This window comes from Paractinoplanes maris (genome assembly GCF_023544465.1).
In the GTDB taxonomy this organism is placed as follows: Bacteria; Actinomycetota; Actinomycetes; order Mycobacteriales; family Micromonosporaceae; genus Actinoplanes; species Actinoplanes maris.
This window is the reverse complement of sequence record NZ_JALPVL010000004.1, coordinates 286675-343444: the sequence shown is the minus strand read 5'-3', so window position 1 is coordinate 343444 and position 56770 is coordinate 286675. Positions and strand designations below refer to the sequence as shown.

Genomic DNA, 56770 nt, shown 5'->3' with positions numbered 1-56770 from the left:
CGACCTGACCGTAAACGCCCGAACGTCGCACTGTCTGTGTGGGCACTGGTTGACAAGAGACGATGCCGATGATCCGCCGATCAGGCCAGTTCGACGAGCTCCAGGAGGTCGTCGCTCCACGCGTCCTCGTCGCCGTCGGGCAGCAGGATGGCCCGGTCCGGCTTGAGGGCCTGGACGGCGCCGGCATCGTGAGTGACCAGCACGATCGCGCCGGGATAGTTGGCGATGGCGTCGAGCACCTGCTCGCGGCTGACCGGGTCCAGGTTGTTGGTGGGCTCGTCGAGCAGCAGCACGTTCGCCCCCGAGCAGACCAGCGTGGCCAGGGCCAGACGGGTCTTCTCACCGCCGGAGAGCACCCCGGCCGGCTTGTCGACGTCGTCACCCGAGAAGAGGAACGCACCGAGGATCTTGCGCAGCTCGGTGTCGGTCTGCTCGCCACCCGCGCTGCGCATGTGCTCCAGGATCGTGCGGTCGACGTCGAGCGTCTCGTGCTCCTGGGCGTAATAGCCGAGCCGTAGGCCGTGGCCGGGCCGCACCTCGCCGGTGTCGGGCTTGAGCAGGCCGCCGAGCATGCGCAGCAGCGTGGTCTTGCCGGCGCCGTTGAGGCCGAGGATGGCCACCCGCGAGCCGCGGTCGACCGCCACGTTGACGTCGGTGAAGATCTCCAGAGACCCGTACGACTTCGACAGGCCGGACGCCGTCAGCGGCGTCTTGCCGCACGGAACCGGGTTCGGGAACCGCACCTTGGCCACCTTGTCGGAGGTGCGCACCTCTTCCAGGTCGCCGAGCATCCGCTCGGCGCGGCGGGCCATGTTCTGCGCGGCGATCGTCTTGGTGGCCTTGGCCCGCATCTTGTCGGCCTGAGCCATCAGGGCGCCGGCCTTCTTCTCGGCGTTGGCCCGCTCGCGGCGGCGCCGGCGCTCGTCGGTCTCGCGCGACTCGAGGTATTTCTTCCAGCCCAGGTTGTAGATGTCGACGACCGAGCGGTTGGCGTCCAGATACCAGACCTTGTTGACCGCGGCCTCCAGCAGCTCGACGTCGTGGCTGATCACCACGAGGCCGCCCTTGTGCTGCGCCATGTATCCGCGCAGCCAGGCGATCGAGTCCTGGTCCAGGTGGTTGGTCGGCTCGTCCAGGAGCAGGATGCCCTTGCCGTTCTGCCCCGAGTTGGCGAACAGGATGCGGGCGAGCTCGATGCGACGGCGCTGGCCACCGGAGAGGGTGCCGATGGTCTGGGCCAGCGCCCGGTCGGGCAGGCCCAGGTTGGAGCAGATGCGGGCGGCCTCGGCCTCGGCGGCGTAACCGCCCAGCGCGGAGAACTGGTCCTCCAGGGCGCCGTAGCGCCGGATGAGCTTGTCCTCGGCGCTCTCCTCGAGCTCGATCTCGAGTTTCTGCATCTCGGAGATGATCGCGTCGAGGCCGCGGGCGCTGAGCACCCGGTCGCGGCCGGTCACGTTCAGGTCGCCGGTGCGCGGGTCCTGTGGCAGGTAGCCGACCTCGCTGGTGCGCTCGACGGTGCCGGTGTAGGGCTGGCCCTCGCCGGCCAGGACCTTGAGCGTGGTGGTCTTGCCCGCGCCGTTACGGCCGACCAGGCCGATCCGGTCGCCCGGCTGCACCCGCAGGGTGACCGGGGACAGCAGGATGCGGGCGCCGGCGCGCAGTTCGAGTCCGGTGGCGGTGATCATGATTGACTGGCTCGCTCTCGAGGAAGAAGGCTGACTCCGGGCACACGAAAGCGCCGGCCGGTTCGAACGGTCGGCGCGGGGCAGGTCAGCCTTCGCAGAGCAGCACGGGGTAATAGTACCGGGCGCCCGCGGGTACCTCCCACTCGATTACCGAGCAAGATCATCGGGTACGCAACGGACGCCCCCGCCGCCCCGCCCTGTGAGGATGAGATGGAACTCAACGAGAACGCCGATATCGATACCAGTCAGGTCGAGGACCGACGTGGTTCCGGTGGTGGTGGCGGCGGCCTCGGTGGGCTGCCGATCGGTGGTGGCGGCCTGGTCGGCGTCATCATCACGCTCGTCGTCGCGGTGGTCGGAGGCTACTTCGGCATCAACCAGCTCGGCGGCGGCAGTGAGACGGGTGACAACACCAACATCACTCAAACCTGTGAGCAGGACAACGCGACGCAGCAGCTCGAGTGCCGCAACGTGCTCTACATCAACTCCATCCAGGCGTACTGGAACAAGGCCACCCCGCAGTACTTCAACAAGCAGTACGAGCCGGCCACGACGGTGATCTTCTCGCAGCGGGTGAACACGGCCTGCGGTGCGGCCGACTCCGGCGTCGGGCCGTTCTACTGCCCCGGCGACAACAAGGTTTACATCGACCTCACGTTCTACGACGTGCTGTCCCAGCAGCTCGGCGCGCCGGGTGAGTTCGCCCAGCCGTACGTCCTGGCCCACGAGTACGGCCACCACATCCAGGACATCACCGGCCAGGAGGCCAAGATGCGCCAGGCCCAGCAGGGGGCCAGCGACAGCCAGCAGAACGCGCTGTCGGTGAAGCTGGAGCTGCAGGCCGACTGCTACGCCGGGGTGTGGTCCAAGGCGGCCACCGAGACGACCGACAAGAAGGGTCAGAAGCTCTTCACGAGCCTGACCCAGCAGGACATCCAGGAAGGCATCCAGACGGCCGGCCAGATCGGTGACGACGTGCTCCAGAAGCGCAGTGGCAACCCGGTCAACCCGGAGGAGTTCACCCACGGCACCGCGGCCCAGCGGCAGCAGAACTTCCAGAAGGGCTACGACTCGGGCAACCCCGAGAGCTGCGACACGTCCTTCTGAGGTTCCCGCACCAGCACGGACACGGCCCGGGCGCCGGCGATCGCGGACACCAGCACCGCGTGCCGGGGCTCGGGCACGTCCAGGAACCGCTCGGCCCGGACGGCGGCCAGCGGGGCGAGCTGCGGCGCGGACAGGATGGCCTCCACCGCGGTGTGATCTCCGCCGGTCACGAGCGCGGCGAGGTCCCGTACGGAAGGAAGCAGGATGCGCCCCACGATGCCGGCGCCGTCGGCCGCGGCCGCTTTGGCCTGATTGTCGCGGCGGCGCGCGAACCGTTGCTGCGACCAGCCACCGGCCGCGGTGCGCCCCTGCACGTAATGCGTATCCACCTTGGACGTGATCAACTTGGTGCCGTCGGCGACGCCGGCCGCGACCGCACCCTTGCGGGCCAGCAGCAAACCGAGCTTGCGGGGCCGTTGAGCGGTCTCGATCAGCTCGGCCAGGGTCGCGACGTCACCGGCGCCGGGCGGCGTCTGCCAGGCCGCCGAGGCACCGTCCTCGGCGATCAAGGTCAACCCCTCTTCCCGGTACGGGCCATGTCGGCGCGCGAAATTCTCGAGCCACCGCCCCAGTCGCTCCGGCGCGACATCCACCCATTTCCCGCCGCCCGCGGCCGCTCGTTCGCCCATTCTTGTCAGACTACGGTGGCAGGATCGCCGCCATGACCGACCTGACGGCAACCCTGCTGGACCGGCTCGACGAGCGGCTGCTCCCCGCGGCCGACCCGGTGCGGGCGCAGGGCCAGGCGGCGTACATGAAAGATCAGTTCTCGTTCCTCGGTCTGCCCGCGCCCGCGTTGCGAAAACTGGAACGCGCGGCCCTGGCCGGGCTGCCGCCGCCATCGGAGACCGACCTGCGGGCGATCGTCCGGGAGCTGTGGTCCCGTCCGCCGCGGGAGTACCAATACGTGGCCTGTTCCTATCTCGTCCGCCACGTGGCCGTGCCCGGCCCCGGCTTCGTGCCCACGCTGCGCGAGCTGATCACCACGAAATCCTGGTGGGACACAATCGATCCACTGGCGACCCGGTTCACCGGCGGGCTCGTCACCCGCCATCCGCCGGTGGTCGCCGTGATGGACGAGTGGTCGCGCGACGACAACCTGTGGCTGGTGCGCACCGCGATCCTGCATCAGCTCCACTACGGCACCGCGACGGACACCGACCGCCTGTTCGGCTATTGCGAGGCGCAGGCCGGTCATCGTGACTTCTTCGTCCGCAAGGCGATCGGCTGGGCCCTGCGGCATTACGCCCGCACCGATCCCGATGCCGTCCGAGCTTTCGTCGAGACCCACCGGTCGGCGCTGTCCGGCCTGTCCGTCCGGGAGGCGATGAAACATCTCTGAGGAGTGCCCTCCAGCCGTTCCACCGGCAACCATCAACTCCGAGCCGGGTCGTGCCTTCGGCCGGCTTCTCACGAAGGAGGCAGTGTGCAGGAGATCAGAGTCACCGATGCCGCAGCCGGGCCCTACGGGATCGTCACCGGTCCGGACGGCGCCCTGTGGATCACCCTGGTCCACGGTGGCCGGATCGCCCGGCTCGCGGCCGACGGCACCGTCGAGGAGCACGCGCTCGACTCCCCCGCCGCCGGACCGTCGATCATCACCGTGGGCAGCGACGACGCACTCTGGTTCACCCGTAACCGCGACGACCGCATCGGGCGCATCACCACGCACGGCGAGCTGAGTCACTTCACCGTGCGGGGCGCTCCCTTCGGCATCGCGCCCGGCCCCGACGGCGCCCTCTGGTTCACCGAGATGAACGGCGACGCCATCGGCCGCGTCACACCCGACGGCAAGGTCACCGAGTTCCCGCTCCCGGTGACCGGCGGCTTCCCCTCGATGATCACGCCCGGAGCCGACGACGCGATGTGGTTCACCCTCAACCAGGCCCACGCGATCGGCCGCATCACCCTGGACGGCCAGGTGACACTGCACGCCTTGCCCACCGAGGGCGCGGCCCCGGTCGGCATCACGCTGGGCCCCGACGGCGCCGCCTGGTTCGTCGAGATCGGCGCCGGCCAGGTGGGCCGCATAACGCCCGACGGCGCCGTCACCGAGTTCCCCCTCCCCGACCGTGCCGCCCGCCCCCACGCCATCACCCCCGACCCGGACGGCGGCTGCTGGCTGACCGAGTGGGCGGCCAACCGCGTCGCCCACATCAGCCCCACCGGCAAGATCGAGGAGCACGACCTGCCGACCCCGTCCTCCGAACCGCACGGCATAACCCTCGGCCCAGACGGCGCCGTGTGGACAGCCCTCGAAACCGGCGCGGTCGCCCGCCTCCCACGCTGACACCCACCCGGACACGCCGCCGCGTCGCCTCTACGCCCGTCCGTCTGGCCGCCCGCTTGACGAGCCCGCCGCAACCATCCCGGCGCGTCGCCAGCAGACCACGCACCAGAAGACGCCCAACCGGCCAGTCCAACCCCTGACGATCAGGACCTGGAACGCCCCCACCCCCCGACCTCGACCGGACCAGCTAGTCAAGCCAGGCCCAGCCCACTCCTGGCCACCGGCGCCAACAGCCCCGCCGACGACCCGATCCCGACCCAGCCGTAGTGAGAACCAGCCAGTCACGCCGCCCCGGCCCGGCCTTGATCAGAGCGGCCAGCCACGCCCACCCAAACCCCGACCATGGCCAGGCCAACCAGCCACGCCCGCCCCAACCCCGACCACGGCCAGGCCAACCAGCTACGCCCGACCCCGGCCACGACCACGGCCACGGCCACGGCCACGGCCATGCCCACCCCAACCCCGACCACGGCCAGGCCAACCAGCCACGCGCAACCCCGACCACGGCCACGGCCACGGCCACGACCACGGCCACGGCCACCAGCCATGCCCACCCCAACCCCGACCACGGCCAGGCCAACCAGCCACGCCCACCCCAACCCCGCCATGGGAGGTCAGTGAGTCAGCCGATCTCGCTGGCTGGCCGTCAGGCCGGGAGCAGGAGGCCGACGGCCAGGATGGCTATGACGAGGCTGGAAACCAGCGCGGTGAGGGTGCGGCCCCGCGGGCCGGTCAGCCAGTGGCCGATGAGGGAACCGCCGCCGGCGATCGCCAACTGCCAAGTGGCCGAGGCCAGGAAGACGCCGGCGACGAAGAGGACGCCGCCGCCCTCGCCGGCGCGGCCGAGGACCAGGGCGGCGAAGTAGATGACGGTGGCCGGGTTGAGCAGGGTCAGGCCGAGCACGCCGGCATAGGCCCGCCACGGCGTTGCCGGGCGTTGGCCGGCAGCGGCAGGTCCCGGTGGGCGGAAGGCGGCCCGCGCGGTCAAGGCAGCAATGATCAGCAGCACGACGGCCGCGACCCAGCGCAGGGGACCCGCGATCGGGGCGATCACGCCGGCCACGGCTGCTCCCCCGGCCACCGCGATCGCCGCGAAGATGCCGTCGGCCGTCGCCGCACCCAAACCGGCCGCGGCGCCGACCCGGAGGGACGTTCGCGCGCTGAGGCCGGCGATGAGCACCCCGATGGCGCCCATGGGCAGCGCTACTCCGTAGCCGGCGACCACGCCGGCCAGAAACGCCGCGCTCACGACAGCTGCTGACGGACCGCCGTTTCGCGCAGGCCGGTCCGCTGCTGTCGCGGGGCCCGATCGGCCACAGCGACAGAGACAGCGGAATACGGCTTCGGCTTGGTCACCCGGTCATGGTGCCGTCCACCGGTTCCCCGCCGCGACCGATTTACCGCGCTTCCGGCGTCGGCTCTCGAGGTCGATCACCTCGGGGGTGACCAGTCCACCGTGCCGGCAAGATCACGCAAGGGTCTCGAATGGTTGCCGGTCGACGCACCTGTGGTGCCGACCCGGTCGATCACCTCGGTCGATCAGGCCGCGACAGGGTTTGGCTCATAGCCCGACGGCCAGGCGGTGCACAGTCAGGACGCGACCTCCGGCTCACAGCGCTGCTCGTGCCGGCTCCCACAAGCGGTCGGTGAGGCCTGCGGCGGCGAAGGCGGCTCGGACTTCGGGCATACCCTCGGTGAAGTGGGCCCAACTGTCCACATGGGCCGGCACCACCGTGGTGCGGTCGAGGATGCGGGTGGCTTCGACCATGTCGCCGGCGGACAGGGTGAGGTCCACGTCGCCGACCAAGGGGGTGCGGGCGGCGCCGCCGAAGAGGATGGCCACGTCGATCGCGGGGAAGCGGGCGGCGATCTCGCGGACGGCGGCGAGCGAGGCGTTGTCCCCACTGACGTACACGGTGGGAAGGTCTTTGCCTTCGAGAATGAAACCGATCACCGGGCCGGTCAGGTGCTCGGTGCCGTCGGGGCCGTGTTGTGCGGGCGCACCGGTGACGGTGACGGTCGTCTCGCCGCCGGGCAGGGTGACGGTCTCCCAGGCGGCGAGGCCGCGGGCGGGTGGGCCGAGGCGGGCGGCTCCGGCCGTCGTGGTCAGCACCAGCGGCACTGTTCTGGTGAACTCGCGGCCGGCGTGGTCGAGGTTGTCGGGATGCTCATCGTGCGACAGCAGGACGACGTCGACCGGGCCGGCGTCCGAAGCCGTACCGGAAGCGGCCGCGGTCTTGGTGAGCGCGCGGTCGCCGAGCGGGTAGCTGCCGGGCGGGTCGAACGTCGGGTCAGTCAGGAACGTGTGGCCGCCGAACGAGAAGGTCACCGTGGGACCGCCGAAGCCGCGGATCGAAAGCGTCATGGTGGAAGTCTCGGCCGTCCGCACCCGGATCGGGAGTGGCTGGAAAGCCATCGTCCGATAGGTTCGAGCCATGACGCGTGATCCGGCTGTCGTGGGCATCGTCGTGGGCGATGACGCACCGATCCTGGAGGTGGCCGTCGCGCCGCGGGTCTTCGGCATCGATCACTCCCGCCGCGGTGGCCCCCGATTCGACGTGCGCACGGCGGGTGAGCGCCCCGGACCGCTTGCCACCACCGCGGGCATCGCGCTGCAGGCGCCTCACGCGCTCGAGGATCTCGACGAGGCCGGCGTCGTGATCGTTCCGGGGTGGCGGGTGCCGGGCGGTGCGGAGACCGACCCGCGGGTGCTGGAGGTGGTCCGCCGCGCGCACGCCGAGGGCGCCACGGTCGTTGGTCTCTGCCTGGGCGCCTTCGTGCTGGCCGAGGCCGGTCTGCTCGACGGTCGTCGCGCCACCACCCACTGGCTCGTGCTCGACGAGTTCGCCGGACGGTTCCCCGAGGTCGAGGTGGTGCACGACGCCCTGTTCGTCGACGAGGGCACCGTCGTCACCAGCGCCGGGAGTGCCGCCGGTCTCGATGCCTGCCTGCACCTGCTGCGCCGCGAGCACGGCCCCGAGGTGGCCAACGCCACCGCCCGCGCGCTGGTCGTGGCGCCGCAGCGCGCAGGCGGCCAGGCCCAGTTCGTCGAGCAACCGGTGCCGCCCCTGGACAGCGCCGACCCCGTCACCACGGCCATGCGCCACGCACTGGAGCACCTTGACGACCCGGCGCTCGATGTCGCCCGCCTGGCCGGGGTCGCCTGCCTGAGCCGCCGCAGCTTCGACCGTCGTTTCCGCGAGACCGCCGGTTGCTCCCCGTTGCAATGGCTGCTGCACCAGCGGGTCCTGCGGGCCCAGCACATCCTGGCCACGACCACCCTGCCGATGGACGCGGTCGCCCGCTCATGCGGCTTCGCCGACGGCGTCGCCCTGCGCCCCCACTTCCGCCGCGTCGTGGGCGTCCCGCCCCAGGCCTACCGCGCAACGTTCCGCACCGCCTGAAGTCGCCACCTGACGCCGGTCGCCGCCTGATGCCGAAGCCTGAAGTCGCCACCTGACGCCGGTCGCCGCCTGATGCCGAGGCCTGATGTCGCCGCCTGGCGTCGCCGGCGGCGGGCTGGGTGGATAGGGTCGGATCATGGGTGTGGTCGCCGAACTTCTTCTCGTCCGGCACGGGCAGAGCCTGGCCAACGTCGCGTTCCCCGCGGCCGACGCCGGTGGGCTGCTCGAAGCGGAGGTCAGCGGGCGCGACGCCGAGGTGCCCTTGACCGAGTACGGCGAGAGGCAGGCCGCCGCGCTCGGCGAGTGGATCGGGGCGCTGCCCGACAACGAACTCCCCCAGGTCGTGATCACCTCGCCCTATCTGCGGGCGCGCGAGACCTGGCGGATCGCGGCCGAGAAATCGGGCGTCGACCTGCCCGCGCCGACCACCGACGACCGCCTCGTCGACCGGCTGCTCGGCGACCTCGAGATGCTCACCCGGGCCGCCGTGGCCCAGCGCTTCCCCGACGAGGCCCAGCGGCGCGCGGAAGCCGGCGAGCACCACTACACGCCACCGGGCGGTGAGTCGTTCGCCGACATCGAGGTGCGCCTCGGCGCCTTCCTCGACGACCTCAACCGCGACCACGCCGGCGAGCGGGTCATCGTCGTCGCCCACGACGCGGTGGTGCTCATGATGCGGGCCGTCATCGAGCAGCTGAGCTGGGAACGCGTGCTGGCGGCGGAACGGGCCGCCGGCAACGTCCGCAACGCGTCGCTGAGCCGTTTCGTCGAGGTCGACGGCCGGCTGGAACTGGCCTACTACAACTCCGTCGACCACCTGCCGCCCGCCTGAGGCCGCTCAGTCCGGATTGGACCAGGCCCGCACCTGAGCCAGCACCTCTCGATCGCCGTCGATCCGCAGATCGTCGAACGGCACCCGGCCATACAGCGCCAGCACCAGCTCACCGGCCGTCCCCCGCACGGTGACCACCGGATCGCCGCCAGCAGCCGGATCGAGCTGCCCGCCCGACGGCGACAGGTCGAGGATGTGGACCGGCCCGTCGACGGCCGCGAAAGCCACCCGCGCCGGCCGATGCGGCCACGCCCCGAGCGACCCCACACCGACCTGCAGGAACTCGGCCACCCCGTCGACCGCGACCGCCGCCGGCAGCGGCTCCGCCTCACCGACGGTCTCTTGTGCGTCATAGGCGTGCACGGCCGCCTCCTGCACCTGGTGACGGGCGATCGCGCCGACCGTCAGGGGCGCCGACGAACCGCCCCACCAGGCCCACGCCGGCGTCTCGGCCGTCGACCCCTGGAACGCCGCGAGCAGCAACTCGGTCGACGCCGACGACCACTCGAGGAGGTCACCGTGCGGCTCCCGGTCGCCCAGCTGGTCGGCGGACGGCGGCCCGGCCGGATCACCCGCGGTCACGACCACGGCCCAGAAGCGCTGGACCGCGCCCAGGTGAGCCACGAGATCGCCCAGATCCCACTCGGGACAACCGGGCACCCGGGCCTCGAAAACACCGGCGTCAGAAACACCGGCGTCAGAGACACGGGCGCCGGAAACAGCAGCGGCGGCGACTGCGTCACGCAGCGCCGCCGACCGCTCGTCGATCAGGGTGAGGAGGGCCGGAAATTCCATGCCCTTGTTCTAGCAGTGGGGTCCGACAGAAAGCCGGGAGTGATCAGACGTTGAAGCCGAGCGCCCGCAACTGCTCGCGGCCGTCGTCGGTGATCTTGTCGGGACCCCACGGCGGCAGCCACACCCAGTTGATGCGGAAGTCCTTGACCAGGCCGCCGCCGGGGCCGGTGGTCAGCGCCGTCCGCGTCTGGTCCTCGATGACGTCGGTCAGCGGGCAGGCCGCCGAGGTGAGCGTCATGTCCAGCGTCGCGATGTTGTCGTCGTCGACGTAGGCGTCGTAGACCAGGCCGAGGTCGACCACGTTGATCCCGAGCTCGGGGTCGACGACGTCCTTCATCGCCTCTTCGACGTCCGCGATGGAAGCCTTGGAGACCTCGGAGGGAGCGACCGCGGTGTCTCCCTCGTCGGAAGCGGGGGCGGTAACGGGAGTGTCAGTCATGCCTTCACCTCTGAAGCCTCTGAGGAAACGTCGATTCCTGCGCGAGCGGCGGCGTCCTTGAACGCCATCCACGGCAGCAGCGCGCACTTGACCCGGGCCGGGAACTTGGCCACCCCGGCGAAGGCGATGCCGTCGCCGAGCACGTCCTCGTCCGGCTCGACCTGGCCGCGCCCCTGCATCAGCGCCACGAACGCGTCCTGGATTCCCGCGGCGTCGGCCGCGGACCGGTTGAGCAGCAATTCGTAGAGCACCGACGCCGAGGCCTGGCTGATCGAACAGCCCAGACCGTCGTACGAGATGTCGGTGAACTCCCCCGAGGAGGAGTTGACCCGGACGGTGATCTCGTCGCCGCAGGTCGGGTTGACGTGGTGCGCCTCGCCGGTGAAGGGATCGCGCAGGCCACGGCCGTGCGGGTGCTTGTAGTGATCCAGGATGATCTCTTGGTACAGCCCGTCGAGCATCAGCCGAACACCTTCTTGACCTGGTCGAGCCCGCGGGCGAGGGCGTCGATCTCGTCCGTGGTCGTGTAGAGGTAGAACGACGCGCGGGTCATCGCCGGCACCCCGAATCGGGCACAGGTCGGCTTCGCGCAGTGGTGCCCGACCCGCACCTCGACACCGAGCGCGTCGAGGATCTGGCCCACGTCATGAGGGTGTACCCCGTCGACGCCGAACGACAACGTGCCGCCGCGTCCCTCGGGGGTGGCCGGGCCGAACAAGCGGACGCCCGGCACGTCGGTGAGGACCTTCAAGGCGTACGCGGTGATGTCCTGCTCGTGCTGGTGGACCGCCTCCATGCCGAGCGCGGTCAGGTAGTCGACCGCCGCACCGAGCCCGATCGCCTCGGCGATCGGCGGCGTGCCGGCCTCGAAGCGGGCCGGCGGCGCGGCGTAGGTCGTGCCGCCCATGGTCACCGTCTCGATCATCGAGCCGCCGGCCAGGAACGGCGGCATCTCGGCGAGCAGCGAATACCGCCCCCAGAGCACGCCGATGCCGGTCGGGCCGAGCATCTTGTGGCCGGTGAAGGCGATGAAGTCGGCCCCGAGTGCCTGCACGTCGACCGGCAGGTGCGGCACCGACTGCGAGCAGTCGAGCATCACCAGCGCGCCGACCTCGTGCGCCCGCGCCACGATTCCGGTGACGTCGTTGATCGTGCCGAGCACGTTCGACATGTGCACGACCGACACGATCTTGGTGCGCTCGTTGATCAGGCTCTCGTCCGGGGCCAGCCGGCCGTCGTCGGTCACCCCGAACCAGCGCAGCGTGGCGCCGGTCCGCTCGCACAAAAGCTGCCACGGGACGATGTTCGAGTGATGCTCCATCTCGGAGATCACCACCTCGTCGCCCGGCTTGAGCGCGAGGTGCTGCCCGAGCGAGTGCGCGACCAGGTTGATCGCCTCGGTCGAGTTCTTGGTGAAGACGATCTCGTCGGGCGTCGCCGCCCCGACGAATCCCGCGATCTTGGCGCGGGCGTCCTCGTACGCCGACGTGGCCTCGGTGCCGAGCGTGTGCACCGAGCGGGACACGTTTCCGTTGTGCCGCTCGTTGTGCACGCGCATGACGTCGAGCACCTGCACCGGTTTCTGCGAGGTGTTCGCACTGTCCAGATAGACCAGCGGGTGGCCGTTGACCTCCCGCGTCAGGATCGGGAAGTCGGCTCGGACCCGGGCCACGTCGAACGTCATGGTTCAGCCTTCCTGTGGCTCAGACCCGGGTGCCGACGTAGCGCTCGTAGCCCTCGGCCTCGAGCTGCTCGGCGAGCTCCGGGCCACCCTCCTGGACGATCTTGCCGGCGACGAAGACGTGCACGAAGTCCGGCTGGATGTAGCGCAGGATGCGGGTGTAGTGGGTGATCAGCAGCAGGCCGGTGTCACCGGTCTCGCGGACCCGGTTGACGCCCTCGCTGACGACCCGGAGCGCGTCGATGTCGAGGCCCGAGTCGGTCTCGTCGAGGATCGCCATCTTGGGCTTGAGCAGCTCGAGCTGCATGATCTCGTGGCGCTTCTTCTCGCCGCCCGAGAAGCCCTCGTTGACGTTGCGCTGGGCGAACGCCGGGTCCATCTGCAGCTTCTCCATGGCGCCGCGCAGCTCGCCGGCCCAGGTGCGCAGCTTGGGCGCCTCGCCACTGATCGCGGTCTTCGCCGTACGCAGGAAGTTGGCCACCGAGACACCGGGGACCTCGACCGGGTACTGCATCGCCAGGAACAGGCCGGCCCGGGCGCGCTCGTCGACGGTCATGTCGAGCACGTTGTCGCCGTCCAGCGTGACGCTGCCGCCGGTGATCTCGTACTTGGGGTGGCCCGCGATGGAGTACGCCAGCGTCGACTTGCCCGAGCCGTTGGGACCCATGATGGCGTGGGTCTCGCCCGACTTCACGGTGAGGTCGACCCCGGCCAGGATCGGCTTCAGGTCGCCCTCGGGCAGCTTGACCGACACCTGCAGGTCGCGGATCTCCAGGGTGCTCACGGGTTTACTCCATTACTCGGGGTCGTCGAAACATAGATGTCGCCGTCGCGGATCTCGACGGGGAAGGTCGCCACCGGGGTGAAGGCGGGCGGGCCGCTCGGCTCCCCGGTGCGCAGGTCGAACCGGGAGCCGTGCAGCCAGCACTCGAGCGTGCAGCCCTCGACCTCACCCTCGGAGAGGGGCACCGCGGCGTGCGAGCACTCATCGCGTACGGCATAGAACTTGTCGTCGTCGGCGTGCACCACAGCGATGTCGACGCCGTCGAGCTCGACCGAGATCGTGGCACCCTTCGCGACGTCGGCCACCGAGCCGACCATCTCGAACGTCACACGCCCACCTCGGCCAGCCGGGTCTCGATCGCCTCGCCCAGGCGCTCGCGCAGCTGCTCGACCGGGATCTTGTTGAGCAGCTCGGCGAAGAAGCCGCGCACCACCAGCTTGCGGGCCTCACCCTCGGGAATGCCCCGGGCCATCAGGTAGAACAGCTGCTCCTCGTCGAAGCGGCCGGTCGCGCTGGCGTGCCCGGCCCCGACGATCTCACCGGTCTCGATCTCGAGGTTGGGCACCGAGTGGGCCACGGCACCGTCGGTCAGGATCAGGTTGCGGTTGATCTCGTAAGTGTCGGTGCCCGTCGCCGTCGCGCGGATGAGCACGTCGCCGACCCAGACGGTCTGCGCGGACTGGCCCTGCAGGGCGCCGCGGTAACCGACGTAGCTCCGGCAGTCCGGCACCGAGTGGTCGACCAGCTGGCGGTGCTCGAAGTGCTGGCCGGCGTCGGCGAAGTAGAGACCCCACAGCTCGGCGTCGCCGCCCCGCCCGGTGTATTCGACGCTGGTGAACTGGCGGACCAGGTCACCACCGAGCGCGACCTGCACGTGGACGGCCCGGGCGTCCCGGCCGACCCGCAGCTTCACGTGCTGGGCCTGCACCGCGCCGGCGTCCCAGTCGGCCACCGTGACCAGCGTGAGCTGAGCACTGTCGCCCACCACGACCTCGACGTTGTCGGCCAGCGTGGTGGTGCCGGTCTGCTCGAGCACCAGCGTGACCTTGGCGAACGAACCGACCTTGATGAAGGTGCGCGCGGCCGCGGCCTCGCCGCCCTTGCCGACGACGCGGATCACCACGGCCTGCTCGGGCTCGGTCTCGGGCGCCACCTCGATGAGGGTCGCACCCGCGGCCGAGCCGAACGCCAGGGCGCTGATCCGGTCGAACGGCGTGAGCACCGGCTCGACCGTCGCCCCGCCGGTGACGCTGACGCCGACCGGCAGGTCACCGTGCTCCACCTGCGGCGCGGTGCCGGTCAGCGCGGTGGCGGTGACCAGCTCGCGCAGGCGCTTGAGCGGGGTGAACCGCCACTCCTCCTCCAGGCCCTTGAGGGCCGGGAAGTCGGCGACGTCGAAGGAGCTCAGCACCTGAGACTTGGTGCTCGGCGGGGCGAAGGCCTCGGTAGTCATCTCTTCCTTGCTTCGTGGTCTGGTGATCCGGACGGGAGCGTGGTCAGCCGACCGCGCCCTCCATCTGCAGCTCGATGAGACGGTTGAGCTCCAGCGCGTACTCCATCGGGAGCTCCTTGGCGATCGGCTCGATGAAGCCACGCACGATCATCGCCATCGCCTCGTCCTCGGTCAGACCACGGCTCATCAGGTAGAAGAGCTGGTCGTCGCTGACCTTGGAGACGGTCGCCTCGTGACCCATCGCCACGTCGTCCTCGCGGATGTCGACGTAGGGGTAGGTGTCCGAGCGGGAGATGGTGTCGACCAGCAGCGCGTCGCACTTGACCGTGCTCTTGGAGGACGAGGAGCCCTCCAGGACCTGCACGAGACCGCGGTACGACGTGCGGCCACCGCCCCGGGCGATCGACTTCGAGATGATCGTCGAGGAGGTGTGCGGCGCGGCGTGCACCATCTTGGCGCCGGAGTCCTGGTGCTGACCCTCGCCGGCCATGGCGATCGACAGCACCTCGCCCTTGGCGTGGGCGCCGGTCATGTAGACGGCCGGGTACTTCATCGTCACCTTGGAGCCGATGTTGCCGTCGACCCACTCCATGGTCGCGCCCTCTTCGCAGGTGGCGCGCTTGGTGACCAGGTTGTAGACGTTGTTCGACCAGTTCTGAATGGTCGTGTAGCGCACCCGGGCGTTCTTCTTGACGACGATCTCGACGACCGCGGAGTGCAGCGAGTCGGACGAGTAGATCGGCGCCGTGCAGCCCTCGACGTAGTGGATGTAGCTGCCCTCGTCGGCGATGATCAGCGTCCGCTCGAACTGGCCCATGTTCTCCGTGTTGATCCGGAAGTAGGCCTGCAGCGGGATGTCGACGTGCACACCCTTCGGCACGTAGATGAAGGAGCCACCCGACCAGACCGACGTGTTCAGCGCGGCGAACTTGTTGTCGCCGACCGGGATCACGGTGCCGAAGTACTCCTTGAAGAGGTCCTCGTGCTCCCGCAGAGCCGTGTCGGTGTCGAGGAAGAGAACGCCCTGCTCCTCGAGGTCCTCACGGATCTTGTGGTAGACGACCTCGGACTCGTACTGCGCGGCGACACCGGACACGAGGCGCTGCTTCTCGGCCTCGGGGATGCCCAGCTTGTCGTACGTCGCCTTGATATCCGCGGGCAGGTCCTCCCAGGTGGCGGCCTGCTTCTCGGTGGAGCGCACGAAGTACTTGATGTTCTGGAAGTCGATGCCGGTGAGGTCGGCGCCCCAGTTCGGCATGGGCTTGCGGTCGAACAGGCGCAGACCCTTGAGCCGCAGGTCGAGCATCCACTGCGGTTCGTTCTTGAGCGCGGAGATGTTACGCACCACGGCCTCGGACAGCCCGCGCTGGGCGGTGGCGCCCGCGACGTCGGCGTCGGCCCATCCGTATTCGTACTTGCCCAGGGCGGCGAGGTGCTCTTCCTGGCTGACGATCTGGTCGGTCATGTATCTGTCCTAACCGTGGTGGCTGGCGTTACACGTGTGGGGGCCGGAATATGCGTGGTGCATACCCGGTCTCCGTGCGCGATGGTGGCGAGACGCTGCACGTGGGTGCCGATGAGCCGCGAGATGACCGCGGTCTCGGCGTCGCACAGCTGAGGGAACTCGGCGGCCACGTGCGCCACCGGGCAGGAGTGCTGGCACAGCTGTCCGCCGGACGCGATCACGGTCGCGTTGGCAGCGTAGCCCTCGGCGGTGAGCGCCTCGGCGAGCGCCTCCGCCCGGGCGATCGGGTCGTCGCCGGCCTCGAGCAGTGCCGCTCGGCAACGCTCCTCGAGCGCCACGACCTGGGAAGACGCAAAAGCGGTGACGGCCTCGGGACCGTGATGCTGCTCGATCCAGCGCAGCGCGGCCGTGGCGATGCCGTCGTAAAGGTGCGGGTTCAGATCCTCGCGGGCGGCGGTGGTGAGCGCGAAGGCCTTCGCCGGGCGCCCGCGGCCGCGCGGACCGGTGTTGCGAACCTCGCGGGTCTCGACCAACTGGTCGGCGAGCATCGCGTCGAGGTGCTTGCGGATCGCCGCCGGGCTCAGGCCCAGCTCGGCGCCGAGCTCGGCCGCGGTGGCGGAGCCCCGCTCCAGCAGCAGCTGGGCGACCCGGTCACGGGTGCGACCGTCCGACGCGCTGGCTGACGCCACCGCACCGATCTGGATCATCACCTCGTTTTTCACTACGCCAACGTTACGTATTTCCTCCGCGCCCCGCAAACCGACCCCCCGGTGATCCATACCACCGGGGGTCAATGGCCCCTCATTTCGCGCTCAAATGCCTGCGTACGATGCCAAGGGTGAGATTCCTCCCGCTGCGCCCCCTGGCCTTGGCGTCCCTGGTGGCCAATGTCGCGCTGATCGTCACCGGTGCGGCGGTTCGGCTCACCGGGTCGGGGCTCGGCTGCCCGACCTGGCCGCGGTGCACCGACAGTTCCTACACGACGACCGCCGAGATGGGCGTGCACGGCGTCATCGAGTTCGGCAACCGGATGCTCACGTTCGCGCTCGGCGTCATCGCGGTGGCCTGTGTGATCGCGGCCCTGCTGGAGAAGCCCCGGCGTCGCTCCCGGGTGCTGCTGTCGATCGCGGTGCTGCTCTACATCCCGCTGCAGGCGGTGGTGGGCGGGATCACGGTGCTGACCGACCTCAACCCGTGGGTGGTCGGCGTCCATTTCCTCATCTCCATCGTGATCATTGCTTTCGCGTACGCGTTGTGGCGACGAGCCGCCGAGGGCGACGGCAAGCCGGTGCGCCTGGTGCCGCATCCGATCCGCCAGCTGGTCTGGATCCTGTCGACGGTGAGCGCCGCGGTGATCGCCCTGGGCGTCGTGGTGACCGGCAGCGGGCCGCACGCCGGCGACCTGGACGCCAAGCGCAACGGCATCGACCCGGCCACGGTCTCGCAGGCCCACGCCGACGTGGTGTTCCTGCTGATCGGCCTGACGGTGGCCCTGGTCTTCGCGCTGCGCGCCCTGCGGGCCCCGCGCGCGACGGTCCGCGCCGCCGTGGTGCTGCTGGTCGTCGAGCTGGGCCAGGGCCTGATCGGCTTCGTCCAGTACTTCACCCACCTGCCGGTCCTCCTGGTCGGCGCCCACATGCTCGGCGCCGCCCTGGTCTGGACGTCGACCCTGGCCGTCCTCTGGTCCCTCCGCAGCCGCCCCGAGGTCTCCCCGCCGCCCTCCACCAGCCCGTCGCCCACCATGCCGGCCGAAGAGCCAGTCCCTGCTCCTCGCTGACCTCCCTCTCGGCTCGTGCGGACGGGGGTTGCGCGGTCAGGCGAGCGAAGCCGCGTTGCCTGATTGCGCGGGCGACCGCGTGCCGGCACTGAGCGCCTCGGCCTACGAAACTCGCCGACCTGGCCCTGGACGAATCCGCCCTGTGGACAAGCGGCGTGTCATCCACAGGAAAACCATCGGCCCGACATTGATCGGCCCGCCTCGGCACGCTGTGTCCATGCCCCACACCAGCCCCACCGGTCACCTCGTCCCGTCGCTGTCCGGCCCGCCGCCCGTCCTCTGCGTGGTGCCGACTCCCGCTGCAGCCCCGGCCGCCGCAGAATCGCCGGCCCCGGCCGCCGCAGTGGGGCCGCCGGCCGCGCCCGGCTGATCCGGCCCGGCCCACCAGACCCGGCAGGGCAGCCGGTCCGTTCCTCGTCAGGCGGACCGGCACCCGCGAAGCTCTGCCGACGGGGTGGCGTCCGCCCCCGAGCCGATGGCAACCGGAATCCCCACCGTGGATCGGCTCCGCGGACGTCACCCACCCCAACCGGCGCCGCATGGCCAGACACCGGACGCTGTCGCAGCCGAGTCGCCCGGCGCGCGTCCCGCCTCACCGTGCCCGCCGGTGTCCCACTCACCACGACATAAGTAGGGAGGTGGGCCTATAGGGAGGCCCTCATTGATGCGGGCGGTCGATCCCGGTGTCTCTGCACGACCGTCCCGTCTGACCACCTGGGCGCGGGTGGTGGCACTCTCCGGCCACCACCCGTCGCCCGGGCCGCGTGGGCGCCGAGCCAGAGTCGCTTGAAGCGAAAGCCTCGACCACGCAGTCGCGGGTCAGAGGTGCCTGACGATGGCCTCAGCCAGGCAGTCGGCGAGTCAGAAGCGCCTGACGATGGCGTCGGCGGGTCAGAGGCGCTTGACGATGGCGTCGGCCAGGCGGTCGGCCGCGTTGCCGCCCTCGCGGAGGAACAGGGAGGGCTCGGCCAGTTCGAGCTCGACCAGCAGCGGGGCGCCGTCGGGTCCGGGGATCATGTCCACGCGGGCGTAGAGGAGGCGCTTGGTGCCGCCGGGGATGACCTCGAGCACGCGTTCGGCGGTGCGGCGCTCCGCGTCGGTGGCCGTTCGCGGGTCGATCTGCTCGCTGCCGGGGTCGATCGCGCCCTCGTCCGGGCCGGTGAGCATCGGGCCCTTGCGGATCGCGTGGCTGAAGGCCAGGTCGCCGGTGGCGTCGGGCAGGAAGATGAGCGCGGTCTCGCCCAGCTCGTCCACGGCGGCCAGGTAGGGCTGGATCATCGCCGTGCGGCCGTCGGCGGTCAGACGGGCCACGTGGGCCTCGGCCTGTTCGCGTTGCGCCGGCAACTTGTAGCGGCCGGTGTCCTGGCTGCCGGCGCTGACCGTCGGCTTCACCACCCACTCGCCCGCGGTGGGCGGGGTCCAGGGCTCGCCGGGGGCGACGAAGTCGGTGGGGGTGACCGGCAGACCGGCCTGGGCCAGCTCGGACAGGTAGCGCTTGTCCGTGCTCCACTCCAGCACGTCGGCCGGGTTGAGCAGGCGGGGCACGCTGTGCGCCCAGGCCACGAACTGCTCCCGCCGGGGCACGTAGTCCCAGGGTGAGCGGATCACGGCGACGCCGTACGAGGACCAGTCGGCCGCGGGGTCGTCCCAGCGGACGGCGTCCACGTCGGCGCCGCGCGCTCGCAGGGCGTCGCGCAGCGGGAAGTCGTCCTCCCAGAGGTCCGGGAAGAGGTCGCAGGTAACGAGAGCGACCCGGGATCGCTCCCGGGTCGCCTGCGTGGAAGTGGTGGTCAACTCAGCGAGCCATGCTCCGGCGCGACATCGAGCGCCACAGGTCGTTGCTGGGGCGCATCTGCTCCATGAGCTCGCGCTCCCACTCGTTCTCCACCTCGACGCCGGCGCTCTCGCAGGCCTTGCGGGCGGTGCTGGTGTCATCGGCGAACTGGTCGGACCACTCGCCGTCCTCGCCGACGAGAACGATGCGGGCACCACGCTTGCCGACGTACTCGATGACCGCCTTGGCACCACCGTGGCCGGCGGCGAAGGACTTGATCCCCGCGGTCAGTGTCGTATCGGAACCTTGAGCCATGACGGGAAGAGTAAGCAACTCAGATGGCCAGGCAAGTACCTCAGGCGGCCTTTTGTGAGAGGAATTACCTGCGGGTTTAGCCAATCGCCACGGAGCTATAACACCATTTTGAACGAATTGCCCGCATCCACAGCTTTCCATCTATTGAGTGACCTTGCGTAACCGAGAATAGGGCGAATTCGGTCGCGTTGTGCGACATCCGTGACACTCGGCCGATCACTTATCGCTTCCTACCCCTGCCGTCGCTTGCTCACACAACCCCTGGAACGCTGCATCCCTCGCCGTCCGGCAGCTCCCGCGCCCGGAGATTGGCACACGTCTTGAAGGCTCCGATCCGCCACGGCGGACGACCACCTGGGCGCGCGCTCAAAAACCGTCACGCCGAAGGCCATCGCACCGGCGAGCGAAGGGAGACACGAGGGCATCCGCAGCCGAGGCGGAACGCGAGAGGCGAGTCCCGGGTGGCGAGTCCCGGGTGGCAAGTCCCGGGTGGCGAGTCCCGGGTGGCAAGTCCCGGGTGGCAAGTCCCGGGTGGCAAGTCCCGGGTGGCAAGTCCCGGCTGGTGAGGCCCAGTAGCGAGAAGCGAGAGCCGAGTTGCGAAAGGCCGGCGGCGAGAGGCCCGCGGCGAATAGCCGATGGCGAGTCCAGAGTGGCGCGTGGCCGGTTATGCGTGGGGAGTGCCGGGCGGCGAGCGGCGAGTCGCGAGTGGCGAGTTACAAGCGGCGCGACGCAAGCCGTACAGCGAAAAGCCCGCCCCGCGGAGAGCGGGACGGGCCGATGTGGTGAGAGGGCGGCGGCTCAGACGAGGGCGTCGACCGCCACGGCGATGAACAGGATCGTCAAGTAGGTGATGGACCAGTGGAACAGCCGCATCGGCTTGAGCGGCTGGCCGGACCGGGAGCGCTTGACCAGCAGGAGCGCCTCGCCCAGGAAGGCGATGCCGGTGACGATGGCCGTGATGCCGTAGATGAGGCCCAGCCCGAGCGGCCACGCTGCCAGCGAGGCGGCCACGGTCAGCACCGTGTAGAGGATGATCTCGGCGTTGACCCGGCCGGCCGACCGCACCACCGGCAGCATCGGGATGCCGGCCCGGGCGTAGTCGTCCTTGTACTTGATGGCGAGCGCATAGAAGTGCGGCATCTGCCAAAAGAAGACAACCGCAAATAGCGCCCATCCCAGCGGCGCCACGCTGCCCGTGACGGCGGCCCAGCCGATGATCACGGGCGCCGAGCCGCAGATGCCGCCCCAGAACGTGTTGGCGGGCGTGCGCCGCTTCAGCCAGAGCGTGTAGACGACGTCGTAGTAGAAGATGGCCGCCGCGGTCAGCGCGGTCGCCAGCCAGTTGGTGAAGACGGCCATCAGCGCGACGGAGATCACGGCGAGCGTCAGACCGAAGATCAGCACGCTGCGCGGGGTGACCGTGTTGGCCGGCAGCGGGCGCCGCTTGGTGCGCCGCATGACCTGGTCGATGTCGCGGTCGATGTAGCAGTTGAGCGCGCTCGCGGCGCCACCCGCCATCGCCCCGCCGATCAGCACCACGGCGAGAGTGCGCAGGTCAGGCCAGCCCCCGGCGGCGATCATCATGGTCGGGACGGTGGTCACCAGCAGCAGCTCGACGATCTGCGGCTTGCACAGGGCCAGGTAGGCGCGGAACAGCGTCAAGAGATCGCGACGGGTCTCGGGGTGCACCGCTTCCGCGGCACCCTCGGGACCGCCGGGCGGCCGTCCTGGGACGGGACGCTCGGTGATCATGCTCACGGACTGCCACCTTCCGGCTTCGGCACTAGCCAATTCTCGCCCCGGCCGGCGCCAGCCGGCGGCACGCTGGGACAGCCTACGCTCAGCCATCTCCGCTGCTCTGGCGACCCTTGCCGGGTGCACGGCGTCACACGTCGCGTGTCCGCTCTCAGCGTATGGGCCTGAGCCGTTCCCCGGGCGGGGGTTTAGCCCAAGTGGATAGGGTCAAGCTCAAAAGGGTTCCCACAACCATGCCCCGAGGAGCACAACCGACGTGGCTGCCACAGATCCTGCTCTCAACTGGTCCGACCTAGACCGCAAAGCGGTGGACACCGTCCGGGTGCTGGCCATGGATGCCGTCGAGAAGTCCGGCAACGGCCATCCCGGCACGGCGATGAGCCTCGCTCCCGCCGCCTACCTGCTGTTCAACCGGGTCATGCGGCATGACCCGACCGATCCCCTGTGGGCCGGCCGGGATCGCTTCGTGCTCTCCTGTGGGCACTCCAGCCTCACCCTCTACATTCAGCTTTACCTGAACGGCTTCGGCCTGGCGATCGACGATCTGGCCTCGCTGCGGCAGTGGGACTCGCTGACCCCGGGCCACCCGGAGTACGGGCACACCCCCGGCGTCGAGGTCACCACCGGCCCGCTCGGCCAGGGCGTCGGCAACGCGGTGGGCATGGCGATGGCCGCCCGGCGCGAGCGGGGCCTGTTCGACCCGGAGCCCGACACCGGTGACTCTCTGTTCGACCACAATGTGTACGTGCTGTGCTCGGACGGCGACATCGAAGAGGGCGTCAGCCACGAGTCGAGCGCCATCGCCGGCGTCCAGAAGCTCGGCAACCTCACGGTGATCTACGACGACAACGAGATCTCCATCGAGGACGACACCCGCATCGCCAAGAACGAGGACGTCGGCGCGCGTTACGCCGCGTACGGGTGGCACGTGCAGCACGTCGACTGGCGCAAGGGCGACCCGTCCAAGGGCAGCGAGTACCACGAGGACATCGAGGCGCTCTACGCCGCGATCCAGGCGGCCAACAAGGTCACCGACAAGCCGTCGTTCATCGTCCTCAAGACGATCATCGGCTGGCCCGCGCCGAACAAGCAGAACACCGGCAAGATCCACGGCTCGGCGCTCGGTGCCGACGAGGTGGCCGCGACCAAGGAGATCCTCGGTTTCGACCCGAACGAGACGTTCGCGGTCGCCGACGACGTCCTCGCGCACACCCGGTCGGTGGTCGAGCGCGGCAAGGCGGCGCACGCCGAGTGGGACACCAAGTTCGAGACCTGGGCCAAGGCCAACCCCGAGCGCAAGGCGCTGTTCGACCGGCTGTCCGCGCACAAGCTGCCCGAGGGCTGGGAGAAGTCGCTCCCCGAATTCCCCGCCGACCCCAAGGGTCTCGCCACCCGGGCCGCCTCGCAGCAGGTCCTCAACGCGCTTGCTCCGGTGCTGCCCGAGCTGTGGGGCGGTTCGGCCGACCTCGCCGAGAGCAACAACACCACGATGAAGGGCGAGCCGTCCTTCATCCCCGCCGAGTACGCCACCAAGGCCTTCCCCGGCAACGAGTACGGCCGCACGCTGCACTTCGGCATCCGTGAGCACGGCATGGGCTCGGTCCTCAACGGCATCACCGCCCACGGCCGCACCCGGCCCTACGGCGGCACGTTCCTGGTCTTCAGCGACTACATGCGCGGCGCTGTCCGCCTCTCCGCGCTGATGAAGCTCCCGGTCGTCTACGTGTGGACGCACGACTCGATCGGTCTCGGCGAGGACGGTCCGACGCACCAGCCGATCGAGACGCTGTCCGCGCTGCGGGCCATCGTCGGGCTCGACATCGTGCGCCCGGCCGACGCCAACGAGACCGCGTACGCCTGGCGCGGCGCGATCGAGCACGGCGACCGCCCGACCGGCCTGGCGCTGTCCCGGCAGAACCTGCCGACGATCGACCGCACCAAGTACGCGTCGGCCGAGGGCACCCTCAAGGGCGGCTACATCCTCTCCGAGGCCTCCGGCGTCGAGCCCAAGGTGATCCTCATCGGCACCGGATCCGAGGTGTCGATCTGCCTGGCCGCGCAGGAGCGCCTGGAGGCCGAGGGCACCCCGACCCGGGTGGTATCGATGCCGTGCCTCGAGTGGTTCTACGAGCAGGACACCGCGTACCAGCAGCAGGTGCTGCCGCGCGGCGTCAAGGCCCGGGTGACGGTGGAAGCCGGCATCCGGCAGAGCTGGGACCGGATCCTGGGTGAGGCGGGCGAGCCCGTGAGCATCGAGCACTACGGCGCGAGTGCCCCCGCCAAGATCCTCTTCGAGCAGTTCGGGTTCACCGCGGACAACGTGGTGGCCAAGGCCAACGCCGCCCTGGCCAAGGTCGGCGAGATCACCGGTCACACGACCGGTAACTGAGGAGAACGTTATGACCGACAGGCTTGGTGAGCTCTCCGCCGCTGGTGTGGCGGTATGGCTCGATGACCTCTCCCGCCCCCGGCTGACCACCGGCTCGCTGAAGAAGATGCTGGAAGAGCAGCACGTGGTCGGTGTGACCACCAACCCCAGCATCTTCCAGAAGGCGCTTTCCGACGCCGACGCCTACGACGAGCAGCTCAAGGAGCTGGCCGCCCAGGGTGCTTCGGTCGACGAGGCGGTCCGTCAGATGACCTCCCGCGACGTGCGCGAGGCGTGCGACGTCGAGCGCCCGGCCTACGACGCCTCCAACGGCGTCGACGGTCGCGTGTCCATCGAGGTCGACCCGCGCAAGGCACACGACACCGAGGCCACCGTCGCCGAGGCGAAGGAACTGTGGTCGCAGGTCGACCGCGAGAACCTCTACATCAAGATCCCGGCGACCCTCCCGGGCCTGCCGGCGATCACCGCGGTGCTGGCCGAGGGCATCAGCGTCAACGTGACGCTGATCTTCTCGCTGGAGCGCTACCGCGCCGTGCTCGAGGCCTTCACCGCCGGCGTCGAGCAGGCCAAGGCGAACGGCCACGACATCAGCAAGATCGGCTCGGTGGCCTCGTTCTTCGTCTCGCGCGTGGACTCCGAGGTCGACAAGCGTCTCGACAAGATCGGCAGCGACGAGGCCAAGTCCCTCAAGGGTGCGGCCGCCATCGCCAACGCCCGGCTCGCCTACGAGGCGTACACGGAATATCTGATCACCGACCGCTGGAAGGCGCTCGCCGCGGCCGGCGCGCACCCGCAGCGGCCGCTGTGGGCGTCCACCTCGACCAAGAGTCCCGAGTTCAAGGACACGATCTACGTCGAGGAGCTGATCGCGGCCGACACGGTCAACACCATGCCGGAGTCGGTGATCAAGGCGTTCGCCGACCACGGCGAGGTCCGCGGTGACACGATCACGCCGAACTTCGAGGCCGCCCACCGGGTCTTCACCGACCTGGCGCAGGTCGGTGTCGACTTCGACGACGTGGTCAAGGTTCTGGAGAGCGAGGGCGTCGACAAGTTCGAGGCCAGCTGGAAGGAGCTGCTCGAGGGCGTCGACAAGTCGCTCAAGGCAGCGGCCAAGGGCTCGGACAGCCCGAGCGACGCGGCCTGACGAACAAGAGAGGGGACTCGCCTGACGCGGGTCCCCTCCTCTGTCCCTGCTAAGACACTTGCACGACACCGAAAACTGGCAGGATGGATCACGTGGGCAATCCGCTGCGTACCGCACAGGACCGCAGGCTCCCCCGGATCCCGGAGCCGTGTGCTCTGGTGATCTTCGGAGTCACCGGTGACCTGTCCCGAAAGAAGCTCATCCCGGCCGTCTACGACCTGGCCAACCGCGGTCTCCTGCCGCCCGGTTTCGTGGTTCTGGGCTTCGCCCGCCGCGACTGGGGTGACGGTGACTTCGAGTCGCTGGCCTACGAAGCGGCGAAGAAGGGCGCCCGGACCCCGTGGCGCGAGGACGTCTGGCAGCGTCTGGCCAGCCAGTTCCAGTTCGTACCGGGCTCGTTCGACGACGACGCCGCGTTCGACAACCTGGCCGAGACCCTCGACGACCTGCGCGAGCGCAACGGCATCCCGGGCAACGCCGCCTTCTACTTCTCCATCCCGCCGGCCGCGTTCCCGCTGGTGCTCAACCAGCTCAACCGCACCGGCATGGCCGACAACGCCAAGTCCGGCGGCTGGCGCCGGGTCGTGGTCGAGAAGCCGTTCGGCAACGACCTGCAGACCGCGCTGGCGCTGAACCAGCTGGTCGACGAGGTCTTCACGCCCGACGACGTCTATCGGATCGACCACTACCTGGGCAAGGAGACGGTCCAGAACATTCTGGCCCTGCGCTTCGCCAACAGCCTGTTCGAGCCGGTGTGGAACTCGAAATACGTCGACTCGGTGCAGATCACCATGGCCGAGGACGTCGGCATCGGCACCCGCGCCGCCTTCTACGACGCGTCCGGCGCCGCCCGCGACGTGCTGCAGAACCACCTGCTCCAGCTCCTGGCCCTGGTGGCCATGGAGGAGCCGACGAGCTTCGACCACGACGACGTCCGGGCCGAGAAGCTCAAGGTGCTCAAGGCGATCGCCATTCCGAAGGACATCGCCCAGGGCTCGGTCCGCGGTCAGTACCTGCCGGGCTGGGTCGCCGGTGAGCGGGCGGTCGGTTACCTCGAGGAGAAGAACATCCCGGCCGACTCCACAACGGAGACGTACGCCGCGGTGCGCCTCGGGATTCAGAACCGGCGCTGGGCCGAGGTCCCCTTCTACGTCCGCGTCGGTAAGCGCATGCCGCGCCGGGTGACCGAGATCGCGATCCTGTTCAAGCGCGCGCCGCACCTGCCGTTCGACCCGGCCGACGTCGAGATGCTGGGCAACAACCAGCTGGTCATCCGCGTGCAGCCCGACGAGGGCGTGGTGCTCAAGTTCGGCTCCAAGGTGCCGGGCACCACGATGGAGGTCCGCGACATCGCGATGGACTTCCAGTACGGCGAGGCTTTCACCGAGTCCAGCCCCGAGGCGTACGAACGTCTGGTGCTGGACGTGCTGGTCGGCGACCGGACGCTGTTCCCGGACGCCGCCGAGATCGAGCAGAGCTGGCAGGTCATCGACCCGCTGGAGGCCGCGTGGGCGGGCACCAAGCCCGAGCCCTACCGGGCCGGCGAGTGGGGCCCCCGCGCTGCGGACGAGCTGCTGGCCCGCGAGGGTCGCGCCTGGAGGCGAGCATGATCGGCTTGTGGGACACCACCGGCAACGAGGTGGTCAAGGCGCTCGCCGCCGAGCGGCGCAGCGCCGGCGGTGTGGCCTCCGGCCTCGCGCTGACCCTGGTCTCGGTGGTCGAGGAGAAAAAGGTCCGCGAGGCCGAGGCCGCGGCCACCATCGCGGCCGCCGCGCACCCGTGCCGGCTGCTGATCGTGGTGCGCTCCGATCTGGAGGGCCGCAGCCGCCTGGACGCCGAGATCGTGGTCGGCGGTCGTCTCGGTCCGGCCGAGGCGGTTGTCATGCGCATGTACGGTCGTCTCGCCCTGCACGCCGAGTCGGTGGTCATGCCGCTGCTGGCGCCGGACGTCCCGGTTGTCTCGTGGTGGCACCAGGAGCCGCCGGACATGATCGCGAACGACTTCCTCGGCGTGGTCGCCGACCGCCGCATCACCGATTGCGCGCAGGCCCCCGACCCGGTGGCCGCGCTGCGCCAGCGGGCGATCGACTACGCGCCCGGCGACACCGACCTGACCTGGACCCGCATCACGCTGTGGCGGACCCTGGTGGCCGGTGCGTTCGACACGACCGAGGCCCGGGTCATCGGCGCGACGATCGTGGCCCCGGCCAAGGACCCGACGGCCTGGCTGATGAAGGGCTGGCTGCAGTCGCGGCTGGGCATCGTGCCCGAGCTGCAGGCCTCCGACCGCGCGCCGCGGATGCACTCGGTGATGCTGCAGTGCGAGAACGGTGACACGGTGACGGTGACCCGCGAGGAGAACACCGCGCTGTTCAGCCGCACCGGCCAGGAGGACCGCTACATGCCGCTGCCCAAGCGGCCGGTCGGCGACGAGCTGGCCGAGGAGCTGCGCCGCCTCGACGCCGATCAGATCTACGCCGACGCGCTCGGCTCGATGGCCGGGGTCTCCGGGCTCGACCACCGGCCGCCGATGCGGGTGCACGTCTGGAAGGATCCGGCCCTGGCCGCCAAGGCGGGCGACGAGTCCGCGATGGCCGGCCCCGGCGGGACGGCCGCGTAACAGCAGAGATCGAAGCAGGCCGCTCGCCGTTCCGGTGGGCGGCCTGCGCCTTTTCCGACCGACAAGGAGAACCAGACGTGAGCAAGACCCTGGTCGTGGTGGTTCCGGACGCCGACACCCTGGCCGCTACCGTGGCGTCCCGGCTGATCGCCAAGATCGTGGACGCCCAGGCCGAGCGGGGCGCGGCCGGTGTGGTGCTGACCGGCGGACGGATCGCCAAGCGGGTGCTGGCCGCCCTGCGGACACTGCCCGAGGCCGCCGCGATCGACTGGAGCCAGGTCGACCTGTGGTGGGGCGACGAGCGGTTCCTCCCGGCCGGTGACCCCGAGCGCAACGAGACGCAGGCTCGCGAGGCCCTGCTCGACGCGCTGCCGCTCGACCCCGCCCGGGTGCACCCCATGCCCGCCTCGGACGGCCCGGACGGCGACGACGCCGAGGCGGCCGCCGCCCGCTACGCCGGTGAGCTGCGCCTGGGCGGCGCCGACCTGCCGCCGTTGGACGTGCTGATGCTGGGCGTGGGCGAGGACGGTCACGTGGCGTCGCTCTTCCCCGAGCACCCGGTGCTCAACGAGACGGCCGGCACCACCGCGGCCGTGCACGACAGCCCGAAGCCGCCGCCGACCCGGATCACCCTGACCATGCCGACGATCCAGTCGGCCGACGAGGTATGGCTCATCGCGGCCGGCCCGGACAAGACCGACTCGGTCGGCCGGGCCCTCAACGGCGACAAGCTGGTGCCCGCGGCCCACGCGACCGGCCGGACGAAGACCTACTGGCTGCTCGACAAGGCCGCGGCGGCCAAGGCCGGCTAGGACCGCGAGTCCCAGGGTGTGGCGGGGGCGCGGGTTCCCGCCCACCACCTGGACGTCGCTGACGGTGACCTCGATCACACCGGACCCGGATCTTAGAATGCGTTCCGTGCAGCCACAGATCCGCTCCTATCGGCCCACCGACCTCGATGCCGTCTACGACATCTGCGTCCGCACCGCCGACGCCGGCGGCGACGCGCGCGGGCAGAACAGCTCCGACCGTCTCGTCGGCGACATCTTCGCCGCGCCGTACGTCGTACTCGAGCCCACCGTGGCCCGCATCCTCGACGACGGGCACGGCAACGCGGTCGGCTACGTCGTCGGCACCACCGACACCGCCGAGTTCGTGCGCCGCTACCGCACCGAGTGGCTGCCCGCGACCGCCGGCCGCTACGGCGACGACCCCCGCGACCGGTTCTGGCTCGAGCTGCACCACAACCCCGAGCGCATGCTCGTGCCCGAACTGGCCGGCTATCCCGCCCACCTGCACATCGACCTGCTGCCGGAGTGGCAGGGCCGCGGCCTGGGGCGCGGGCTGATGACCTCGTTCCTGGCCGGGCTGCACGCGGCCGGTGCGCCGAGAGTGCACCTGGGCATGGCCCCGGCCAACACCGCCGCGCGCGCCTTCTACGACCGGCTGGGCTTCCACCCGATCGAGGTGCCGTCCGAGCCCGGAGTCGTCTATCTGGGCCGCGACACGGCCGTCTGAGCGGCCTTACGCGCGGCCGCGCCGCTGACGCAGCTTGGCCAAGGCCTCTTCGAGGATCTTGGCGCCGTCCTCATCGGTGCGCCGCTCCTTGACGTACGCCAGATGCGACTTGTACGGCTCGGCGCGGGACCGCCCCGGCGGGTTCTGCCGGTCGAGGCCGGCCGGCTGGCCGCACCGCGGGCAGTCCCACGCGTCGGGCGGCGACGCCTCGGCCGCGAACAAGATCTCGCTGGCGTGACCCGCCGCGCAGAAATAGGTCACTTCGCGCCGCGGGGCGGGCTCGCTGCGCTCGTCCGGGCGGACCGGGGACGAACCGACGCGGCTGCCACGGATCGCACTGCCACTGGACACGGACGTGACTCCTGTCTCGAGGGCGCTGATGTCTGCGGCCGGAAACCAGACCGAAACAGAGCAAGAGAAATGCCGCGCGCCCGGCAGAACCGGACGCGCGGCAGATTCTACGACTATTACGCTCCGTCAGGAAGCACGGGGCGTACGGGAACTCAAGAGCCGGGAATGGCGAGCCGCAGCCACAGGCCGAGGCCCACGATGCAGGCGAACCAGACGATGCCCACCAGAACGGTGTAGCGGTCGAGGTTCTTCTCGGCGACCGAGGAGCCGGCCAGGCTGGACGTGACGCCACCACCGAACATGCTCGACATGCCGCCGCCCTTGCCGCGGTGCAGCAGGATCAGCAGGGTCAGCAAAATGCTGGTGAGCACCAGCAACACGATCAACGTGTACGCGAACCACATCGGCATGGTCGGATAATTCCTCTCGAAGGGCACCTGAGCGGTCCAACAATAGCGTGTGCCCGGGCGATCTTTACGCCCGGGCACACGGTGACACGACTTGCGACGTCAGCGCGCCACGTGATCGCGGAACCGGGCGATCGAGGCGAACTCCTCGGCGTCCAGGCTCGCGCCGCCGACCAGGGCACCGTCCACATCAGGCTTGGCCATGATGGAGGCGATGTTGGCCGCCTTGACCGAGCCGCCGTAGAGCACCCGGACGGCGTCGGCGACCTCGGCCCCGTACGTCTTGGTGAGCTGCGCCCGGATCTCGCCGCAGACCTCCTGGGCGTCCTCGGGGGTCGCGGTCTTGCCGGTGCCGATCGCCCAGACCGGCTCGTAGGCGATGACGATCTGCTTGACCTGCTCGGGCTTCAGCCCGGCCAGGCCGGCGGCCACCTGCGACGTGCAGTGCTCGCAGTGCCCGTTCTCCTCGCGGATCGTCAGGCCCTCACCCACGCACAGGATCGGCGTCAGGTTGCTGGCGAAAGCCGCCTTGACCTTGGCGTTGACCAGCGCGTCGTCCTCGTTGTGGTATTCCCGCCGCTCGGAGTGACCGGCCAGCACGTAGGTGCAGCCCAGCTTCTCCAGCATGAACCCGGCGATCTCCCCGGTGTACGCGCCGGACTTGTGCTGCGAGATGTCCTGCGCCCCGTACACGATCCGCAGCTTGTCGCCGTCGACCGCGGTCTGCACGGTGCGCAGGTCGGTGAACGGCGGCAGGACGGCCACCTCGACGTCGGCCAGCTGCTGCTCGCTCAGGCTGGCGGCGAGCTTCTGCACCAGAAGGTTGGCCTCGAAGTGGTTGAGGTTCATCTTCCAGTTGCCCGCCATCAGGGGGCGACGAGCGTCCGCCATCACTTCTCCAGTGCTTCGATGCCGGGGAGGGTCTTGCCCTCGAGGTATTCCAGGGAGGCGCCACCGCCGGTCGAGATGTGCCCGAAGGCGCTCTCGTCGAGGCCGAGGGTGCGCACGGCCGCGGCCGAGTCGCCGCCACCGACCACCGAGAAGCCGTCGATCTTGGTGATCGCCTCGGCCACCCCGCGGGTGCCGGCCGCGAACGGGGCCAGCTCGAACACGCCCATCGGGCCGTTCCAGAACACGGTCCGGGCCGGGCCGATGGCCTCGGCGAAGAGCGCGACCGACTCGGGGCCGATGTCCAGGCCGAGCCGGTCGGCCGGGATCTCGGACGCGGGCACGGTGACGTGGTCGGCGTCGGCCGAGAACTCGGTCGCGGCGACGACGTCGACCGGCAGCACGATCCGGCCCTGGGCCTCGGCGAGCAGGTCGCGGCAGGTGCCGACCATGTCGTCCTCGAGCAGCGACTTGCCGACCTCGTGGCCCTGGGCCTTGAGGAACGTGAAGCACATGCCGCCGCCGACCAGGAGCTTGTCGACCTTCGGCAGCAGGGCCTTGATCACGGCGAGCTTGTCGGACACCTTCGAGCCGCCGAGCACCACCACGTACGGCTGCTCAGGGCTTTCGGTGACCTTCTTGAGCACCTCGACCTCGGTGAGGACGAGACCGCCGGCGTAGTGCGGCAGCCGGGCCGCCACGTCGAAGACGGAGGCGTGCTTGCGGTGCACCGCGCCGAACGCGTCGTCGACGTAGACGTCGGCGAACCCGGCCAGCTGGTCGGCGAAGGCGCCGCGCTCGGCGTCGTCCTTCGAGGTCTCGCCCGCGTTGAAGCGCAGGTTCTCGAGCAGCAGCACCTGGCCGTCCTCGAGAGCGCCGGCCTTGGCCGACGCGTCCGCGCCGACGGTGTCGGCGGCGAAGATCACCGGCGAGCCGAGCAGCTCACCCAGCCGGGTGGCGACCGGGGCGAGCGTGTACTTGGGGTCGGGCGCGCCCTTGGGGCGGCCCAGGTGCGACGTGACGATGACGCGGGCGCCGGCGTCACGCAGCGCGACCAGGGTCGGCAGCACCGCCCGGGCGCGGCCGTCGTCGCTGATCACGCCGGGGTTGCTCTTGTCGAACGGGACGTTCAGGTCGGCGCGCACGAGCACGCGCCGACCCGAGACACCCTCGCCGAGCAGGTCGTCGAGAGTCTTCAAATCAGGCTCCGACGAGCTTGACCAGGTCGACCAGGCGGTTCGAGTAGCCCCACTCGTTGTCGTACCAGCCGACGACCTTGACCTGGTTGCCACCGATGACCTTGGTCAGGCCGGCGTCGAAGATGCAGGACGCCGGGTCGGTCACGATGTCCGAGGACACGATCTCGTCCTCGGTGTAGACCAGGATGCCCTTGAGCGGGCCCTCGGCGGCGGCCTTGATGGCGGCGTTGACCTCGTCGACCGAGGTGTCCCGGGCGGCGGTGAAGGTCAGGTCGGTGGCCGAGCCGGTGGGGATCGGCACCCGCAGCGCGAAGCCGTCCAGCTTGCCCTTGAGCTCCGGCAGCACCAGGCTGACCGCCTTGGCGGCACCGGTCGAGGTCGGCACGATGTTGAGGGCGGCGGCGCGGGCGCGGCGCAGGTCCTTGTGCGGGCCGTCCTGCAGGTTCTGGTCCTGGGTGTACGCGTGGATCGTGGTCATCAGACCCTTTTCGATCCCGAACGTGTCGTTCAGAACCTTCGCCATCGGGGCGAGGCAGTTGGTCGTGCAGGACGCGTTCGAGATGATCGTGTGCTGCGCGCCGTCGTACAGGTTGTCGTTGACACCCATGACGATGGTGATGTCTTCGTTCTTGGCCGGGGCCGAGATGATGACCTTCTTGGCGCCCTGGTCGACGTGCGCCTTGGCCTTGCTCGCGTCGGTGAAGAAGCCGGTCGACTCGATGACGACGTCGGCGCCCAGGTCACCCCAGGGCAGGTTGTTGGGGTCCTTCTCGGCGTACGCCTTGAAGGTCTTGCCGGCGACGGTGATCTCGTCGGCCGTGGCCTTCACCTCGTGCGGCAGGCGGCCCAGGATCGAGTCGTACTTGAGCAGGTGAGCCAGCGTGGCGTTGTCGGTCAGGTCGTTCACGCCGACGATCTCGATGTCCGCACCCGAGGCGAGAACCGCCCGGAAGAAGTTGCGGCCGATACGGCCGAAGCCGTTGATGCCAACCCGGATGGTCACAGGTGGATCTCCTCGTTTCGGTCCGCCGGAATTTGCGACCGGCGGAGGGTCTGCGTTGCCGACCAGGTCGAGGGCCGGCAGAGGGGCGTCCGGCCGCCGCGCCTTAGCTGAGGAGGCGCCGCGGCGAACCGGCGGCGCACAGCGCGGTCGGCCGAGCTGCCGGCACCGTCGCCGTCAGTAAGACCCTATCCGAGGCCCCCCGCACAATTTCCGAGGGGTCACGACGCCGCCGCGCCGTTAACCAGGACTTCTTGTCAAGGACAACCCAGGCGTACGGGATGTGACGGCAGGCCCACCGCGGGCGGTCAGCAGGCCATCATCTCCGGGGTGACAGCGGCCTCGGTGTCGGGGATGCCCAGGTCGCGGGCGCGCTTGTCGGCGAGGGCGAGCAGACGCCTTATACGGCCGGCGATCGCATCCTTGGTCAGCGGCGGATCGGCCAGGGCACCCAGCTCCTCCAGCGAGGCCTGGCGGTGCTCGAGGCGCAGCCGGCCGGCCGAGGTGAGGTGGTTGGGAGCCTCGTCGGCCAGGATCTCCAGGGCGCGGGTGACCCGGGCCGCGGCGGCCACGGCGGCGCGGGCCGAGCGGCGCAGGTTGGCGTCGTCGAAGTTGGCCAGCCGGTTGGCCGTGGCGCGGACCTCACGGCGTACGCGGCGCTCTTCCCAAGCCAGCACGCTCGCGTGCGCGCCGATGCGGGTGAGCAGCGCCGCGATCGCGTCCCCGTCCTTGATGACCACCCGGTCGACGCCGCGCACCTCGCGGTCCTTGGCGGTGATGCCGATCCGCCGGGCCGCCCCGCGCAGGGCCAGCGCGGCCTCGGGACCGGGGCAGGTGATCTCGAGCGCGCTCGACCGGCCGGGCTCGGTCAGCGAGCCGTGGGCCATGAAGGCGCCCCGCCACGCGGCGACCGCGCAGCAGACATTGGCCGAGACCACGTGCGGCGGCAGACCCCGCACCGGCCGGCCGCGCACGTCGAGCAGACCGGTCTGACGCGCGAGCGCCTCCCCGTCCTTGACGATGCGCACGATGTAGTGGCTGCCCTTGCGCAGCCCGCCCGAGGCGAGGACGTGCACCTCGCTGGGGTAGCCGTAGACGTCGGCGATCTCGCGCCGCAGCCGCCGGGCCACCGCCCCCGTGTCGAGCTCGGCCTCCACCACCACCCGGCCGGAGACGATGTGCAGGCCGCCCGCGAACCTGAGCAGGGCCGCCATCTCAGCTCGCCGGCAGCAGGGCTTGGGCACGTCGACCCGGCTCAGCTCATCCTTGACCGCTGCCGTCATAGCCATCGTGTTGTCACCTCATGCGCCGGATCTTGAACAGTAAGTGCCGCATAACCCTTGCTTTAACGATCGGCACCCAGGACAGGCACCAGGGCAACGCCCAGCGATCCAGGATCATGCCTCGGGCTCCCGTCCGCAACGGCCACCGGTGCCAGCACGAGGCGCGCCCCCAGCGACTCGGCCGCCCGCCGGACCGGCTCGGGCTCGCCGACCCAGCGTCCGTCGGCCAGCACGACGTCGACCCGCAACCCCGGCAGATACCAGTGCAGCGCGGCCAGGTGGTCGGCGGCCGACAGGCCGAGCGTCTCGTTCTCGGTGGCCAGGTTGAGCGTAACCAGCCGCCGGGCCGAGCTTTTCATGATCGCCTCAGCCAGGCCCGGCACCATCAGGTGCGGCAGCACGCTGGTGAACCAGCTGCCCGGGCCGAAGATCAACCAGTCCGCCTCGTCGATCGCGGTGATGGCCTGCCCGCAGACCGGCGGGTCGGCCGGGTGGATGCGGACCGCCTCGACGTGACCATGCGCGACCGCCACGGCATGCTGACCACGGATCGTGACAACGTCGTGGGGATGCTGCGGGTCGGCGCCGCGCACGTCGGCCTCGATGCCGATCGCGTGCCGGGCCATCGGCAGCACCCGGCCGCGCGCGCCGACCATGGCCGCGGCCTGGTCGAGCGCCTGCACCGGGTCGCCCAGCATCTCCATCAGGCCGAGCAGCAGCAGGTTGCCCACCGCGTGCCCGACCAGGGGATCCGGGCCCTCGCCACCGACCGCGGGAATCTCGGCGAAGCGGTACTGCAGAAGTTTGGCGGTGCGCTGGGTGACCGGCTGGTCGTCGGCCAGCGCGGCCAGGGCCTGGCGCAGGTCACCGGGCGGCAGCAGCGCGTCGCGCTCGGCCAGCAGGCGGCCACTGGACCCGCCGTCGTCACCCACAGTGACGACGGCGGTGATGTCCAGGTCGAGCTGGGCGGCACTGCGGCGCAGGGCCCGCAGCGAGGCGCTCAATCCGTGGCCGCCGCCGAAGGCCACCACCCGAACGGGGGGCCGGATCACTCCCGCCCCAGGTCGCGATGGGAGGAGTGGGCGGCGAGGCGCATGTCACGCAGCTGGGCGGTGAGCTCCTCGGCGATCGCGACGCTGCGGTGCTTGCCGCCGGTGCAGCCGACCGCGACGGTCAGGTAGCGCTTGCCCTCACGCTCGAAGCCGGGTGCGGTGGCGGCGATCAGACCCGCGTACGTCTTCACGAAGTCGCCCGCGCCCTCCTGGTCGAGGACGTAGGTGCTGACCGCGTTCTCCAGGCCCGTGTGATCGCGCAGGTCGGGCACCCAGAACGGGTTGGGCAGGAACCGGGCGTCCATCACGTAGTCGGCGTCCGGCGGCAGACCGTACTTGAAGCCGAACGAGAGCACGGTGATGCGCAGCCGGCGCACGTCCTCACCGCCGAACAGCTCCTCGACCCGGCGGCGCAGCTGGTTCACGTTCAGGTGGCTGGTGTCGATGATCACATCGGACTGCTCGCGCGCCTCGGCGAGCAGTTTGCGCTCGGCCGCGATGCCGTCGGCGAGACGTCCGTCACCCTGCAACGGGTGCGACCGGCGCACCGACTCGAACCGCCGGATGAGCACGTCGTCCTCGGCGTCGACAAAAACGACCCGGGGCGAGAAGCCGCGCTCGCGCAGCGCGTGGATGGCGCCGGCCAGATCGGTCGAGAACGCGCGGCTGCGGACGTCGAGGACCATCGCCGTCCGCCGGGCGGCACCGCCCGCCTGGAAGGCGAGCTGGGCCATGTCGAGCATGAGCGCCTGCGGCAAGTTGTCGACGACATAGAAGCCGACGTTTTCCAGCGCGCGGGCGACCGTGCTGCGCCCACCCCCGGAAACGCCGGTCACGACCACCAGATCGGTGGCCACCTCGTCGGGATCGGTCGCGTCGGCCACGAACTCCGGCATCGACTCCGTCACGCACGCCTCCCAGCGTCGCTTCGCCCGCACCCCCGGCGGACACAACATCCTAGGCCGAAGCCGGCACCGGCATCCTCTCGGACGCCTGTCATCCATCCGATCGGTGCCGCGGCTCCAGTTGTCACAACAACCACACCCAGCCCCACCTTCCGCCCCAGCCCGTGATCTTGCCGACCGACCAGCCCGGCACTCGCCGGTCAAGCTGCCCGCCGCCGACCGAACTACCTCCGCGCCTGCCGACCGAATGACCCCCGCCGGCCAGCCGCGCGCTTACCGCTGGAGCAGCCCGACGCTGCCGACCAAGCCGGCCGTCGCGCCTGCCGACCGAGTCACCCCCGCCGGCCAGCCGAACTGCTCCGCGCCATCCTTTCTTCCGGGGGCCGGGGCGAACTTACGCTCTCGCGAGGGATCATGCTTTGCGTTGTCCACAGGGGTTGCCGGTCGGCCGGGCGTTGTCCACAGGGGCCGCAGCCGGGCAGTTCTTGCGCCACGCTTTACGCATGACCGAACCACCCGGCCGGCATTACCCGGCCCCTCCGCGACCGACGTCAGTTGCGCGACGGCGCCTCGGGGCGGGCGGCCTTCGAGCGGTTGGCGCCGGCCTTCGTGCGTCCCGCTCCCCCGGTCGGGACGGCGCCGGGCTCGGCCTCGCCCTGCGGCTCGGCGGTCTTGGCCGACTCGGGGTTCAGCGCCGCCAGCAGCGCCTCGGCCGTGCGGCGGCCGATGCCGGGGATCTCGGTGATCTCCTCGGGGGTCGCCGCGGCCACCCGCTTGAGGGAGCCGAAATGGCGCAGCAGCGCCTTGCGACGGGTCTCCCCCAGACCGGGCACGTTGTCGAGCGCCGACGCGGTCATCCGCTTGGAGCGGCGCTGCCGGTGGAACGTGATCGCGAAGCGGTGCGCCTCGTCGCGGACGCGTTGGAGCAGATAGAGCGCCTCGGAAGTACGCGGGAGGATGACCGGGAAGTCGTCGCCCGGCAGCCACACCTCTTCCAGTCGCTTGGCCAGGCCACACAGGGCGACGTCGGTGATGCCCAAATCGGACAGCACCGCGGCCACGGCATTGACCTGCGGCTGGCCACCGTCGACGACGACGAGCTGGGGTGGATAGGCGAACCGGCGCGGCCGCCCGGTCAGCGGGTCGATGCCGGGCAGGTCGGCGGTCGCGATCTGCTCGTCAACATCGGCGCCGGCCGACGCGTCCGCAGCTGGCGCATCCTCGGTCACCGACTCCCCGGCCGCCGCGGCCTCGGCCCAACTGTCCTCGCCGCGCTCCGCCCCGGCTGTGAGCACACCGGTCGAACCCGGGCCGGCGGACGCCGCGCCGACGTTGTCCGCGTCGGTGGGGGCGAATTCGGCGTCGTCGTCGGGGCGGTCCTGGGGGGCGTCGGCGCCGGGCTGGGCGCGGAAGCGCGCGAACCGGCGCCGCATGACCTCGCTCATCGCGGCGAGGTCGTCGGTGCCGCTGCCGTCGGGGTTGCCGCGAATCGCGAAGCGGCGGTATTCGCTCTTGCGGGCCAGGCCGTCCTCGAAGACGACCATCGAGGCCACCACGTCGGTGCCCTGGATCTGGGAGACGTCGAAGCACTCGATGCGCAGCGGCGCCGAGTCGAGGCCGAGCGCCTCGGCGATCTCGTCGAGCGCCTTGCTGCGGGTGGTCAGGTCGCCGGCGCGACGCAGCTTGTGCCGCTGCAGGGACTCGCCGGCGTTGCGGGCCACCGTCTCGAGCAGCGACCGCTTGTCGCCACGCTGCGGCACGCGCAGCGAGACCCGGCTGCCCCGGTGGTCGGAGAGCCAGTCGGCCAGCGCCCCGGCGTCCTCGGGCAGGGCGGGCACGAGCACCTCGCGCGGCACGTCGCCCTCGCCCTCCTCGCCGCCGTAGACCTGGCTGCAGAAGTGGTGGACCAGATCGCCGGTGGTCAGATCCTCCACTTTTTCGACGACCCAGCCGCGCTGACCGCGGATCCGGCCGTCGCGGACGTGGAAGACCTGGACGGCCGCCTCGAGCGGATCCTCGGCGAAGGCGACCACGTCGGCGTCGGTGCCGTCACCGAGCACGACGGTCTGCTTCTCCATCGCCCGGCGCAGGGCCGCGATGTCGTCGCGCAGGCGTGCGGCCTTCTCGAACTCGAGCTCCTCGGAGGCCTGCATCATGTCGCGCTCGAGCCGCTTGACGAACGTGTCGGTGCGCCCGGCCATGAAGTCGCAGAAGTCGTCGACGATGGCGCGGTGCTCGTCGGCGCTGACCGAGCCGACACAGGGCGCCGAGCACTTGCCGATATAACCCAGCAGGCAGGGGCGGCCGATCTGACCGGCCCGCTTGAAGACACCGGCCGAGCAGGTGCGCGCCGGGAAGACGCGCAACAGCAGGTCGAGCGTCTCGCGGATGGCCCACGCGTGCGAATAAGGCCCGAAGTAGCGCACACCCTTGCGTTTGGCGCCGCGCATCACCTGGAGCCGGGGGTATTCCTCGTTGAGGGTCACGGCCAGGAACGGGTAGGACTTGTCGTCCCGGTATTTCACGTTGAAGCGCGGGTCGAACTCTTTGATCCAGGAGAACTCGAGCTGCAGCGCCTCGACCTCGGTGCCCACCGTCACCCAGTCCACACTGGCCGCTGTGGTGACCATCTGCTGCGTTCGCGCGTGCAGCGACCAGGTGTCGGCGAAGTAGGAATTCAGCCGGTTCCGCAGGTTTTTGGCCTTGCCCACGTAGATCACGCGGCCGCCCGGATCACGGAAGCGGTAGACGCCCGGCGACTCGGGGATCGTTCCCGTCGCGGGCCGGTAGCTGGAGGGGTCTGGCACAGGCTCAACAGTAGTGCGGGGGACTGACATGATTGTCCGACCGGAGGTCCGTCGCCGCCGCCACGGTGTCGGACCTCCGGCCGATCAAACAGTGGTCAGGCGGCGACGATGTTGTCGCCGTCCACCTTGACCTTCGTCTCGGGCAGGGCCTTGGTGGCCGGCCCGGAGGTCGGCTCGCCGGTCTCGATCGAGAACTTGCTGTTGTGGCACGGGCACGAGATCTGGCCACCGTCGATCTTGTTGACGTCGCAGCCGGCGTGCGTGCACACCTTGCTGAACGCCTTGTACGTGCCGGCCACCGGCTGGGTGATCACCAGGTCACCGGCGATGATGCCGCCGCCCTCGGGGATGTCACCCGTGGCCGCGAGCGAGGTGCCGCCGGAGCCGCCGTTGTCACCGGCGTTGCCGTTGCCGGCGCCCGCGCTGCCGGCCGGCCCGGGGGTGTCGCTGAAGTCGGTGCCGTTGCTGTTGGTGGTCGGCGTGGCCGTGCCGCAGGCCGCCAGAACCGCCGTGGCGCCCGCCGCACCGGCCCCGAGCAGGACCAGACGGCGCGTCGAGGCCGTAGCCGGACGGCGGGGTTCCTCCTCGCGGAGCTCCTCGGCGTCGGGTGTGGTCTGCACGTCTGTCATCGCTTGCCCTCCAGTGCCTGGTCCGCGTGAGTGGTCACGCGGCGTCGCCTCTATTTACGCTGCCGCGGCTTGCCGGGTTCAGGCTTACCGCGAAAATCTCCGCCGCCGGACGCGGCGATCTAACCATGTTCGCGGGCTTTTGCCCCCACGCGGCAACGCCCGGTCGAGGTTATGTCCCCGACCGGGCGTCGTAGCTATGAGTCACCTGTGATGTTGCTGATGACTGCCGCCGTTACAGTGCCGCCTTGGCCCGGGAACGCGTCGCCCGGGCCTTGGGAGCAGCCTTCGCGGCGCTGCCGGTCGCCTTCGCGGCACTGCCGTTGGCCTTGGCGGTGCTGCCGTTCGCCTTGGCCGCCCGGGCCGTCGCGGCCGGTGCCCCCTGGGGCTCGCCCTCGAGGCCCAGCATGTGCCGCAGGAACTGGCCCGTGTGGCTCTCGGGCACCTCGGCCAGCTCCTCGGGGGTGCCGGTGGCCAGCACCAGCCCGCCCTTGCTGCCGCCCTCGGGACCCATGTCGATCAGCCAGTCGGCGTTCTTGATCACGTCGAGGTTGTGCTCGATGGTGATCACCGTGTTGCCCTTGTCGACCAGGCCGTTGAGCACCAGCAGCAGCTTGCGGATGTCCTCGAAGTGCAGGCCGGTGGTCGGCTCGTCGAGCACGTAGACGGTCTTGCCGGTCGACCGCTTCTGCAGCTCGGACGCCAGCTTGACCCGCTGCGCCTCACCGCCGGACAGGGTCGGCGCCGGCTGGCCCAGACGCACATAGCCCAGGCCCACGTCGACCAGCGTCTTGAGGTGGCGGTGGATCGACGTGATCGGCTCGAAGAAGGTCGCCGCCTCCTCGATCGGCATCTCCAGCACCTCGGAGATCGTCTTGCCCTTGTAGTGCACCTCGAGCGTCTCGCGGTTGTAGCGCGCGCCCTTGCAGACCTCGCACGGGACGTAGACGTCGGGCAGGAAGTTCATCTCGATCTTGATCGTGCCGTCGCCCGCGCAGTTCTCGCAGCGGCCGCCCTTGACGTTGAACGAGAACCGGCCCGGGCCGTAGCCGCGCACCTTGGCCTCGGTCGTCTCGGCGAACAGCTTGCGGATGTTGTCGAAGACGCCCGTGTAGGTGGCGGGGTTGGATCGCGGGGTGCGGCCGATCGGCGACTGGTCGACGCCGACGACCTTGTCCACTTCCTCCAGGCCGCTGATGCGGGTGTGCCGGCCGGGCACCATGCGGGCGCCGTTGATCTGGTTGGCCAGCACCGTGTAGAGGATGTCGTTGACCAGCGTCGACTTGCCCGAGCCGCTCACCCCGGTGACGGCGATGAACTGGCCGAGCGGGAACCCGACGGTCAGGCCGCGCAGGTTGTGCTCGCGGGCCCCCTGGACGACCAGCTCGCGGCCCGGGATCTGAGGGCGGCGACCGGCCGGGGTCGGGATCGACTTGCGACCCGACAGGTAGGCCCCGGTGGGCGATTTCGGGTTTTTGAGCAGACCCGCGACCGAGCCGCTGTGCACGATGTGACCGCCGTGCTCACCGGCGCCGGGGCCGATGTCGACGATCCAGTCGGCCTGCCGGATCGTGTCCTCGTCGTGCTCGACCACGATCAGCGTGTTGCCCAGGTTCTTCAACCGCACCAGCGTCTCGATCAGCCGGTGGTTGTCGCGCTGGTGCAGGCCGATCGACGGCTCGTCGAGCACGTAGAGCACGCCGACCAGGCCGGAGCCGATCTGGGTGGCGAGCCGGATGCGCTGGGCCTCACCGCCCGACAGGGTGCCGGCGCCGCGGTCGAGGGACAGATAGTCGAGGCCCACGTCGACCAGGAACCGCAGCCGGGCGTTGATCTCCTTGAGCACCCGCTCGGCGATCATCTTTTCCCGGTCGTCGAGCTTGATGCTCGCCAGCATGTCGGCGCAGTCGCCGATCGACAGGTTGCAGACCTCGGCGATGCTCTTGCCGGCGATGGTCACGGCGAGCACCTCGGGCTTGAGCCGGGTGCCGCCGCAGACCGGGCAGGGCACGTCGCGCATGTAGCCCTCGTACTTGTCGCGCGACCAGTCACTTTCGGTGTCGTTGTGCCGCCGCTCCAGCCACTGCACCACACCCTCGAAGCCGGTGTAGTAGGACCGCTCACGCCCGTACTTGTTGCGGTAACGGACGTGGACCTGATCCTCCGAGCCGTGCAGGATCATCTTTTGCGCGCGGGACGAGAGCGAGCGCCACGGTGTGTCGACGCTGAACTTCTCGGCCTTGGCCAGCGCCTCGAGCAGGCGCAGGAAGTATTCCTGGGTCTGGCCGCCGGACCAGGGCTGGATCGCGCCCTCGCGGATGCTGCGCTCCTCGTCCGGGATGAGCAGCTCGGGGTCGACCTCTTTCTTGGTGCCCAGACCGGTGCACTCGGGACAAGCACCATACGGCGCGTTGAACGAGAAGACCCGGGGCTCGAGGTCCTCGATCGCCAGCGGGTGGTCGTTGGGGCAGGCCAGGTGCTCGCTGAAGCGGCGCTCGCGCTGCGGGTCGTCCTCCGGCAGGTCGACGAAGTCGAGCAGCACGATGCCGCCGGCCAGGCCGAGCGCCGACTCGATCGAGTCGGTGAGCCGCTGCTTGCTGCTCGCTTTGACGCTGAGCCGGTCGACCACCACCTCGATGGTGTGCTTCTCCTGCTTCTTGAGCTTCGGCGGCTCGGTCAGCGGGTGGACCACGCCGTCGACCCGGGCCCGGGCGTAGCCCTTGGCCTGCAGCTCGGCGAAGAGGTCGACATACTCCCCCTTGCGGCCACGGATGACCGGGGCGAGAACCATGAACCGGGTGCCCTCGTCCATGGTCAGGACCCGGTCGACGATCTGCTGCGGGGTCTGCTTGCTGATCCGCTCACCGCAGACCGGGCAGTGCGGGATGCCGGTGCGGGCGAACAGCAGACGCAGGTAGTCATACACCTCGGTGATCGTGCCGACGGTCGAGCGCGGGTTGCGCGACGTCGATTTCTGGTCGATCGACACCGCCGGGGACAGACCCTCGATGAAGTCGACGTCGGGCTTGTCCATCTGCCCGAGGAACTGCCGCGCATACGACGAGAGGGACTCGACGTAACGCCGCTGCCCCTCGGCGAAGATCGTGTCGAACGCGAGGCTGGACTTGCCGGAGCCGGACAGACCGGTGAACACGATCATGGCGTCGCGGGGCAGGTCCAGGTTGACGTCGCGCAGGTTGTGTTCGCGCGCGCCTCGAATAGTCAAACGGTCGGCCACCAGCCAGCCTCTCCGTACAGGTGTATGAATCAAGCAGAGCCGCGGCCACTCTAGCCAGGGGGTACGACAAGTTTTGCCGCCGACAGCGCCAAGGAGGTGCAGCGCTTGTCACATCGCGCTAATTCCCGCATCGGGGGCGCGAGAAGCTCACTCTTGCGGGGGAACCGGCAACGAGCGTACGTCCCACAGCTGCACGCCGCCCACCTGCCGCGGCGGGCCGAGGGCGGTGGTGAGGGTGTCGAGCAGGGGGCCCTCGTTACGGCTGCCGGGGACGAGCACCACCACGGCCGCCCGCCAGTGGACCAGGTCGGCGGTGATCCGCTCGCGGTCGGCACCGGTCAGCCGGGGCCGCACACCGTACGCCTGCACCTGCCACAGCAGGTCGGAGGTGAACCGGCGGGGCGCGTTCCAGGAGCCGGTGTCGTCGACCGGCGGGTTGACCGGGCCCATGAAGTAGCCCCGGGGCGACCGGTGTTCCAGGTGGTTGAGCGCCGCCCACCGCATGCCCGCCCGGCCGGTCGTGACCTCGGGCAGCGGCACGGTGACCAGGCTGCGGTCGTCGGTCACGTACTGCCGCCAGGTGCCCTGAGTGAACAACGGCGGCAGCGGGGTGCCCTCGACGACCGGCAGCGGCTTGGGGAACAGCGGCACCAGCGCGAGCACCAGGCCCACCTGCCACCACCGCCGCCCGCGCGGCGAGACCGTCCGCATCCGGTCGGTGGCCAGGGCCAGCAGCAGGCCCGCGATCGTCGCCGGCACCATCGCGAACCGGGTCACGCTGACCAGATCGATGATCGGGACGTGGCTGATCAGGCCGAACGGCAGCGGGAAGCCGGTCTGGTGACCGAACACCACCAGCCGGGGACCCATCGAGGCGACCAGCAGGACGAGCGCCGAGACGGCCAGGGCGCGGGCCGCGACCGAGCGCCACAGCACCACCACCGACGCGACCACCATCAGGAAGCCGACGGGACCGAAGAACATGTTGTCCTCGGTGCTGCTCACACTCATCTGCCGGGTCAGCTCGGCGTTGCCGGCCAGCGACTGCCGCGCGAACCCGACGAGCGAGGCCAGATCGGTCGCGTAGTCGTCCGGGGCGAAGGGCTGGCCGTGGTAGTTGCCCGGGGCGAAGAACTGATACCACAACGGGTAGGCCAGCAGGGCGGCTGAGAGGCCGGCCGCGACCCCGAGACCGGCCAGCAGGGGCCGCGCCTCACTCCGGGCGCGGGCCGGGGCCATCAGCGCGTACGCCACCACGAAGACGCCGAGGGCCAGCGCGGTGAAGAGCAGGCTCTCCTCGTTGATGAAGACCTGCACCACGATCAGCAGGCCCAGGATCACGCCGCCACGCCACCGGCGGCCGGGCTCGCGCAGCCGCAGCACCTGCCAGACGATGAACGGCAGCACCCACTGGCTGACGAAATTCACATGCCCGTTGGCGTGCGAGACCATCGTCGGCGCGAAGCCGCACCACAGCCCGCCGATCCAGGCCGCGACCCGGCTCGTCACCAGGTGCCGTGACAGCACCCAATACCAGGCGAAGGCGGTGCCGGCCAGACCGAGCGTGAGCAGCAGCGCGACCGAGACGCCGGGACCGAACCAGTGCGTGACCGGCGCCATCGGCAGGCTCAGGGCCAGCACCGAGGTGTTGGCCATCATGTTGACGCCGTCGGGCACGTTGAGCCGGTCGCTGAAGAACGGGTTGTCGCCGTGGAACAGCACCCGCTCGCCGTGGGCCAGCATGAACAGGAAGACGCCGTGGTCGTCGTCGTTGTTCGCCAGCACCCGGCCGTTCGGGTCGCGCCACAGCCGGCTCATCACCAGCAGGGCGAGGACCAGGTAGGTGAGCCCGGCCCAGAGGTCGGCCCGGGAGCGGCGCGGGGCAGCGGGCGTCTCGAGCCGTGAATCGGCGTTCTCGACGACTTCCTTCACCGCACGCACCGGTGCATTGTGACAGAGCGGTGTGTCAGGAACGCCTGCGGCGGTGCCCGGCCGCCCCGGTCAGCCGAGCCGACTGACGGGCCGACTCGATCTCGATCTCGTGCCTCAGCTTGCGCCAGCTGGCCAGCCGGCGCGGCGCGAGCGTGCCGTCGGCGACCGCGAGCGTCACCGCGCAGTCCGGTTCCGACTCGTGCCGGCAGTCGTCGAAGCGGCACCCCCCGGCCAGCTCGGTGACGTCGGCGAAGGCGCGGCTCAGCCCCTCGGCGGTGTCCAGCAGGCCGACTCCGCGGATGCCCGGCGTGTCCAGGACGGCCCCGCCCCCGGCCAGCAGGACCAGATTCCGGTACGCGGTCGTGTGCCGGCCCTTGCCGTCGACGTCGCGGATCTGCTGAACCGGCATGACGGTCGTCCCGGCCAGGGCGTTGACCAGCGTCGACTTCCCGGCCCCGGACCGGCCCAGCAGGGCCAGGGTGCGACCCTTCCCGGCGTACGCCCGCAGTTGCTCGACGCCGAGCGAGAGCCGCGCACTCACCGCGACCACCGGCACACCCGGCGCGATCTCGGCGACCTGCCGGGTGATCGCCTCCGGGTCGGCCGCCGTGTCGGCCTTGGTCAGCACGAGCAGCGGCCGGGCGCCGGACTCCCAGGCCAGGGCGAGCAGGCGCTCGATGCGGGCGTCGTCCGGCTCCGGGTGGATCGGCTCGACCACGGCCACAGTGTCCATGTTGGCCGCCAGGACCTGACCGGTGCTGTCCTTGTCGGAGGTGCGGCGGATCAGGCAGGTCCGCCGGGGCAGGACGGCTTCGACCGTGGTCCGGCGGTCGGGCCAGTGACGTTGCACCACCCAGTCGCCGGCACAGGGCAGCAGAGCCGGATCGTGGGCGGCCTTGAGCAGCACGGAGCCGCCGAGGCTGGCCCGGCCGGCGCCGGTCGCGTCGAGCACGGTGCAGACGCCGCGATCGGCCCGCAGCACACGGCCGGCGGTGGCGTCGGAACGGTCGAAGGGGCGGTAGGCGGATGCGAGGAACTCGTCCCAGCCGAGCTGGGACAGATCGTGCGACATGGGAACCCGTTTCGGAAAGGGAGGATCGCCGGACCCGCGGGTCAGGCGAAGGCCTCCGGGTGAAGGGACGCCAGAACGAACAGCACGCTCCCCACCTCCTCCGCGAGATCTGATCGGCGCGTCTGCACCGACGGTACGGTCGCCGCTACGGCAGCGAAACTGATTTCCGACCCACTAGGGTTCTCACCGTGACTATGGATCCACTAGTCCTTTTGACCGACGTAGATCGAGCCACCGACGAGCTGCTGCGCAGCGCGGCCGACCTTGATCCGGCGGCTGTGGGCTCGCCGTCCCGTTTGCCCGGGTGGACGGTCGGGCACGTGCTGACCCACGTGGCCCGCAACGCCGACGCGCTGACCAACCTGCTCACCACGGCCCGCACCGGTGTCGAGACCCCGCCGTACCCGTCGCCCGAGGCCCGCGAGACCGGCATCCAGGACGGCGCCGCCCGGCCGTTGCGCGACCAGCTCGAGGACATCCGCGCCTCGCACGAGCGCTTCGCCGACGCCGCCGCGGCCATGCCGGCCGAGGCCTGGGCGGTCTTCCTGCCCTGGCTGGGTCAGTCGGCGGCCGCCCTGCCGTGGACCCGCCTGCGCGAGGTGACCGTGCATCACGTCGACCTCGGCCTGGGTTACACGCCCGCCGAGTGGTCGGACGCGTTCTCGCTGCGCCTGCTGCGCGAGATCGTGGCCGGCGCGACGGACGACTGGCCCGCCCTGCAGCTGCGGCCCTACGGCATCGAGCACGTGCTGACCATCGGCTCCGCGCCCAGCCCGCCGGTCGTCGGCGGCCCGACCAGGTCGATCGCCGCCTGGCTGGCGGGCCGGCACGACGGCACCGACCTGACCGTCTCGCCCGACGGCGAGCTCCCGACCCCCGCGAGGTGGAAGTAACAGTGGCGTACACCGGTGAAGTGACCCGCGGCGGCGAGCCCGCCGTCCGTGACCTGGGCAGCCTGACCATCGTCAAGGTGTCGGTGGGCGAGATGGACAACAACGCCTACCTGCTGCGCAGCGGCGACGAGCAGATCCTGATCGACGCCGCCGCCGACGCGCGGACGCTGATCGACCTGGCCGGCCCGTCGGGCCTGGAGACGATCGTGACGACCCACCGCCACGGTGACCACTGGCAGGCGCTGGCCGAGGTGGTCGAGGCCACCGGCGCCTCGTCGCTCGCCCACACCGACGACGCCGCCGAGATCCCGGTCGTCACCGGCACCGTGCGCGAGGGCGACCTGGTCGCGGTGGGCGAGCACGCCCTCGAGGTGATCCACCTGGTCGGCCACACGCCCGGCTCGATCGCCCTGCTCTTCCAGGACCCGCGGGGCACCGCCCACCTGTTCACCGGCGACAGCCTCTTCCCGGGCGGCGTCGGCAACACCCGCGGCAACAAGGACAACTTCCAGTCCCTGCTCGACGACGTCGAACTGAAGCTGTTCAACCGGCTGCCCGACGACACCTGGTTCTATCCGGGCCACGGCAACGACTCCACGCTCGGCGAGCAGCGCCCCCACCTGGCCGAATGGCGCGAACGCGGCTGGTAGGAGCCGAACATCCGTTTGTCTTGACACCGGCCGTCCGCAGCCGATGGGCACGGCATGAGACGTGTCCCGGCCATCCTGGTGCCGACAGTGGCCGCGACGGCGGGCTCGTTGTCGGTGATCCTGCCGGGCACACCGACCGCCCACTGGTCCTACCTGATCACCTTCTGCGCCCTGGTCGCGCTGGCCTGGGGGCGGTGGCGCACCCTGCGGGGCCCGGCCCGATCCGGGTACGCCTTCATCGTGGCCGCCCTGTCGGTGTGGCTCGTCGGCGATCTGCTCTTCGACGCGCTGACCTGGCTCTTCGGCTCGCTGCCGGGCGTCTCCCCGTCCGACGCGCTGTGGATTTCGGGCTATCCCCTGCTGGCGGCCGGACTCGTGCGGCTCACCCAGCTGCGCGCGCCGGGCCGCCTGCGCGAGGGCCTGCTCGACGGCCTGGCCATGGCCACCGTGGTCGCCTGGCTGTTCTGGCAGTTCCTGATCCTGCCGGCCGTCGAGACCGAACGACTGTCGCTCGAGCTGGTCTTCGGCGCGTTCTACCCGTTCGGCGACGTGCTGCTGTTCGCCGCCATCGCCCTGCTCGTGCTTTCCCCGGGGTCGAAGCGAGGCCCGGCGCGCTACCTGGTCGCCGCGCTCGCGCTCACCCTGGCCGGGGATGTGGGCATCTCCGTCCTGCCGGAACTGTTCCCCCAGATGTCCCTGGACACCGACTGCCTGGACGGCCTGCTGCTCGTCGCCAACAGCCTGCTCGTGGCGGCGATGGTGCATCCGGAGGCCGGCCGGATCGCCGAGACGACCGCCGGGGACGAGCGGCTGCATCCGGCGCGGGTGATCTTCCTCGGCCTCTCGTTGCTGGTGCTGCCGGTGACGGCGGCTCTCCACTCGTTCGACAGCGTGCTCAGCCGCGCCTCCCTTCTGGTCTCGGTGGTGCTGCTGACCACGTTGATCCTCGTGCGGTTCGTCCTGGTCGTGCGGGAGCAGGAACGCATCCGGGCGGTCCTGACCGACCAGGCGGAACGCGACCAGCTGACCGGCCTGGCCAACCGTCCGGCACTGCTGTCACGCCTCGATCTGGCTCTGTCCCGGTCACGTGACGGCAATGGCGGACCCGTGGTCCTCTATCTCGACCTGGACGGCTTCAAGCAGGTCAACGACCGGTACGGGCACGCGGCCGGCGACTTCGTGCTGGTCGAGTTCGCCCGCCGGCTGGTCACCGCGATGCGCCCGGGTGACGTGGCCGCGCGTCTGGGCGGTGACGAGTTCGTGGTGCTGGCCGACGGCGTTTCCGGCGACGAGGACGCCCGCGCCCTGGTCGAGCGCCTCCGCGGGCTGGTGGCCCGGCCCGTACGCCGGGGGGACGACCTCTATCCGGTCGGGGTCAGCATCGGCGTGGCCACGGCCGCCCACCTGTCCCACCCCGACGCCGACGCGTTGCTGGCCGCGGCCGACGCCGAGATGTACGCGGAGAAGACGGCTCACGCGAGCGTGAAGGCGTTCAGGATCCCGGTGTAGTGCTTGGCCGGTGGCCGGGCGTACTCGTCACGGGCCGACGTGCGCAGGCCGAGTGTGACCAGCGACTGCACCATCAGGGTGGCCACGGTCACGCCGTCGACGACCGGGACGCCGAGCTCGGCCGAGACCCCGGCGGCCAGCCCGGCCAGGCCCGCGCAGCCGAGGACGATGGTGTCCGAGCCGTCGCGGTCCAGGGCCTGGCGGGCCAGATCGACCACCCGCTTGCGGGCCGACGGGTCGGTCTCCAGCTCGAGGACGGGCACCTCGCAGGCGTGCACGCCCCGGCAGGCGCCCGCCGCCACATAGCGACCGGCCAGGTCGTGCGCTCGTCCCCGCGTACGGGAAAGGGTCGTGACCACGCTGAAACCGCGACCGACCAGCGTGGCGGCGTGCATGGCCGCCTCGGCCAGGCCGACGACCGGGCCGGCCGCCAGCTCGCGGGCCGCGTCCAGACCCGGGTCGCCGAAGCAGGCCAGCACGTATCCGTCGGCGCCGGACCGCTCCCCCTCGGCGATCGCGGCCAGGACGCCCGGCACCGCCAGCGCCTCGTCGTAGTGACTTTCGATCGACGCCGGACCGGTCGCCGGGGTGACCGCTTCCACGACGGTGCCCGGGCCGGCGACGGCCCGGGCGTTCGCCGCGATCAGCGCGGTCATCGACACCGTGGTGTTGGGGTTGATGACCTGGATCCTCACGCGAACCGCGTCCGGCGGGTCAGCGCGAGGTAGACCACGAAGCCGAGGCCCATGCCGATGAACCAGCTGTACTGCGCGGTGGTGTGCATGCCGGGCCCACCGGTCCACAGCACCGGGATCATCGCGATGATCGCGCCGGCCGCGGTCGCGATGATCGCCGGCGGGTGGTAGCCCTTCTTGTAGTGGTAGCGGCCCTCGGGCGACATCGTGAACATGGCGTCGACGTCGACCTTCTGCCGGCGGATCAGGTAGTAGTCGGCGATCAGCACGCCGAACAGCGGGCCGATGAAGGCACCCAGCGTCTCCAGCGTGTAGTGGATGACCTCGGGGTTGTTGTAGAGGTTCCACGGAGTCAGCAGCACCGAGCCGACCGCGGCGATCATGCCGCCCATCCGCCAGCTGATCCGCTGCGGGCTGACGTTGGAGAAGTCGAAGGCCGGGGAGATGAAGTTGGCGACGATGTTGATGCCGATCGTGGCGATGGTGAAGGTCAGCGCGCCCAGGGCGATCGCGAACGTGCTGTCGATCCGCGACACGGTCTCGACCGGGTCGGTGATCAGCTCGCCGAAGACGGGCAGGGTCAGCGAAGCGGTGACGACCACGAGGATCGCGAAGAACAGGAAGTTCAGCGGCAGGCCGAGCAGGTTGCCCTTCTTGACCGCGCCGAACGATTTGCCGTACCGGGAGAAGTCACCGAAGTTGAGCATCGGGCCGGAGAAGTACGACACGACGAGCGCGACGGCCCCCAGCATGACCGGCACCGCGTCCCAGCCGTGGTACTTCACGTCACCCAGATTCAGGTCGATCTGGTTCCAGCCCGCCTTGTGGATCAGGTAGCCGCAGAGCAGGATCATGACGACGTAGACGGCCGGGCCGCAGAAGTCGATGAACTTGCGGATCGTCTCCATCCCGGTCCAGAACACGGCCGCCTGCAGGACCCAGAGCAGGGCGTACGTGCACCAGCCGAGCAGTGGCAGGCCGAGGAACCCGTACTGGTCGACATCGGCGTACGGGGCCAGGCTGGGCCAGAGCTTGAGCACCACGATGTCGAGGGCGGCCGAGGCCAGATAGGTCTGGATGCCGTACCAGGCGACCGCGATCACCCCGCGGATGATGGCCGGCACGTTGGCGCCGAGCACCCCGAACGCCACCCGGTTGATCACCGGATAGGGCACGCCGGTGACCTGGCTGGGCTTGGCCACCAGGTTGCAGAAGAAGTAGACGATGGTGATGCCGACCACCAGCGAGACCAGCACCTGCCAGCTCGACAGGCCCAGCGCGAACAGGCTGCCCGCGGTCACGTAGCCGCCGACGCTGTGCACGTCGGACATCCAGAAGGCGAAGATGTTGTAGGAGCCCCAGTGCTGTTTCGCGAGGGGCGCCAGGTCTTCGTTGGTCAGACGCGGATCGTACGAGGGTTTGATGACGCCGCTGCCGACCGGCATGCCGGCGGCTTCGACCACGTCCTGGGGCTTGCTCGTTGTGATGTCGGCCATGGCGGTCACGCTAGGAATCCGACGTTTCACCGCGATGAGCGGAACTGTATATCTTCAGCCTTCGATCTCGAACAGGCCGGTGTCCTGCGGCAGCGCACCGATCGCGGCCTGCAGCCGGTGATGGTGGACGGCGAAGACGGCGGTCAGCGCCTCCGGGTCGCGGGCGCAGAAGGCGGCGAGCATGCCCGCGTGATCGGCGTGCAGCAGCTCGCGCTCGGCACTGTCCAGATGCGACATCGGTTGCAGCGGTTCGGTCTGGTTCCAGGCCAGGTCGAGCATGTGCAGCAGGCGCCTCATCCGGCACGGCCGGATCAGCGCCAGGTGGAAACGCCGGCTCTCGCGGTGGTAGAGCCTGCCGTCGTACGCCCTGATCGCCTCGTCGAGGGCGGAGTGCGCCGCCCGGGCCTGCTCGTCGTCGTCCCGGCAGGCCAGCTCGACGGCCGCCCGCAGCCCGGCCGTCTCGAGGGCCTCGCGCACCAGGTAGATCTCGGCGAACTCGCGCACGGTCATCGTGGCCACGCGGTAACCGCCGTTGGGCCGGTGATCGACGAGCCCCTCACCGATCAAGGTCATCAGAGCTTCGCGTACGGGGATCCGGCTCACGCCGAAGGCGGTCGCGACGGCGTCGAGGGGGATGGCCGAACCCGGCGGCACCTGCCCGTCCAGGATGATGCCGCGCAGCTCGTCCAGGATGACGTTCTGCGGGCGGCCGAGCGGGCGGTCGGCCAGCCGGGAGACCAGGATCGACCGGCGACGTGGTCCTGGCATGCCCGGACCCTAGACCCGGCCGGTTACGAGGGCTTTTCCACCGCGTGCTGGTCGAGGTGCTCGCGCATCTGGTGGGCGAAGCCCTCGGCGAACATCAGCTGGTCGCGCAGGGCCTGCACCCGCGCCTCGGCGTCGGTGTGGAAGCCGGCCAGCCGCTCGAGCAGCGCCGCCCGGTCACCGGTGCCGGCGGTGAGGTCGTCGAGGATCCGCAGCAGGTCCCGCATCTCGTCCAGGGTGAAGCCGAGCGGTTTCATCCGCTTGACGACGCGCAGCCGGTCGAGGTCGGGCTCGGTGTAGAGCCGGAACCCGCCGTCGCTGCGGGCCGACGGCACGATCAGGCCGGCCTCCTCGTAATGGCGGATCGTGCGGATGCTCAGCCCGACCCGGTCGGCCGCCTCGCCGATCTGCATGCGCCCGGTCATGAGTTCAGTCTGCCCGCGAGGTTGTCGTGGAAGTTCGCGCTGGCCTCGTTGAGCCCGGTGATCTCGACGTGTTTGCCGTGCGCGGCGTACTTGGTGTTGATCGCGTCCAGGGCGGCGACCGACGACGCGTCCCAGATGTGCGCGCCGCTCATGTCGATGACCACGTGGTCGGGGTCGCCCGCGTAGTCGAACTGGTGCACGAGGTCGTTGCTCGAGGCGAAGAACAACTCCCCGCGTACGGAATAGGTGTTGCCGTCCTTGCTGACCTGGGTGAAGTGAGCGACCCGGCGCGCGAACACCACCATGGCGGCGAGCACGCCGAGCACCACGCCGATCGCCAGGTTGTGCGTGACCAGCGTGCCCGCCACGGTCACCACCATCACCGTGATCTCGCCCGCGGGCATGCGCCGGAGGGTGGCCGGGGCGATGCTGTGCCAGTCGAACGTGCCCACCGACACAATGATCATCACGGCGACCAGCGCGGCCATCGGGATCAGGGCCACCACGTCGCCCAGCACGACGACCAGGATCAGCAGGAACGTGCCGGCCAGGAAGGTCGACAGCCGGGTCCGGGCCCCCGAGACCTTCACGTTGATCATCGTCTGGCCGATCATCGCGCAGCCGCCCATGCCGCCGAAGAAGCCGGTGACGATGTTGGCCACGCCCTGCCCCCACGACTCGCGGGTCTTGTTCGACCGGGTGTCGGTGACGTCGTCGACCAGCTTGGCCGTCATCAGCGACTCCATCAGCCCGACCAGGGCGATCCCCACGGCGTAGGGGGCGATGATCTGCAGCGTGCCGAACGTGAACGGCACGTCGGGCAGGCCCAGCGTGGGCAGGCTGCCGGGCAGCGCGCCCTCGTCGCCGACGGTGGGCACGGCGACATGCGCGATCAGGGTGAACGCGGTGAGCAGGACGATCGCCACCAGCGGGGCCGGCACCGCGGTGGTCACCCGGGGCAGCAGCACGATGACGGCCAGGGCCACCGCCACCAGCGGATAGACCAGCCACGGGACGCCGATCAGGTGCGGCACCTGGGCGGTGAAGATGAGGATGGCCAGCGCGTTGACGAAGCCCACCATGACGCTGCGCGGGATGAACCGCATCAGCTTGGCCACCCCGGCCAGGGCCAGCACGATCTGCAGCAGACCACCGAGGATCACCGCCGCGACCAGGAAATCGAGACCGTACTGCTTGGCCAGGGGCGCCACGACCAGGGCGATGGCCCCGGTCGCGGCCGAGATCATCGCGGGCCGCCCGCCGGTGAAGGCGATCGTGACGGCCATGGTGAACGACGCGAACAGCCCCACCTCGGGGTCGACTCCGGCCAGGATGGAGAACGAGATCGCCTCCGGGATCAGGGCCAGCGCGACCACGAGGCCGGCCAGCACCTCGGTGCGCAGCACCCGGGGTGACGACAGCCAGGCCGGCCGGGTGAAGGTGGAGGTGACGCTCTGCGGCATGGCCGGTTGTTCCCTTTCGTCCGCGCCCTCGGTCCCGACGGCACGGGAGCCGACTCTACTCTTCCGTCAGAGGAGAGTCGCCGTCATCACGAGCGGAAGAACGCCCGCACGTCGTCGGCGAACATCTTCGGCTGCTCGGCGGAGAGGAAGTTGCCGCCGGCCGGCAGCTCGGTCCAATGGGTGACCGGCATGTCGCGCTCGGCGAAGCGGCGCACGGTGATGTCGGTGACGCCGAGGGCCACGCCCAGCGGCACGGTCGACTTCTCCTTCGGCGCCCACGCGCCCGGGTCGTGCGCCATCTCCCAGTACGTGGTGGCCGACGAACCGGCGGTGCCGGTGAACCAATAGAGGCTGACGTTGGTGAGCAGCAGATCGCGGTCGACCGCGTCCTCGGGCCGGGTGGCGGCCGGGTCGGTCCACTCCTGGAACTTCTCGGTGATCCAGGCCAGCTGACCGACCGGCGAGTCGTGCAGGCCGAAGGCGAGCGTCTGCGGCCGGGTCGACTGGATGGCGTTGAACCCCATCTTGTCGTCGCGGAAGTCCTGGAGCCGGCGCAGCCTGTCCTGCTCGGCCTCGGTGAGCCCCTCGAACTCGGCCGGGTCGCCCGACGGGAACGTGATGTGGCCGTTGACGTGGACGCCGATCACCCGGCCGGGTTGCTGCCGGCCCATCTCGACGGCGATGCCGGCCCCGCCACCGGTGCCCTGCACGCCGTACCGCTCGTAGCCGAGCCGGCTCATGATCTCGCCGAACGCGGCGGCGCTGCGCCCGGTCGTCCAGCCGGCACTGGTCAGCGGGCCCGAGAACGCGACGCCCGGGTTGCTCACCAGCACCAGGTGGAAGTCGGCGGTCAGCTCCTCGACGACCGGCAGGTAGAGCGCGAACGAGCCCGGCCAGTCGTGGCTGATCAGCAGCGGCGTGGCGGCCGGGTCGGCCGAGCGCACGTGGGCGAAGTGCAGCGTCTGACCGTCGACCTCGGTGCGGAACTGGGGCAACTCGTTGAGCCTGGCCTCGGCTGCGCGCCAGTCGAAGTCGCGCTCCCAATAGCGGGCGAGCTCCTTGAGGTAGTCGACCGGGACACCGCGCTGCCAGCCCTGGCCGGGGATCTCGCCGGTCCAGCGGGTGCGGGCCAGACGGTCGCGCAGGTCGTCGACATCAGCTTGGTCGACGGCGATACGGAAGGGGTGGATCTCGGTCATGGTGTCTCCCCGGTTCGCGGAACGGAATGCTTTGTTCCGCCTGACAGTAGCGGAGTGGAACGTTCCGTTCCAGTGGTAAGTTGTGCACATGACGTCAGGCCGGGCTCGCGAGGCCGCCCGCAACAGTGAGGCGATCCTGGCCGCGGCGCGCGATGTCTTCCTCGCCGACAGCCGGGCCCCGATCTCCGCCGTCGCCGAGCGCGCCGGGGTCGGCATCAGCGCGCTCTACCGGCGCTATCCGGGCAAGGAAGACCTGCTCCGGACGCTGTGCCACGACGGGCTGCGCCGCTTCATCGCGGTGGCCGAGCGGGCCGCGCTGGAGCCCGACGACTGGGCGGCGTTCGAGATCTTCCTGCGCGGCGTGGTCGAGGCCGACGTGCACTCGCTCACCGTGCACCTGGCCGGCACGTTCACCCCGACCGCCGAGATGAACGCCGACGCGATGCGGGCGAGCGACCTCGGTGACGCGCTGTTCGACCGGGCCCGCGGGCGCATGCGGGCGGGTGTCGTCCCCTCCGACATGACCATGCTGCTGGAGATGTGCGCCGCGGCCCGGGTGCCCGGGGCCGAGCGCACCACCGAGTTGCGCCGCCGCTACGTGACCCTGCTGCTCGACGGTCTGCGCGCCGAGGGCGAGCTGCCCGGCCCGCCACCGGAGCCCGCCGAGGCCAATTGGCGCTGGCGGGCCGTCTCCCCCACTCAACCGAGCCGGCCCACTCAACCCGCTCGGGACGCTCAGCCCTCAGCGGAAGGGAGCGCCGGGGCCGCTGGGGCTGGATAGGCTGAGGACGCCCAAACGGGTGATCGGGAGGTGTGCGGTGGAGATGCGGCACGATCCGATGCGGTGGGGGCAACCCCCGCCGCAGCAGCCGGAGCCGTGGCAGCAGCCGGGCATGGCGGGCTGGCTCGAGGAGAAGCTGTTCGATCAGCGCATCGTGCTGATTCGCGGGCAGCTCACCGCCGAGGGCGCCACCGGCGTCGCCGCCGCCCTGCTGACGCTCGACGCGGCCGGGCCGGCACCGGTGCAGCTGCATCTGGCCAGCCAGGGCGGCGAGCTCGGCGCGGCCCTCTCGGTCATCGACGTCATCGACGCGATGGCCGCCCCCGTGCACGCCGTCGTCACCTCACAGGCCGCGGGCGCGGTGGTCGCCCTGCTCGCCGCGGCCGAGCGGCGGGCCGCCTACCGGCACGCCCGGTTCAAGCTGAGCGAGCCGCGGTCCTCCGGTTTCGCCGGCACCGCCGACGAGGTCGCCCGGGCCGCCGGTCAGCACCTGCGCGAGCTCGAGGAGATCACCCTGCGGCTGGTCGAGGTGACCGGGCAGCCCCGCAGCCGGATCGAGGACGACATGTCGGCCGGGCGCAGCCTCACCGCACAGGAGGCCCTGGACTACGGGCTGATCGACGAGGTCGTCGGCAAGGCGTGACACAGAAAAGGGCCCCGGGAAAACCCGGGGCCCTTTTCTACAAGCTGATTCAGGAAGCGACCTTCACACCCATGGAGCGGGCGGTGCCGGCGACGATCTGGATCGCGGCGTCGAGGTCGTTCGCGTTCAGGTCGGGGAGCTTGCGCTCGGCGATCTCCTTGACCTGAGTCGTGCTCAGCGTGCCGACGGTCTGGGTCAGCGGGTTGGACGCGCCCGACTGGATGCCCAGGGCCTTACGGATCAGGAAGCTCGTCGGCGGCG

The 56770-nt window shown here is 70.3% G+C and carries 54 protein-coding genes (1 of these 54 cut by a window edge); 18 read left to right on the top strand and 36 right to left on the bottom strand.

The genetic code is table 11. From position 1 onward, the window contains the following. Positions 1-80: 80 nt before the first annotated feature. The gene (locus NAG42_RS13665; RefSeq protein WP_250030604.1) at positions 81-1685 is read right to left on the bottom strand and encodes an ABC-F family ATP-binding cassette domain-containing protein; all 1605 of its coding nucleotides are present in this window, start codon (positions 1683-1685) and stop codon (positions 81-83) included. Positions 1686-1895: 210 nt separating this feature from the next. On the opposite strand from NAG42_RS13665, the gene ypfJ reads away from it, so the two are divergent. Further along, positions 1896-2792 carry a KPN_02809 family neutral zinc metallopeptidase gene (gene ypfJ / locus NAG42_RS13660; protein WP_250030603.1) on the top strand — a complete coding sequence of 299 codons (897 nt, stop codon included), beginning with the start codon at positions 1896-1898 and terminating at the stop codon, positions 2790-2792. Here ypfJ and NAG42_RS13655 read toward each other — a convergent pair. Beyond that, on the bottom strand, positions 2750-3421 hold the full coding sequence (locus NAG42_RS13655) for an acVLRF1 family peptidyl-tRNA hydrolase (protein WP_250030602.1): 672 nt from the start codon (positions 3419-3421) through the stop codon (positions 2750-2752). The two genes, ypfJ and NAG42_RS13655, sit on opposite strands and share 43 nt — an antisense overlap. A 32-nt stretch (positions 3422-3453) precedes the next feature. Here NAG42_RS13655 and NAG42_RS13650 point away from each other — a divergent pair, with 32 nt between their 5' ends. Together NAG42_RS13650 and NAG42_RS13645 are read left to right on the top strand one after the other, a co-directional pair. Further along, a complete protein-coding gene (locus tag NAG42_RS13650; protein ID WP_250030601.1) occupies positions 3454-4134 on the top strand; it encodes a DNA alkylation repair protein in 681 nt (226 codons plus the stop codon). A gap of 84 nt (positions 4135-4218) precedes the next feature. Beyond that, the gene (locus NAG42_RS13645) at positions 4219-5082 is read left to right on the top strand and encodes a Vgb family protein (protein WP_250030600.1); all 864 of its coding nucleotides are present in this window, start codon (positions 4219-4221) and stop codon (positions 5080-5082) included. Positions 5083-5728: 646 nt separating this feature from the next. On the opposite strand, the gene NAG42_RS13640 is transcribed toward NAG42_RS13645, so the two are convergent. Together NAG42_RS13640 and NAG42_RS13635 are read right to left on the bottom strand one after the other, a co-directional pair. Further along, positions 5729-6331, bottom strand: a complete 603-nt coding sequence (locus tag NAG42_RS13640) for a LysE family transporter (protein WP_438872403.1) — start codon at positions 6329-6331, stop codon at positions 5729-5731. Between the two features lie 360 nt (positions 6332-6691). Beyond that, complete coding sequence (locus tag NAG42_RS13635) at positions 6692-7471, bottom strand: MBL fold metallo-hydrolase (protein ID WP_438872410.1); 780 nt, start codon at positions 7469-7471, stop codon at positions 6692-6694. A 46-nt stretch (positions 7472-7517) separates the two neighbouring features. Here NAG42_RS13635 and NAG42_RS13630 point away from each other — a divergent pair, with 46 nt between their 5' ends. Together NAG42_RS13630 and NAG42_RS13625 are read left to right on the top strand one after the other, a co-directional pair. Next, positions 7518-8486, top strand: a complete 969-nt coding sequence (locus NAG42_RS13630; RefSeq protein WP_250030598.1) for a GlxA family transcriptional regulator — start codon at positions 7518-7520, stop codon at positions 8484-8486. Between the two features lie 136 nt (positions 8487-8622). Continuing rightward, positions 8623-9318, top strand: a complete 696-nt coding sequence (locus tag NAG42_RS13625; RefSeq protein ID WP_250030597.1) for a histidine phosphatase family protein — start codon at positions 8623-8625, stop codon at positions 9316-9318. Between the two features lie 6 nt (positions 9319-9324). Here NAG42_RS13625 and NAG42_RS13620 read toward each other — a convergent pair whose 3' ends face one another. Genes NAG42_RS13620 through NAG42_RS13580 form a run of 9 tightly spaced genes read right to left on the bottom strand, consistent with a single transcriptional unit; the run spans position 9325 to position 16642 of the window. Next, a complete protein-coding gene (locus tag NAG42_RS13620) occupies positions 9325-10113 on the bottom strand; it encodes a maleylpyruvate isomerase family mycothiol-dependent enzyme (protein WP_250030596.1) in 789 nt (262 codons plus the stop codon). A 43-nt stretch (positions 10114-10156) separates the two neighbouring features. Next, positions 10157-10552, bottom strand: a complete 396-nt coding sequence (locus tag NAG42_RS13615; RefSeq protein WP_250030595.1) for a metal-sulfur cluster assembly factor — start codon at positions 10550-10552, stop codon at positions 10157-10159. Further along, complete coding sequence (gene sufU / locus NAG42_RS13610) at positions 10549-11016, bottom strand: Fe-S cluster assembly sulfur transfer protein SufU (RefSeq protein WP_250030889.1); 468 nt, start codon at positions 11014-11016, stop codon at positions 10549-10551. The genes NAG42_RS13615 and sufU overlap by 4 nt, the downstream gene beginning before the upstream one ends. After that, positions 11013-12236, bottom strand: coding sequence for a cysteine desulfurase (locus NAG42_RS13605; RefSeq protein WP_250030594.1), 1224 nt, complete (start codon positions 12234-12236; stop codon positions 11013-11015). The genes sufU and NAG42_RS13605 overlap by 4 nt, the downstream gene beginning before the upstream one ends. 19 nt (positions 12237-12255) lie before the next feature. Continuing rightward, the gene (sufC, locus tag NAG42_RS13600) at positions 12256-13017 is read right to left on the bottom strand and encodes a Fe-S cluster assembly ATPase SufC (protein ID WP_250030593.1); all 762 of its coding nucleotides are present in this window, start codon (positions 13015-13017) and stop codon (positions 12256-12258) included. Beyond that, positions 13014-13334, bottom strand: coding sequence for a non-heme iron oxygenase ferredoxin subunit (locus tag NAG42_RS13595; RefSeq protein ID WP_250030888.1), 321 nt, complete (start codon positions 13332-13334; stop codon positions 13014-13016). The genes sufC and NAG42_RS13595 overlap by 4 nt, the downstream gene beginning before the upstream one ends. Positions 13335-13342: 8 nt before the next feature. Then, positions 13343-14470 carry a Fe-S cluster assembly protein SufD gene (gene sufD, locus NAG42_RS13590; RefSeq protein ID WP_250030592.1) on the bottom strand — a complete coding sequence of 376 codons (1128 nt, stop codon included), beginning with the start codon at positions 14468-14470 and terminating at the stop codon, positions 13343-13345. Positions 14471-14513: 43 nt separating this feature from the next. Beyond that, complete coding sequence (gene sufB / locus NAG42_RS13585; RefSeq protein ID WP_250030591.1) at positions 14514-15935, bottom strand: Fe-S cluster assembly protein SufB; 1422 nt, start codon at positions 15933-15935, stop codon at positions 14514-14516. Next, on the bottom strand, positions 15932-16642 hold the full coding sequence (locus tag NAG42_RS13580) for a helix-turn-helix transcriptional regulator (protein WP_250030887.1): 711 nt from the start codon (positions 16640-16642) through the stop codon (positions 15932-15934). Before NAG42_RS13580 ends, sufB begins: the two co-directional genes overlap by 4 nt. Before the next feature lie 122 nt (positions 16643-16764). Between NAG42_RS13580 and NAG42_RS13575 the strand changes: the two genes are divergently transcribed. After that, positions 16765-17712, top strand: a complete 948-nt coding sequence (locus NAG42_RS13575; RefSeq protein WP_250030590.1) for a COX15/CtaA family protein — start codon at positions 16765-16767, stop codon at positions 17710-17712. 217 nt (positions 17713-17929) lie between these two features. Next, on the top strand, positions 17930-18082 hold the full coding sequence (locus NAG42_RS13570) for a hypothetical protein (protein ID WP_250030589.1): 153 nt from the start codon (positions 17930-17932) through the stop codon (positions 18080-18082). A gap of 521 nt (positions 18083-18603) precedes the next feature. On the opposite strand, the gene NAG42_RS13565 is transcribed toward NAG42_RS13570, so the two are convergent. From NAG42_RS13565 to NAG42_RS13555, 3 genes are all read right to left on the bottom strand, one after another. Further along, positions 18604-19506, bottom strand: a complete 903-nt coding sequence (locus NAG42_RS13565) for an ATP-grasp domain-containing protein (protein ID WP_250030588.1) — start codon at positions 19504-19506, stop codon at positions 18604-18606. Position 19507: 1 nt separating this feature from the next. Further along, positions 19508-19801: a hypothetical protein gene (locus NAG42_RS13560; protein ID WP_127501455.1), complete on the bottom strand. Its 294-nt coding sequence runs from the start codon at positions 19799-19801 to the stop codon at positions 19508-19510. 798 nt (positions 19802-20599) lie between these two features. Next, positions 20600-21559, bottom strand: a complete 960-nt coding sequence (locus tag NAG42_RS13555) for a heme o synthase (RefSeq protein ID WP_438872402.1) — start codon at positions 21557-21559, stop codon at positions 20600-20602. A gap of 328 nt (positions 21560-21887) precedes the next feature. On the opposite strand from NAG42_RS13555, the gene tkt reads away from it, so the two are divergent. The 6 genes from tkt (at position 21888) to NAG42_RS13525 (ending at position 29230) form a co-directional block, all read left to right on the top strand. Next, positions 21888-23945 (top strand): transketolase, encoded by a 2058-nt coding sequence (gene tkt / locus NAG42_RS13550; RefSeq protein ID WP_250030885.1) that lies wholly within the window; start codon positions 21888-21890, stop codon positions 23943-23945. 10 nt (positions 23946-23955) lie between these two features. Next, complete coding sequence (gene tal / locus NAG42_RS13545; protein ID WP_250030587.1) at positions 23956-25092, top strand: transaldolase; 1137 nt, start codon at positions 23956-23958, stop codon at positions 25090-25092. Positions 25093-25184: 92 nt separating this feature from the next. Then, positions 25185-26702: a glucose-6-phosphate dehydrogenase gene (zwf, locus tag NAG42_RS13540; RefSeq protein ID WP_369077098.1), complete on the top strand. Its 1518-nt coding sequence runs from the start codon at positions 25185-25187 to the stop codon at positions 26700-26702. Next, positions 26699-27712: a glucose-6-phosphate dehydrogenase assembly protein OpcA gene (locus tag NAG42_RS13535; protein ID WP_250030585.1), complete on the top strand. Its 1014-nt coding sequence runs from the start codon at positions 26699-26701 to the stop codon at positions 27710-27712. Before zwf ends, NAG42_RS13535 begins: the two co-directional genes overlap by 4 nt. A gap of 77 nt (positions 27713-27789) precedes the next feature. Further along, positions 27790-28524 carry a 6-phosphogluconolactonase gene (pgl, locus tag NAG42_RS13530; protein WP_250030584.1) on the top strand — a complete coding sequence of 245 codons (735 nt, stop codon included), beginning with the start codon at positions 27790-27792 and terminating at the stop codon, positions 28522-28524. A gap of 106 nt (positions 28525-28630) precedes the next feature. Then, positions 28631-29230: a GNAT family N-acetyltransferase gene (locus tag NAG42_RS13525; protein WP_250030583.1), complete on the top strand. Its 600-nt coding sequence runs from the start codon at positions 28631-28633 to the stop codon at positions 29228-29230. A 6-nt stretch (positions 29231-29236) separates the two neighbouring features. Here NAG42_RS13525 and NAG42_RS13520 read toward each other — a convergent pair whose 3' ends face one another. The 13 genes from NAG42_RS13520 to rsgA form a co-directional block, all read right to left on the bottom strand. Next, positions 29237-29581: an RNA polymerase-binding protein RbpA gene (locus tag NAG42_RS13520; RefSeq protein ID WP_250030582.1), complete on the bottom strand. Its 345-nt coding sequence runs from the start codon at positions 29579-29581 to the stop codon at positions 29237-29239. Positions 29582-29733: 152 nt separating this feature from the next. Continuing rightward, positions 29734-29991, bottom strand: coding sequence for a preprotein translocase subunit SecG (secG, locus tag NAG42_RS13515; protein WP_250030581.1), 258 nt, complete (start codon positions 29989-29991; stop codon positions 29734-29736). A 99-nt stretch (positions 29992-30090) separates the two neighbouring features. Beyond that, complete coding sequence (gene tpiA / locus NAG42_RS13510; protein WP_250030580.1) at positions 30091-30879, bottom strand: triose-phosphate isomerase; 789 nt, start codon at positions 30877-30879, stop codon at positions 30091-30093. Further along, positions 30879-32075 (bottom strand): phosphoglycerate kinase, encoded by a 1197-nt coding sequence (locus NAG42_RS13505; protein WP_250030579.1) that lies wholly within the window; start codon positions 32073-32075, stop codon positions 30879-30881. Before NAG42_RS13505 ends, tpiA begins: the two co-directional genes overlap by 1 nt. A gap of 1 nt (position 32076) precedes the next feature. Continuing rightward, positions 32077-33078 (bottom strand): type I glyceraldehyde-3-phosphate dehydrogenase, encoded by a 1002-nt coding sequence (gene gap, locus NAG42_RS13500; protein ID WP_250030578.1) that lies wholly within the window; start codon positions 33076-33078, stop codon positions 32077-32079. 305 nt (positions 33079-33383) lie between these two features. Beyond that, positions 33384-34364 (bottom strand): DNA-binding protein WhiA, encoded by a 981-nt coding sequence (gene whiA, locus NAG42_RS13495; protein ID WP_250030577.1) that lies wholly within the window; start codon positions 34362-34364, stop codon positions 33384-33386. Between the two features lie 56 nt (positions 34365-34420). After that, positions 34421-35407, bottom strand: coding sequence for a gluconeogenesis factor YvcK family protein (locus tag NAG42_RS13490; RefSeq protein WP_438872409.1), 987 nt, complete (start codon positions 35405-35407; stop codon positions 34421-34423). Further along, positions 35407-36306 carry an RNase adapter RapZ gene (rapZ, locus tag NAG42_RS13485; RefSeq protein ID WP_250030884.1) on the bottom strand — a complete coding sequence of 300 codons (900 nt, stop codon included), beginning with the start codon at positions 36304-36306 and terminating at the stop codon, positions 35407-35409. The genes NAG42_RS13490 and rapZ overlap by 1 nt, the downstream gene beginning before the upstream one ends. Before the next feature lie 560 nt (positions 36307-36866). Beyond that, positions 36867-39122: an excinuclease ABC subunit UvrC gene (gene uvrC, locus NAG42_RS13480; RefSeq protein ID WP_250030575.1), complete on the bottom strand. Its 2256-nt coding sequence runs from the start codon at positions 39120-39122 to the stop codon at positions 36867-36869. A 95-nt stretch (positions 39123-39217) separates the two neighbouring features. After that, on the bottom strand, positions 39218-39751 hold the full coding sequence (locus tag NAG42_RS13475) for a Rieske (2Fe-2S) protein (RefSeq protein WP_250030574.1): 534 nt from the start codon (positions 39749-39751) through the stop codon (positions 39218-39220). Between the two features lie 232 nt (positions 39752-39983). Beyond that, the gene (gene uvrA, locus NAG42_RS13470) at positions 39984-42986 is read right to left on the bottom strand and encodes an excinuclease ABC subunit UvrA (RefSeq protein ID WP_250030573.1); all 3003 of its coding nucleotides are present in this window, start codon (positions 42984-42986) and stop codon (positions 39984-39986) included. A 147-nt stretch (positions 42987-43133) separates the two neighbouring features. Further along, entirely contained in the window at positions 43134-44927 is a 1794-nt protein-coding gene (locus NAG42_RS13465; RefSeq protein ID WP_250030572.1) for a DUF6311 domain-containing protein, read from the bottom strand. A 25-nt stretch (positions 44928-44952) separates the two neighbouring features. Continuing rightward, entirely contained in the window at positions 44953-45990 is a 1038-nt protein-coding gene (gene rsgA / locus NAG42_RS13460) for a ribosome small subunit-dependent GTPase A (protein ID WP_250030571.1), read from the bottom strand. A 188-nt stretch (positions 45991-46178) separates the two neighbouring features. Between rsgA and NAG42_RS13455 the strand changes: the two genes are divergently transcribed. Genes NAG42_RS13455 through NAG42_RS44065 form a run of 3 tightly spaced genes read left to right on the top strand, consistent with a single transcriptional unit; the run spans position 46179 to position 49042 of the window. Beyond that, a complete protein-coding gene (locus tag NAG42_RS13455; RefSeq protein ID WP_250030570.1) occupies positions 46179-46883 on the top strand; it encodes a maleylpyruvate isomerase family mycothiol-dependent enzyme in 705 nt (234 codons plus the stop codon). Positions 46884-46885: 2 nt separating this feature from the next. Next, positions 46886-47533 carry an MBL fold metallo-hydrolase gene (locus NAG42_RS13450; RefSeq protein ID WP_250030569.1) on the top strand — a complete coding sequence of 216 codons (648 nt, stop codon included), beginning with the start codon at positions 46886-46888 and terminating at the stop codon, positions 47531-47533. A 54-nt stretch (positions 47534-47587) separates the two neighbouring features. After that, positions 47588-49042, top strand: a complete 1455-nt coding sequence (locus NAG42_RS44065) for a diguanylate cyclase domain-containing protein (protein ID WP_284045273.1) — start codon at positions 47588-47590, stop codon at positions 49040-49042. On the opposite strand, the gene NAG42_RS13440 is transcribed toward NAG42_RS44065, so the two are convergent. The 6 genes from NAG42_RS13440 to NAG42_RS13415 form a co-directional block, all read right to left on the bottom strand. After that, entirely contained in the window at positions 49006-49737 is a 732-nt protein-coding gene (locus NAG42_RS13440) for an aspartate/glutamate racemase family protein (protein WP_250030568.1), read from the bottom strand. The two genes, NAG42_RS44065 and NAG42_RS13440, sit on opposite strands and share 37 nt — an antisense overlap. After that, positions 49734-51233 (bottom strand): NCS1 family nucleobase:cation symporter-1, encoded by a 1500-nt coding sequence (locus NAG42_RS13435; protein WP_250030567.1) that lies wholly within the window; start codon positions 51231-51233, stop codon positions 49734-49736. Before NAG42_RS13435 ends, NAG42_RS13440 begins: the two co-directional genes overlap by 4 nt. A gap of 54 nt (positions 51234-51287) precedes the next feature. Continuing rightward, positions 51288-52001 (bottom strand): GntR family transcriptional regulator, encoded by a 714-nt coding sequence (locus tag NAG42_RS13430; RefSeq protein WP_250030566.1) that lies wholly within the window; start codon positions 51999-52001, stop codon positions 51288-51290. Positions 52002-52024: 23 nt separating this feature from the next. Next, positions 52025-52423, bottom strand: a complete 399-nt coding sequence (locus tag NAG42_RS13425) for a MerR family transcriptional regulator (protein WP_250030565.1) — start codon at positions 52421-52423, stop codon at positions 52025-52027. Next, positions 52420-53886: a SulP family inorganic anion transporter gene (locus NAG42_RS13420; RefSeq protein WP_250030564.1), complete on the bottom strand. Its 1467-nt coding sequence runs from the start codon at positions 53884-53886 to the stop codon at positions 52420-52422. The genes NAG42_RS13425 and NAG42_RS13420 overlap by 4 nt, the downstream gene beginning before the upstream one ends. 86 nt (positions 53887-53972) lie before the next feature. Then, complete coding sequence (locus NAG42_RS13415) at positions 53973-55085, bottom strand: epoxide hydrolase family protein (RefSeq protein ID WP_250030563.1); 1113 nt, start codon at positions 55083-55085, stop codon at positions 53973-53975. Between the two features lie 88 nt (positions 55086-55173). Here NAG42_RS13415 and NAG42_RS13410 point away from each other — a divergent pair, with 88 nt between their 5' ends. Next, positions 55174-55866 carry a TetR/AcrR family transcriptional regulator gene (locus tag NAG42_RS13410; protein WP_250030562.1) on the top strand — a complete coding sequence of 231 codons (693 nt, stop codon included), beginning with the start codon at positions 55174-55176 and terminating at the stop codon, positions 55864-55866. A gap of 43 nt (positions 55867-55909) precedes the next feature. Then, the gene (locus NAG42_RS13405) at positions 55910-56509 is read left to right on the top strand and encodes an ATP-dependent Clp protease proteolytic subunit (RefSeq protein WP_250030561.1); all 600 of its coding nucleotides are present in this window, start codon (positions 55910-55912) and stop codon (positions 56507-56509) included. A gap of 49 nt (positions 56510-56558) precedes the next feature. On the opposite strand, the gene NAG42_RS13400 is transcribed toward NAG42_RS13405, so the two are convergent. Further along, positions 56559-56770: the end of an uL11 family ribosomal protein gene (locus NAG42_RS13400; RefSeq protein ID WP_250030560.1), read on the bottom strand. Its footprint extends 283 nt past the window's final position; only the last 212 of its 495 coding nucleotides appear in the window; the start codon falls outside the window, past its right edge; it ends in the stop codon at positions 56559-56561.

Bases quoted from the DNA above. Each gene is read 5' to 3' on its own strand.
- NAG42_RS13630 (WP_250030598.1), top strand. From the start codon at position 7,518: ATGACGCGTGATCCGGCTGTCGTGGGCATCGTCGTGGGCGATGACGCA.
- sufB (WP_250030591.1), bottom strand. From the start codon at position 15,935: ATGACCGACCAGATCGTCAGCCAGGAAGAGCACCTCGCCGCCCTGGGC.
- tpiA (WP_250030580.1), bottom strand. From the start codon at position 30,879: ATGGCGGACGCTCGTCGCCCCCTGATGGCGGGCAACTGGAAGATGAAC.
- NAG42_RS13535 (WP_250030585.1), top strand. From the start codon at position 26,699: ATGATCGGCTTGTGGGACACCACCGGCAACGAGGTGGTCAAGGCGCTC.
- NAG42_RS13580 (WP_250030887.1), bottom strand. From the start codon at position 16,642: ATGATCCAGATCGGTGCGGTGGCGTCAGCCAGCGCGTCGGACGGTCGC.
- rapZ (WP_250030884.1), bottom strand. From the start codon at position 36,306: ATGCCGGAGTTCGTGGCCGACGCGACCGATCCCGACGAGGTGGCCACC.
- NAG42_RS13605 (WP_250030594.1), bottom strand. From the start codon at position 12,236: ATGACGTTCGACGTGGCCCGGGTCCGAGCCGACTTCCCGATCCTGACG.
- NAG42_RS13410 (WP_250030562.1), top strand. From the start codon at position 55,174: ATGACGTCAGGCCGGGCTCGCGAGGCCGCCCGCAACAGTGAGGCGATC.
- NAG42_RS13615 (WP_250030595.1), bottom strand. From the start codon at position 10,552: ATGACTGACACTCCCGTTACCGCCCCCGCTTCCGACGAGGGAGACACC.
- NAG42_RS13435 (WP_250030567.1), bottom strand. From the start codon at position 51,233: ATGGCCGACATCACAACGAGCAAGCCCCAGGACGTGGTCGAAGCCGCC.
- sufD (WP_250030592.1), bottom strand. From the start codon at position 14,470: ATGACTACCGAGGCCTTCGCCCCGCCGAGCACCAAGTCTCAGGTGCTG.
- NAG42_RS13595 (WP_250030888.1), bottom strand. From the start codon at position 13,334: ATGGTCGGCTCGGTGGCCGACGTCGCGAAGGGTGCCACGATCTCGGTC.
- NAG42_RS13475 (WP_250030574.1), bottom strand. From the start codon at position 39,751: ATGACAGACGTGCAGACCACACCCGACGCCGAGGAGCTCCGCGAGGAG.
- NAG42_RS44065 (WP_284045273.1), top strand. From the start codon at position 47,588: ATGAGACGTGTCCCGGCCATCCTGGTGCCGACAGTGGCCGCGACGGCG.
- tkt (WP_250030885.1), top strand. From the start codon at position 21,888: ATGGATGCCGTCGAGAAGTCCGGCAACGGCCATCCCGGCACGGCGATG.
- NAG42_RS13625 (WP_250030597.1), top strand. From the start codon at position 8,623: ATGGGTGTGGTCGCCGAACTTCTTCTCGTCCGGCACGGGCAGAGCCTG.
- NAG42_RS13425 (WP_250030565.1), bottom strand. From the start codon at position 52,423: ATGACCGGGCGCATGCAGATCGGCGAGGCGGCCGACCGGGTCGGGCTG.
- NAG42_RS13560 (WP_127501455.1), bottom strand. From the start codon at position 19,801: ATGGCTCAAGGTTCCGATACGACACTGACCGCGGGGATCAAGTCCTTC.
- NAG42_RS13650 (WP_250030601.1), top strand. From the start codon at position 3,454: ATGACCGACCTGACGGCAACCCTGCTGGACCGGCTCGACGAGCGGCTG.
- ypfJ (WP_250030603.1), top strand. From the start codon at position 1,896: ATGGAACTCAACGAGAACGCCGATATCGATACCAGTCAGGTCGAGGAC.
- NAG42_RS13620 (WP_250030596.1), bottom strand. From the start codon at position 10,113: ATGGAATTTCCGGCCCTCCTCACCCTGATCGACGAGCGGTCGGCGGCG.
- NAG42_RS13655 (WP_250030602.1), bottom strand. From the start codon at position 3,421: ATGGGCGAACGAGCGGCCGCGGGCGGCGGGAAATGGGTGGATGTCGCG.
- NAG42_RS13420 (WP_250030564.1), bottom strand. From the start codon at position 53,886: ATGCCGCAGAGCGTCACCTCCACCTTCACCCGGCCGGCCTGGCTGTCG.
- NAG42_RS13570 (WP_250030589.1), top strand. From the start codon at position 17,930: ATGCCCCACACCAGCCCCACCGGTCACCTCGTCCCGTCGCTGTCCGGC.
- NAG42_RS13575 (WP_250030590.1), top strand. From the start codon at position 16,765: ATGCCAAGGGTGAGATTCCTCCCGCTGCGCCCCCTGGCCTTGGCGTCC.
- NAG42_RS13430 (WP_250030566.1), bottom strand. From the start codon at position 52,001: ATGCCAGGACCACGTCGCCGGTCGATCCTGGTCTCCCGGCTGGCCGAC.
- secG (WP_250030581.1), bottom strand. From the start codon at position 29,991: ATGCCGATGTGGTTCGCGTACACGTTGATCGTGTTGCTGGTGCTCACC.
- rsgA (WP_250030571.1), bottom strand. From the start codon at position 45,990: ATGTCGCACGATCTGTCCCAGCTCGGCTGGGACGAGTTCCTCGCATCC.
- tal (WP_250030587.1), top strand. From the start codon at position 23,956: ATGACCGACAGGCTTGGTGAGCTCTCCGCCGCTGGTGTGGCGGTATGG.
- NAG42_RS13405 (WP_250030561.1), top strand. From the start codon at position 55,910: ATGCGGCACGATCCGATGCGGTGGGGGCAACCCCCGCCGCAGCAGCCG.
- NAG42_RS13665 (WP_250030604.1), bottom strand. From the start codon at position 1,685: ATGATCACCGCCACCGGACTCGAACTGCGCGCCGGCGCCCGCATCCTG.
- NAG42_RS13415 (WP_250030563.1), bottom strand. From the start codon at position 55,085: ATGACCGAGATCCACCCCTTCCGTATCGCCGTCGACCAAGCTGATGTC.
- whiA (WP_250030577.1), bottom strand. From the start codon at position 34,364: ATGGCTATGACGGCAGCGGTCAAGGATGAGCTGAGCCGGGTCGACGTG.